55 protein-coding genes (2 of these 55 cut by a window edge) are annotated in these 55,870 nt (G+C 58.4%); 29 read left to right on the top strand and 26 right to left on the bottom strand.

What is annotated here, in order from left to right; translation table 11 throughout:
* From fahA to V6L79_RS23130, 3 genes are all read left to right on the top strand, one after another.
* Positions 1–320 carry the 3' portion of a fumarylacetoacetase gene (gene fahA, locus V6L79_RS23140; RefSeq protein ID WP_321834478.1) on the top strand. The gene continues 985 nt to the left of window position 1, outside the view, so the window shows 320 of its 1,305 coding nt (coding positions 986–1,305); its start codon lies off the left edge, out of view; the stop codon is at positions 318–320.
* An 11-nt stretch (positions 321–331) separates the two neighbouring features.
* Positions 332–970 carry a maleylacetoacetate isomerase gene (gene maiA, locus V6L79_RS23135; protein WP_261739581.1) on the top strand — a complete coding sequence of 213 codons (639 nt, stop codon included), beginning with the start codon at positions 332–334 and terminating at the stop codon, positions 968–970.
* A 277-nt stretch (positions 971–1,247) separates the two neighbouring features.
* Complete coding sequence (locus V6L79_RS23130; RefSeq protein WP_261742493.1) at positions 1,248–2,273, top strand: Glu/Leu/Phe/Val dehydrogenase dimerization domain-containing protein; 1,026 nt, start codon at positions 1,248–1,250, stop codon at positions 2,271–2,273.
* On the opposite strand, the gene V6L79_RS23125 is transcribed toward V6L79_RS23130, so the two are convergent.
* From V6L79_RS23125 to V6L79_RS23115, 3 genes are all read right to left on the bottom strand, one after another.
* On the bottom strand, positions 2,270–2,641 hold the full coding sequence (locus tag V6L79_RS23125) for a MerR family transcriptional regulator (protein ID WP_261739579.1): 372 nt from the start codon (positions 2,639–2,641) through the stop codon (positions 2,270–2,272). The two genes, V6L79_RS23130 and V6L79_RS23125, sit on opposite strands and share 4 nt — an antisense overlap.
* Positions 2,642–2,671: 30 nt before the next feature.
* A complete protein-coding gene (locus tag V6L79_RS23120; RefSeq protein WP_261739578.1) occupies positions 2,672–3,250 on the bottom strand; it encodes an NAD(P)H-dependent oxidoreductase in 579 nt (192 codons plus the stop codon).
* Between the two features lie 75 nt (positions 3,251–3,325).
* Positions 3,326–3,583, bottom strand: a complete 258-nt coding sequence (locus tag V6L79_RS23115; protein WP_019410845.1) for a YebG family protein — start codon at positions 3,581–3,583, stop codon at positions 3,326–3,328.
* 328 nt (positions 3,584–3,911) lie between these two features.
* Here V6L79_RS23115 and V6L79_RS23110 point away from each other — a divergent pair, with 328 nt between their 5' ends.
* Positions 3,912–4,412, top strand: a complete 501-nt coding sequence (locus tag V6L79_RS23110; protein WP_261739577.1) for a phosphate-starvation-inducible protein PsiE — start codon at positions 3,912–3,914, stop codon at positions 4,410–4,412.
* Between the two features lie 70 nt (positions 4,413–4,482).
* On the opposite strand, the gene V6L79_RS23105 is transcribed toward V6L79_RS23110, so the two are convergent.
* The 4 genes from V6L79_RS23105 to V6L79_RS23090 all read right to left on the bottom strand — a co-directional run bounded on the left by V6L79_RS23105 (position 4,483) and on the right by V6L79_RS23090 (position 9,092).
* Positions 4,483–4,911 carry an HPF/RaiA family ribosome-associated protein gene (locus tag V6L79_RS23105; RefSeq protein WP_261739576.1) on the bottom strand — a complete coding sequence of 143 codons (429 nt, stop codon included), beginning with the start codon at positions 4,909–4,911 and terminating at the stop codon, positions 4,483–4,485.
* 201 nt (positions 4,912–5,112) lie between these two features.
* Complete coding sequence (gene fecA, locus V6L79_RS23100) at positions 5,113–7,449, bottom strand: TonB-dependent Fe(3+) dicitrate receptor FecA (RefSeq protein WP_261739575.1); 2,337 nt, start codon at positions 7,447–7,449, stop codon at positions 5,113–5,115.
* A gap of 192 nt (positions 7,450–7,641) precedes the next feature.
* A complete protein-coding gene (locus V6L79_RS23095; protein ID WP_338579557.1) occupies positions 7,642–8,607 on the bottom strand; it encodes a FecR family protein in 966 nt (321 codons plus the stop codon).
* Positions 8,604–9,092 carry a sigma-70 family RNA polymerase sigma factor gene (locus V6L79_RS23090; protein ID WP_321834473.1) on the bottom strand — a complete coding sequence of 163 codons (489 nt, stop codon included), beginning with the start codon at positions 9,090–9,092 and terminating at the stop codon, positions 8,604–8,606. Before V6L79_RS23090 ends, V6L79_RS23095 begins: the two co-directional genes overlap by 4 nt.
* A gap of 188 nt (positions 9,093–9,280) precedes the next feature.
* Here V6L79_RS23090 and V6L79_RS23085 point away from each other — a divergent pair, with 188 nt between their 5' ends.
* From V6L79_RS23085 to V6L79_RS23075, 3 genes are all read left to right on the top strand, one after another.
* Positions 9,281–9,835, top strand: a complete 555-nt coding sequence (locus V6L79_RS23085; RefSeq protein WP_321834472.1) for an RNA polymerase sigma factor — start codon at positions 9,281–9,283, stop codon at positions 9,833–9,835.
* Positions 9,832–10,821 carry a FecR family protein gene (locus V6L79_RS23080; RefSeq protein WP_261739571.1) on the top strand — a complete coding sequence of 330 codons (990 nt, stop codon included), beginning with the start codon at positions 9,832–9,834 and terminating at the stop codon, positions 10,819–10,821. Before V6L79_RS23085 ends, V6L79_RS23080 begins: the two co-directional genes overlap by 4 nt.
* 174 nt (positions 10,822–10,995) lie before the next feature.
* A complete protein-coding gene (locus V6L79_RS23075; protein WP_338580343.1) occupies positions 10,996–13,413 on the top strand; it encodes a TonB-dependent receptor in 2,418 nt (805 codons plus the stop codon).
* 123 nt (positions 13,414–13,536) lie between these two features.
* Here the strand turns inward: V6L79_RS23075 and V6L79_RS23070 are convergent, their stop codons facing one another.
* Positions 13,537–14,409 carry an AraC family transcriptional regulator gene (locus V6L79_RS23070; protein WP_261742491.1) on the bottom strand — a complete coding sequence of 291 codons (873 nt, stop codon included), beginning with the start codon at positions 14,407–14,409 and terminating at the stop codon, positions 13,537–13,539.
* 134 nt (positions 14,410–14,543) lie between these two features.
* Between V6L79_RS23070 and V6L79_RS23065 the strand changes: the two genes are divergently transcribed.
* On the top strand, positions 14,544–15,440 hold the full coding sequence (locus tag V6L79_RS23065) for a DMT family transporter (RefSeq protein WP_261739570.1): 897 nt from the start codon (positions 14,544–14,546) through the stop codon (positions 15,438–15,440).
* A gap of 179 nt (positions 15,441–15,619) precedes the next feature.
* On the opposite strand, the gene V6L79_RS23060 is transcribed toward V6L79_RS23065, so the two are convergent.
* Positions 15,620–16,609, bottom strand: a complete 990-nt coding sequence (locus V6L79_RS23060; RefSeq protein ID WP_338579556.1) for a D-glycerate dehydrogenase — start codon at positions 16,607–16,609, stop codon at positions 15,620–15,622.
* 161 nt (positions 16,610–16,770) lie between these two features.
* A complete protein-coding gene (locus V6L79_RS23055) occupies positions 16,771–17,703 on the bottom strand; it encodes a LysR family transcriptional regulator (RefSeq protein ID WP_261739568.1) in 933 nt (310 codons plus the stop codon).
* 222 nt (positions 17,704–17,925) lie between these two features.
* Here V6L79_RS23055 and V6L79_RS23050 point away from each other — a divergent pair, with 222 nt between their 5' ends.
* From V6L79_RS23050 to V6L79_RS23030, 5 genes are all read left to right on the top strand, one after another.
* Entirely contained in the window at positions 17,926–19,437 is a 1,512-nt protein-coding gene (locus V6L79_RS23050) for an efflux transporter outer membrane subunit (protein WP_338579555.1), read from the top strand.
* Positions 19,438–19,468: 31 nt separating this feature from the next.
* Entirely contained in the window at positions 19,469–21,655 is a 2,187-nt protein-coding gene (locus tag V6L79_RS23045; protein WP_261739566.1) for an FUSC family protein, read from the top strand.
* Positions 21,645–21,845 (top strand): DUF1656 domain-containing protein, encoded by a 201-nt coding sequence (locus tag V6L79_RS23040; protein WP_016781859.1) that lies wholly within the window; start codon positions 21,645–21,647, stop codon positions 21,843–21,845. Before V6L79_RS23045 ends, V6L79_RS23040 begins: the two co-directional genes overlap by 11 nt.
* A 10-nt stretch (positions 21,846–21,855) precedes the next feature.
* The gene (locus tag V6L79_RS23035; protein WP_338579554.1) at positions 21,856–22,719 is read left to right on the top strand and encodes an HlyD family secretion protein; all 864 of its coding nucleotides are present in this window, start codon (positions 21,856–21,858) and stop codon (positions 22,717–22,719) included.
* 142 nt (positions 22,720–22,861) lie between these two features.
* Positions 22,862–25,624 (top strand): RHS repeat-associated core domain-containing protein, encoded by a 2,763-nt coding sequence (locus V6L79_RS23030; RefSeq protein WP_338579553.1) that lies wholly within the window; start codon positions 22,862–22,864, stop codon positions 25,622–25,624.
* Positions 25,625–25,703: 79 nt separating this feature from the next.
* Here the strand turns inward: V6L79_RS23030 and V6L79_RS23025 are convergent, their stop codons facing one another.
* Together V6L79_RS23025 and V6L79_RS23020 are read right to left on the bottom strand one after the other, a co-directional pair.
* Positions 25,704–26,099: a DUF4440 domain-containing protein gene (locus V6L79_RS23025; RefSeq protein ID WP_261739563.1), complete on the bottom strand. Its 396-nt coding sequence runs from the start codon at positions 26,097–26,099 to the stop codon at positions 25,704–25,706.
* Positions 26,100–26,112: 13 nt separating this feature from the next.
* Positions 26,113–27,336, bottom strand: coding sequence for an MFS transporter (locus tag V6L79_RS23020; RefSeq protein WP_338579552.1), 1,224 nt, complete (start codon positions 27,334–27,336; stop codon positions 26,113–26,115).
* 109 nt (positions 27,337–27,445) lie between these two features.
* Here V6L79_RS23020 and V6L79_RS23015 point away from each other — a divergent pair, with 109 nt between their 5' ends.
* Positions 27,446–28,330 (top strand): LysR family transcriptional regulator, encoded by an 885-nt coding sequence (locus V6L79_RS23015; protein WP_261739561.1) that lies wholly within the window; start codon positions 27,446–27,448, stop codon positions 28,328–28,330.
* A gap of 49 nt (positions 28,331–28,379) precedes the next feature.
* Here the strand turns inward: V6L79_RS23015 and V6L79_RS23010 are convergent, their stop codons facing one another.
* From V6L79_RS23010 to yaaA, 3 genes are read right to left on the bottom strand one after another with little or no spacing between them, the layout of a single operon-like run.
* Positions 28,380–29,204 carry an SDR family oxidoreductase gene (locus tag V6L79_RS23010; RefSeq protein ID WP_338579551.1) on the bottom strand — a complete coding sequence of 275 codons (825 nt, stop codon included), beginning with the start codon at positions 29,202–29,204 and terminating at the stop codon, positions 28,380–28,382.
* 10 nt (positions 29,205–29,214) lie between these two features.
* Positions 29,215–29,679, bottom strand: coding sequence for a multidrug transporter (locus V6L79_RS23005; protein ID WP_261739559.1), 465 nt, complete (start codon positions 29,677–29,679; stop codon positions 29,215–29,217).
* A 57-nt stretch (positions 29,680–29,736) separates the two neighbouring features.
* On the bottom strand, positions 29,737–30,516 hold the full coding sequence (gene yaaA, locus V6L79_RS23000) for a peroxide stress protein YaaA (RefSeq protein WP_261739558.1): 780 nt from the start codon (positions 30,514–30,516) through the stop codon (positions 29,737–29,739).
* A gap of 228 nt (positions 30,517–30,744) precedes the next feature.
* On the opposite strand from yaaA, the gene V6L79_RS22995 reads away from it, so the two are divergent.
* Together V6L79_RS22995 and V6L79_RS22990 are read left to right on the top strand one after the other, a co-directional pair.
* On the top strand, positions 30,745–31,863 hold the full coding sequence (locus V6L79_RS22995; protein ID WP_321834463.1) for a polysaccharide deacetylase family protein: 1,119 nt from the start codon (positions 30,745–30,747) through the stop codon (positions 31,861–31,863).
* A 260-nt stretch (positions 31,864–32,123) separates the two neighbouring features.
* Positions 32,124–33,518: a PhoH family protein gene (locus V6L79_RS22990; protein ID WP_261739556.1), complete on the top strand. Its 1,395-nt coding sequence runs from the start codon at positions 32,124–32,126 to the stop codon at positions 33,516–33,518.
* Between the two features lie 51 nt (positions 33,519–33,569).
* On the opposite strand, the gene V6L79_RS22985 is transcribed toward V6L79_RS22990, so the two are convergent.
* Positions 33,570–36,611, bottom strand: a complete 3,042-nt coding sequence (locus V6L79_RS22985; RefSeq protein WP_338579550.1) for a MexW/MexI family multidrug efflux RND transporter permease subunit — start codon at positions 36,609–36,611, stop codon at positions 33,570–33,572.
* Positions 36,608–37,741 carry an efflux RND transporter periplasmic adaptor subunit gene (locus tag V6L79_RS22980; protein WP_338579549.1) on the bottom strand — a complete coding sequence of 378 codons (1,134 nt, stop codon included), beginning with the start codon at positions 37,739–37,741 and terminating at the stop codon, positions 36,608–36,610. The genes V6L79_RS22985 and V6L79_RS22980 overlap by 4 nt, the downstream gene beginning before the upstream one ends.
* A gap of 41 nt (positions 37,742–37,782) precedes the next feature.
* Between V6L79_RS22980 and V6L79_RS22975 the strand changes: the two genes are divergently transcribed.
* Positions 37,783–38,694 carry a LysR family transcriptional regulator gene (locus tag V6L79_RS22975; RefSeq protein ID WP_261739553.1) on the top strand — a complete coding sequence of 304 codons (912 nt, stop codon included), beginning with the start codon at positions 37,783–37,785 and terminating at the stop codon, positions 38,692–38,694.
* Here the strand turns inward: V6L79_RS22975 and V6L79_RS22970 are convergent.
* Positions 38,683–39,129, bottom strand: coding sequence for a DMT family transporter (locus V6L79_RS22970; protein ID WP_261739552.1), 447 nt, complete (start codon positions 39,127–39,129; stop codon positions 38,683–38,685). The genes V6L79_RS22975 and V6L79_RS22970 overlap by 12 nt on opposite strands.
* Before the next feature lie 144 nt (positions 39,130–39,273).
* On the opposite strand from V6L79_RS22970, the gene moaC reads away from it, so the two are divergent.
* The 3 genes from moaC to moaE are packed head-to-tail and all read left to right on the top strand — an operon-like array spanning position 39,274 to position 40,441.
* On the top strand, positions 39,274–39,747 hold the full coding sequence (gene moaC, locus V6L79_RS22965) for a cyclic pyranopterin monophosphate synthase MoaC (RefSeq protein WP_261739551.1): 474 nt from the start codon (positions 39,274–39,276) through the stop codon (positions 39,745–39,747).
* Positions 39,744–39,989 carry a molybdopterin converting factor subunit 1 gene (moaD, locus tag V6L79_RS22960; RefSeq protein WP_261739550.1) on the top strand — a complete coding sequence of 82 codons (246 nt, stop codon included), beginning with the start codon at positions 39,744–39,746 and terminating at the stop codon, positions 39,987–39,989. The genes moaC and moaD overlap by 4 nt, the downstream gene beginning before the upstream one ends.
* A 2-nt stretch (positions 39,990–39,991) precedes the next feature.
* On the top strand, positions 39,992–40,441 hold the full coding sequence (gene moaE, locus V6L79_RS22955) for a molybdopterin synthase catalytic subunit MoaE (RefSeq protein ID WP_338579548.1): 450 nt from the start codon (positions 39,992–39,994) through the stop codon (positions 40,439–40,441).
* A gap of 132 nt (positions 40,442–40,573) precedes the next feature.
* Here moaE and rhlB read toward each other — a convergent pair whose 3' ends face one another.
* Both rhlB and V6L79_RS22945 read right to left on the bottom strand, forming a co-directional pair.
* A complete protein-coding gene (gene rhlB / locus V6L79_RS22950; protein ID WP_321834452.1) occupies positions 40,574–42,076 on the bottom strand; it encodes an ATP-dependent RNA helicase RhlB in 1,503 nt (500 codons plus the stop codon).
* Between the two features lie 84 nt (positions 42,077–42,160).
* Positions 42,161–42,817: an alpha/beta hydrolase gene (locus V6L79_RS22945; protein WP_261739547.1), complete on the bottom strand. Its 657-nt coding sequence runs from the start codon at positions 42,815–42,817 to the stop codon at positions 42,161–42,163.
* Positions 42,818–43,238: 421 nt separating this feature from the next.
* On the opposite strand from V6L79_RS22945, the gene V6L79_RS22940 reads away from it, so the two are divergent.
* The 4 genes from V6L79_RS22940 to V6L79_RS22925 all read left to right on the top strand — a co-directional run bounded on the left by V6L79_RS22940 (position 43,239) and on the right by V6L79_RS22925 (position 47,400).
* Positions 43,239–44,267, top strand: coding sequence for an amino acid ABC transporter substrate-binding protein (locus tag V6L79_RS22940; protein ID WP_261739546.1), 1,029 nt, complete (start codon positions 43,239–43,241; stop codon positions 44,265–44,267).
* Between the two features lie 65 nt (positions 44,268–44,332).
* Entirely contained in the window at positions 44,333–45,514 is a 1,182-nt protein-coding gene (locus V6L79_RS22935) for an amino acid ABC transporter permease (RefSeq protein ID WP_261739545.1), read from the top strand.
* A 10-nt stretch (positions 45,515–45,524) separates the two neighbouring features.
* On the top strand, positions 45,525–46,622 hold the full coding sequence (locus V6L79_RS22930; RefSeq protein ID WP_261739544.1) for an amino acid ABC transporter permease: 1,098 nt from the start codon (positions 45,525–45,527) through the stop codon (positions 46,620–46,622).
* 13 nt (positions 46,623–46,635) lie between these two features.
* Positions 46,636–47,400 carry an amino acid ABC transporter ATP-binding protein gene (locus V6L79_RS22925; protein WP_261739543.1) on the top strand — a complete coding sequence of 255 codons (765 nt, stop codon included), beginning with the start codon at positions 46,636–46,638 and terminating at the stop codon, positions 47,398–47,400.
* A gap of 114 nt (positions 47,401–47,514) precedes the next feature.
* Here the strand turns inward: V6L79_RS22925 and V6L79_RS22920 are convergent, their stop codons facing one another.
* Positions 47,515–47,985, bottom strand: coding sequence for a type II toxin-antitoxin system MqsA family antitoxin (locus V6L79_RS22920; protein WP_338579547.1), 471 nt, complete (start codon positions 47,983–47,985; stop codon positions 47,515–47,517).
* Positions 47,982–48,293, bottom strand: a complete 312-nt coding sequence (locus V6L79_RS22915; protein WP_338579546.1) for a type II toxin-antitoxin system MqsR family toxin — start codon at positions 48,291–48,293, stop codon at positions 47,982–47,984. Before V6L79_RS22915 ends, V6L79_RS22920 begins: the two co-directional genes overlap by 4 nt.
* 165 nt (positions 48,294–48,458) lie before the next feature.
* On the opposite strand from V6L79_RS22915, the gene V6L79_RS22910 reads away from it, so the two are divergent.
* The 4 genes from V6L79_RS22910 (at position 48,459) to V6L79_RS22895 (ending at position 51,248) form a co-directional block, all read left to right on the top strand.
* Positions 48,459–49,118, top strand: a complete 660-nt coding sequence (locus V6L79_RS22910; RefSeq protein ID WP_261739540.1) for a FadR/GntR family transcriptional regulator — start codon at positions 48,459–48,461, stop codon at positions 49,116–49,118.
* Positions 49,108–50,427 carry a CynX/NimT family MFS transporter gene (locus V6L79_RS22905; protein WP_321834448.1) on the top strand — a complete coding sequence of 440 codons (1,320 nt, stop codon included), beginning with the start codon at positions 49,108–49,110 and terminating at the stop codon, positions 50,425–50,427. Before V6L79_RS22910 ends, V6L79_RS22905 begins: the two co-directional genes overlap by 11 nt.
* Positions 50,428–50,493: 66 nt before the next feature.
* Positions 50,494–50,964, top strand: coding sequence for a nuclear transport factor 2 family protein (locus V6L79_RS22900; RefSeq protein ID WP_321834446.1), 471 nt, complete (start codon positions 50,494–50,496; stop codon positions 50,962–50,964).
* Positions 50,961–51,248 carry a GIY-YIG nuclease family protein gene (locus tag V6L79_RS22895; protein WP_261739537.1) on the top strand — a complete coding sequence of 96 codons (288 nt, stop codon included), beginning with the start codon at positions 50,961–50,963 and terminating at the stop codon, positions 51,246–51,248. The genes V6L79_RS22900 and V6L79_RS22895 overlap by 4 nt, the downstream gene beginning before the upstream one ends.
* A 71-nt stretch (positions 51,249–51,319) precedes the next feature.
* On the opposite strand, the gene V6L79_RS22890 is transcribed toward V6L79_RS22895, so the two are convergent.
* Positions 51,320–51,670 carry a glutaredoxin domain-containing protein gene (locus V6L79_RS22890; RefSeq protein ID WP_338579545.1) on the bottom strand — a complete coding sequence of 117 codons (351 nt, stop codon included), beginning with the start codon at positions 51,668–51,670 and terminating at the stop codon, positions 51,320–51,322.
* Positions 51,670–52,674 (bottom strand): nucleoid-associated protein YejK, encoded by a 1,005-nt coding sequence (yejK, locus tag V6L79_RS22885; RefSeq protein WP_321834443.1) that lies wholly within the window; start codon positions 52,672–52,674, stop codon positions 51,670–51,672. Before yejK ends, V6L79_RS22890 begins: the two co-directional genes overlap by 1 nt.
* A 386-nt stretch (positions 52,675–53,060) precedes the next feature.
* Here yejK and V6L79_RS22880 point away from each other — a divergent pair, with 386 nt between their 5' ends.
* Positions 53,061–53,342 carry an HU family DNA-binding protein gene (locus tag V6L79_RS22880; RefSeq protein WP_003440137.1) on the top strand — a complete coding sequence of 94 codons (282 nt, stop codon included), beginning with the start codon at positions 53,061–53,063 and terminating at the stop codon, positions 53,340–53,342.
* A gap of 169 nt (positions 53,343–53,511) precedes the next feature.
* On the opposite strand, the gene rlmF is transcribed toward V6L79_RS22880, so the two are convergent.
* Both rlmF and V6L79_RS22870 read right to left on the bottom strand, forming a co-directional pair.
* Positions 53,512–54,528 carry a 23S rRNA (adenine(1618)-N(6))-methyltransferase RlmF gene (rlmF, locus tag V6L79_RS22875; protein ID WP_261739534.1) on the bottom strand — a complete coding sequence of 339 codons (1,017 nt, stop codon included), beginning with the start codon at positions 54,526–54,528 and terminating at the stop codon, positions 53,512–53,514.
* 98 nt (positions 54,529–54,626) lie between these two features.
* Positions 54,627–55,870, bottom strand: partial view of a valine--tRNA ligase gene (locus V6L79_RS22870; RefSeq protein ID WP_261739533.1) — the 3' portion only. 1,603 nt of this gene lie beyond the right edge of the window; only the last 1,244 of its 2,847 coding nucleotides appear in the window; its start codon lies off the right edge, out of view; it ends in the stop codon at positions 54,627–54,629.

Raw genomic sequence — 55,870 nt, 5'->3', positions numbered from 1 at the left:
ATCGCCTGGGCTTGAGTAACACGCTGAACATGTACTGGACCGCTGCACAGTTGGTGGCCCACCACAGCGTCAACGGTTGCCAGTTGCAGTCCGGCGATCTGTTTGGTTCGGGTACCTTGTCGGGCCCGGACCGCTCGCAGCTGGGCAGCCTGCTGGAAATCACCGAAGGCGGTAAACACCCGATCGAGCTGGCTTCGGGCGAGGTACGTAAATTCTTGGAAGATGGCGACGAAATCATCCTGCGTGCCCGTTGTACCCGCGAAGGCCATGCCTCCATCGGTTTTGGCGAGTGCCGGGGCAAGGTCGTCGCCGCGCGCTAAAGGAGCGGGTCATGGAACTGTTTACGTATTACCGTTCAACGTCTTCTTACAGGGTGCGGATCGCGCTGGCGCTTAAAGGTCTGGATTATCAGGCAGTGCCGGTCAATCTGATCGCGCCGCCTGGCGGTGAACACCGCCAGGCGGCGTATCTGGAGATCAACCCGCAAGGCCGTGTACCTGTTCTGCGCACCGATGAGGGCAGCGTGCTGACCCAATCGCCAGCGATCATCGAGTATCTCGAAGAGTGCTACCCGCAGGTGGCGCTGCTGTCCCGGGACCTTGTCACCCGTGCGCACGAGCGGGCGGTGGCGGCGCTGGTGGCCTGCGATATCCACCCGCTGCACAACGTCAGCGTGCTCAATCAACTGCGCCAATTGGGGCAGAGCGAAGAGCAGGTGGTGCAGTGGATCAGTCACTGGATCACTCAAGGGCTGGCGGCCATTGAGCAGCTGATTGGTGATGATGGATATTGCTTCGGGGCCGAGCCAGGGTTGGCGGATGTGTATTTGATCCCGCAGTTGTATGCCGCGCAGCGGTTCAACGTCGCGTTGACGCCGTACCCGCGCATTACCCGGGTGGCGGCACTGGCAGATAAACATCCGGCGTTTATCAAGGCGCATCCGGCCAATCAACCCGATACCCCTGCCTGAAGGAAGCGCAACAGGTAGCAGCTGCCGAAGGAACGAGGCTGCGTTCGGCGGCGAAGCCGTCGTAAACCCTGAGGGCCGAGTTTAACTGATACACCGCAGCGTCTGATTTTGCGACTGCTTCGCAGCCGAACGCAGCCTCGTTCCTTCGGCAGCTGCTACGTTCTGCGGGTTATGTCCGAAATCGTGAAAACCGCGCAGGCTTATTCCTGCGCACTTCAACGATTTTTTTGGCGCCGCCTATACTGGCGAATACCCATAATCGTTCGAGGGCCTGATGATGTTTGCTCTCATGCAAAGCGCTCAGTTGGAGTCGCTGCACCTTAGTGTGGACCCCGTTACAGGCCTCAAGGCGGTTATTGCCATTCATAACACTCGCCTGGGCCCAGCGCTGGGTGGCTGTCGTTACCTGGCGTATCCGAACGACGAAAGTGCTGTGAACGATGCTATCCGTCTGGCTCAAGACATGAGCTACAAGGCGGCACTGGCCGGCCTGGCAGTCGGGGGTGGGCAAGCCGTGGTTGTGCGCGCGGCTCATGTCGAGAGTCGTGCGGCCCTTTTTGAGGCGTTTGGCCGCTGTGTCGATCAGTTGGACGGGCGTTATATCACCGCGATCGACAGCGGCACCTCTACCGCCGATATGGATTGCATCGCCCAACACACCCGACACGTGACCAGCACCACTGCGGCAGGCGACCCTTCGCCACATACAGCCATGGGGGTGTTTGCCGGTATTCGCAGCACCGCGTCATCGCGCTTGGGCAGTGACAACCTGGAAGGTTTGCGGGTTGCGGTCCAGGGCTTGGGTAAGGTCGGTTACGCGCTGGCTGAGCAACTGCATGCGGCGGGTGCCGAGTTGCTGGTCTGCGATACCGACCCCGGTAAAGTACGTCTGGCCATGGAACAACTGGGTGCGCATCCCATTGCCTGCGAAGCCTTGCTCAGCACGCCGTGCGACATCCTTGCGCCGTGCGGCCTGGGCGGTGTGTTGAACTGGCACAGTGTGGCGCAGCTGCGCTGCTCGGCCGTGGCCGGGTGTGCGAATAACCAACTGACCAATCTGCAAGTAGCCGATCAACTCGAACGGCGGGGTATTTTGTATGCACCCGATTACGTCATCAATTCCGGCGGGCTGATCTATATGGCGCTGACCCATCAGGATGCTGCGCCCGAGGCCATCAACCAGCAGTTGTTGCAGATCAGCCAGCGCCTGACCGGCATCTATGCTCACGCCCAGGCCGAAAAGCGCTCACCGGCACGGGTCTCGGATGAGCTGGCGCAACGCTTGTTGTACCCAAAGGATTAAAAGCAGGCTAAATCCAGTTTTGGCGCGTCTACAGCAAACCGCGTTTCAAATTCCACTAGCCCCGCATGCACTTGCTGCAATGCCTCAATCTGGCTCATCACAGCGTGTTTTTTGCGGGCGATGGCGTCGTTCACCACTTCCCATGGCAATGTCTGGCCACGGTGTTGATCAAGAATTGCCTGCATTTCCTTGAGCTTGAAGCCCAACTGCTGCGCGCATTTGATAAACATCAGCAGTTCAACACTTTGCTCGCTGTAGACGCGATAGGCGCCACGGCGTTGCGCGGGTGGTAACAGGCCTATGTCTTCGTAATGGCGAATGCTTTTGATGGTGGTGCCCGACAACTGGGCGGCTTTGCCGATGTACATGAAAAATCCTTTTAATCGCCGCCCGCCAGATTATCGAGTGGCGAGCCTGCGTGCCTCTTGAAGCCAGGCGTCTCTTTGGGGTGACGTGGCGTCGAGAATCGGGCCAAACGTCAGGGTTGCGAGGGGCTTTATGCCACAAAATGCCAAGGTGGTTTTGCGTATTTGATGCAGCCCCGGCATGCGATAAACCCATTTGTAGTACCACGGCGGGGTGTCCATGGTTACCAGCAGGTGCGCGCTGCGGCCTTTCAACAGCTTGTCGGGGAATGCCTTGCCCTTGCGGTACTGAAAGGCAAAACCGGGCAGCAGGATGCGGTCGAAAAAGCCTTTCATTAATGCGGGAATCCCGCCCCACCAGATCGGGTAGACCAGAACCAGCTGCTCAGCCCAGAGAATATCAGCCTGGGCGTTGAGCAAGTCAGGCTCAAGCGCCTGGATCTGCCTGTAGCCTTCATGCAGCACCGGATCGAAGCGCAGAGCACCCAACTGCATGAACCGCACATCATGGTTGGCACCCTTGGCCGCTTCTATATAGGTGTCTGCCAGAGCACCGCAGAAACTATCCGTGCTGGGGTGACCCAGGATCACCAGTACTCGCTTGCTCATCATCACGCCAACCTGAAAGGGGGCCTTTGAGGGTAGGGGCTGCCCCGTAGGGGAGAGTCAAGCGAGAGCCCGGTGCGGTTACTCGCTGTCGACCAGCAACTCGGACAGGGCGTCCGGCTGGCTCTTGAATGCCTTGGCAAACACATCGCGATTTTTCGCCATGTAAATACCGGCTTCTTCGACCTGCTGCTCGCTCAGCGACGGCACAGCTTTTTGCAACACTTCTGCCAGCAACTCAGCCAGTTCCAGCATTTTGTCATGACGGTCAGCTTCGGCTTTATCCATGAACAAGCGCTCCAGATCTCGGCTGCTGCGGTATACCACTTCGACGGCCATTTACCACCTCATATGCCTTCACGTAAATTATCTTGCGATTACTGTATTTATATACAGCGAAAAGGATAAGCCAATCACCAGGTTTTGAATAGCGGCTTTTTCACTCTAGCTGCAATTGGTAGGCGTATCGGGTGCCTGACGTGTCTAATAGCCGCCCGTCATCATCTTATGTGGGAGCGAGCCTGCTCGTGACGGTCTTGGCACCTTCGCGAGCAGGCTTGCGCCCACAGTTGAAAGTAGTGCGCTCTCACATGGCCTTTTTTCTGCATGTAAAAAGCGTCATGTGCATCGCGGATGATCCGTTCGAGTCGATTCAAGGAGCTGCATCGTGAGAGTTAATAAAGCTGAAAAGCTACGTCGCCAGGTTCATGAACTGGCCGAATCGATGGGCAATCTGTTCGTCGAAACCTTCCATTACCTTGCGCTGTTTGCGATTGGTGCGGTCACTGCCTGGGCGGCGGTGATGGAATTTCTCGGGATGGTGGAGAAGGGCAACATCTCTATTGATGACATCCTGCTGCTGTTTATCTACCTCGAGCTGGGAGCGATGGTCGGGATTTATTTCAAGACCAACCACATGCCCGTGCGTTTCCTGATTTACGTGGCGATCACGGCGTTGACCCGCCTGCTGATTTCCAACGTATCTCATCACAACCCGCCGGACATGGGCGTGGTGTACCTGACCGGGGCGATTCTGTTACTGGCGTTTGCCATCCTGGTGGTGCGTTATGCCTCGTCGCAGTTCCCGTCGGTGAAAATCGAGAACCCGCATCGCAAGACCGGTGCCGGCTCCGGTGAACACCCTGAGGTGGAGAAGGGCGAGTTGTAACCGCAACAACATGAAAAAGGGCGGGCTTACCGAAGTAAGCCCGCCCTTTTTTTGCGTCCTGAACGCTGAATCAGCTATTGAGTTCGAGTTCTTTTTCTTTCTCTAGAAACTCTTCTTCCAGCAGGGCGTCAGCACTCTGCTTTGGCTCTTTCTCCTCAAACCCTTCCGGAGAGAGCGTCACGGTACGTTTGCCACGCAGCTTGCCGAACAAGTGCTCCAGCTTGTGCTCCAGTTTGGTAGCGGCACCTTCTACCGCTTCTGTCAGCGAATCAGCGTCGTGGGAAACCAGAAACGGTTGGTGCCCTTTAGGTCGAGCCTCCATTTTGCAACGTTTGTCTTTAGTTCCAGATTTGCCACCGTTTTCATCGGTGACATGCACGATAACTCGAGTCAGGTCTTCCAAGTGACGTTCGAGCGTAACTTCAACTGTCGCAGTCACCCAATTTTGGGTACGTACGTCAACGGCGATGTTCTTATCGGAAAAGACTTCAGTTTGCATAATTCTTCCCTTATATAGCGTGCTCGTGTGAGGTCTGACGGCCTCGTGTGTTCAAAGGTTCATCGTCATCGCTCAGTTACAGTGTTTGGGCCGATGACCAAATATTTCAAGTACTATTTTCAGGAAGTCTCACGTGCTGTGACCGGCGTCAGTCTTTGGCTGTGAGAAAAGCCCGCATGGGCGGGCTTTGGTTGATTTATATCAAAATGCGACAGATGTCTGAACGTAGAGCGTGCGCGGCTCGCCGACGTATTTACCCTTGTTGTTATCGTCAAACGAACGGGTGTAGTACTCGTGATTGAGGATGTTTTTGACCCCCATCGCCACGTTCAAGTCAGACAGTTGATGCCCGAAGTCGTAGCCCACCCGTGTGTTGAACAGCATGTATCCGGGGATTGAACCGGTGCTGCCATCAGCGCTTTCGGCGCGGGTGTTGGCGTTGTCGGCGAACTGATTGCTTTGGAAGGTCGTGTCCAGGTTGGCTTTCCACGGCCCTTCGGTGTAACCCAGGCCGATGCTGCCCTTGTTTTTCGAGGAGAAGGGCACGCGATTACCCTTGTTCGGTCCATCTTCGCGGATAGTCGCGTCAACATAAGCGTAGCTGGCGTATACGTCGAAACCGGCCAGTACCGGGCTCAGGCCATCCAGCGCGTAGTTGACGCTAGCCTCGATCCCCTGGTGCCGGGTCTTGCCCCGTGCGATCACTGTATCGGTGGTCTGATTGCTGTCGTATTGATTGTTGAAATTGATCAAAAATGCGCCGATCTCCGCGCGCAGGTTGCCATTGTCGTAGCGTGTGCCGAGTTCCCAGGTGCGGGCTTTTTCCGGTTTTACTTCGCCGCCGGTGACGCGATTGGGCATCTGGCTGTACTGCACGCTGCCGAACGAACCTTCGGTATTGGCATAGATATTCCAGCTGTCGGTGACGTGGTACATCACGTTCAGCGCTGGTAATGGGGTGTTGTAGTCGCCCTTGTATTTGACGTTGGTCAGCAGGTTGGTTTGTTGCTGTTCAATCATTTCGTAGCGAATGCCGGGGGTGAACGTCCATTTGCCGATGTCGATCTTGTCGTCGATAAAGAATGCATGGGCTTCAGTAGCGCCACGGGTATCGCGGTCATTGCGGCTGTTGGTGGTCGGCAATTCGTTGGCCGCAATCGGTGTGCGGTAACGCAGTTCATGACCTGCTTCGTTGATGTAGCGATAGCCCGCGCCCACTTCGTGGCGGGTGTTGCCCAGGTCAAAGCCTTGTGCAATGCGGGTTTCGATTCCGCGTACCCAATATTCCCGTGGCGACAGCGAAAGGAAGGTGCCCTGGTCCAGATAACCGCTGCGCAGGGTTTTGGTGAAGAAGCTGTTGACCGTGAATTCACGGCGGTCTTCCTGATAGCGGTAGCCGAAGTTGACCAGCGTACGACGGCCCCAGAACTTGTCGTTCGGACGTGTCGACTGATACGGATCAGCTTTGTAGGCCGCAGTGCTCAAGCCGCCGGGCATCTCGGCTTCGCCGTCGTAGTACTGGGCCATTGCGTGCAGGCTGTTGGCTTCGTCGATCTGGTAGTTACCCTTGAGGATCAGATCGTCGATACGGGTATCGCTGTGTTCGCGCCAGTCGCCACCGCGGGTACCGGAGTACAGCAAGGCGCCGCCCAGGCCATTGTCGGCCGTGCCGCCGGCGAGCAGGTTGGCGGTTTTCTTGAAGCCGTCTTGCGTGGAGGACGGGCTGGTTTCGGTCTGGAAACCAGCCTTGACGGTCGGTTCGTCGGGAATGGCGCGGGTCACGAAGTTGACGATGCCGCCTACGTTTTGCGGGCCATAACGCACGGCACCGCCACCACGAACCACGTCCAGCGCGTCCATATTGCCCATGCTGATCGGGGCAAACGACAGTTGCGGCTGGCCATAGGGGGCGAAGGGTACGGGGATGCCGTCCATCAAGACGGTGGAGCGGGTAGCCAGCCGTGGGTTGAGGCCGCGAATGCCAAAGTTGAGCGCCATGTCGTGGCTGCCGGTGCCGTTGTTTTCCGGGGCGTTGACGCCTGGAATGCGATTGAGTACGTCGCGGGCAGTGGTGGCGCCCTGGCGTTCGAATGCTTCGCGGCGGATCACATCACGTGCGCCGGCGTGTTCGAACACATCGATTTGCGCTGCTTCACCGAGCCAGTCGCCGACTACGCTGGAGGCGCCCAGCTCAATGCTCGCTGGTGCCAGCGAGGCTGCAGCGGGTTGCAAGCTGAACGCTCCCTGACCTTCGGCGCGGGCTTGCAGGCCCGTGCCTTCGAGCAAGGCCTGCAGACCTTGTTCGGGGTCGTAGGTGCCTTCCAGGCCCTTGCTTTGAATACCGCTGGCGGTAGCGGAACTGAATGAAATCAGCACCCCGGCTTCGCGTCCAAATTGATTCAGGGCGTTTTCCAGCGATGACGGCGCGATGTGGTAAGCCTTGGTGTCGGCAAAGGCCATCGGCAGGACGCTGAAACTCAAACTGGCACCCAATAGCAAGCGGGCCAGGGATGTGAGGCGAAAGGGCTGAGCGGGCATGAAGGGATCCTGAGACGAAGGGAATCAAAGTGGCTTACCTTCTCTGTCACGCCAGATTTGAAATCAGCTCACATTTCTGAAATTAAAATAAAGCCTTTTTGTGGGAGCGAGCCTGTTCGCGAAGGTCGTTAAATCGCGATGCCTGAGACCTTCGCGAGCAGGCTCGCTCCCACATTAAATTTCATGCAACCATTACGCCCGTGCCTCAACCGTTACCCAATACCGGGTAAAGCGCTTGATCCGCACCGGCAGGCTGACAGCAAGCAACTCCAGCACCCGTTCGCTGTCGTCCACCGGGTAAGTGCCGGAGATCAACAGGTCGGCAACCTTGGGATCGCAGTTGAGCTGGCCACGGCGATAGCGTGCCAGCTCGGCCAGGAAGTCTGCGAGGCGCATATGGGCGGCGACCAGCATGCCGTCGCTCCAGGCACCGCTCCCCGCATCCAGCGGGCGCGGCGGGTTCCAGGCCTGACGGTTAAAACTCAGTTGCTGGTGTGGCTCGACCCAGAGCGGGGGGCCTGAGTGCACAGTAGGTGTGAGCCTGACCCGGCCAGAAAAAACGGCGATTTCAGTGTGATTACTGAATTGACGCACGTTCAGGCGTGCGGCCTGTGGCTGCAAACTGCCGTGGGTGGTGAGCACCTGCAAGGGGCGCGAATCCTGGGCGGCGGTCAGTAATATTTCACCTTCAAGCAAGCGAATCACTCGCTGCTGCGCGTCGAACTTCACGTCGACCGAGCTTGCGGTGTTGAGCTGGATCTGGCTGCCATCGTGCAATTGCAGTTTGCGCCGCTGACCTACCGGGCTGCTGAAGTCGGCCAGCAGCGGGGTGACGGGCAGCTGATCGCGCAGACCATAAGTCAACGCCGAGCCTGCACCCAACAGCAGCAACAGTTTCATGGCCTGGCGTCGGCTGCTGGTCTTTGGTGCGTTCAGGGCAGCATGGGCCAGTGGTGACGACAAACCGCGCAAGCGCTGGTTGATCCGCTGGATATGCTCCCACGCCCGCTGGTGTTCAGTGTGTGCCTGCAGCCATTGCTCCCATGCCTGCTGGCGCCTCGGGCTCAGCGCGCCATCCTGCATTTCGATCAGCCAGCTCACCGCTTGCTCGGCGACTGCGGAGCCGATGTCGGGTGGCTGATTGAATCCACCGTTCACAGGGCGAAGTAGCAGCGCATGGCTGCCTTGCTCAAATGGCGTTTGACCGTGGCAATCGAAATACCCAGTCGTGCGCCGATTTCGGCGTAGCCAAGCCCATCGACCTGGGCCAGCAAAAAGGCGCGTTTGACTGGGGAGGGCAGGCCGTCGAGCAACTGATCCAGCTCCATCAGGGTTTGCAGAATGATCGCCCGCTCTTCTTCGCTGGGTGCGAGTTGCTCCGGCATCTGGGCGAGTGCCTGCAGATAGGCGCGCTCCAGATCCTGGCGGCGGTAATGGTTGAACAGCACGCGCTTGGCGACGACGGTCAAAAATGCCCGGGGTTCGTTCAGGCTCGGGGTTTCGCGGGCTGTAAGCAGCCGCATAAAAGTATCTTGCGCCAGATCGGCAGCACTTTGCGGGCAGCCCAGCTTGCGCCGCAACCAGCTCGTGAGCCAGCTGTGGTGGTCCTGATACAGGACCTCGACGGTATTTGACTGCGGCAACGACCACTCCAGCTGCGCTGAAAACGCTTTAGAGAACAAGAATTGTTCGCATTGTAGTAGTGGCTTATTGAGTAGAGCAATCACCGCTGATCAATGAGGTGAGCGCTGGCCGTCATCTGTTTTTGCATATGAGAATATTTATCATTAGTATCGCTTTCCTTTTTGACCTGCGCACCGATGTCCATGACATGACCCCACCCGAACTTGATGATGGCTCCAGTAGCGAAGCGCGCCATGGACGGGCGCATTTTCTGCAGGTGTTTTTAACCCAGCGTCCGCAAATGGAAGCGCTGGTGAGCCGCCGCGTGGGGTGCCGGGCCACGGCCGCCGATCTGGTGCAGGATTTATTCCTGCGTTTTTGGCGGCGGCCACTGGTGCAGGTCGAAGAACTCAGTACCTACTTACTGCGCTGCGCGGGCAATATCGCTATCGACCATTTGCGCAGCGAAGGTACGCGCGGGCGGATCAGCCATCACTGGCAGCCCGAGCCGGATGCCCAAAGCTGCGAGCCCCAGGCAGCGCTGGAAGCAGGCAATGATTTGCGTCAGGTCGAAGCGGCCTTGCGCAGCCTGCCCGAGCGCACGCGGCATATCTTTTTGCTCAACCGAATCCACGGTCGCACCTATGCCGAGATCGCCAAGGTCATGGGCGTGTCCCAGAGTGCTGTTGAAAAACATATGATGCGTGCCCTTGAGGCCTGCAAGGCCAGTTTGCGTGAGCCGAGATCAGGGAAGGCGTTGTGATCAGTCGTTCGAAAACTCCCATCACCCGCGAGCAGGAGCGCACCGCGCTGGCGTGGCTCAGTGTGCTGCACGATCAGCCCGACAGCGGCGATCAGGCCACCTTCAGCCGTTGGCTCAAGGCTGATCCGGCCCATGCCGAAGCCTATGCCCAGGCACAAGTTGTGTGGGAACTGAGCGAGGTGGCGGCCAGCACCCTGGCGGACGAAGAAGCGCTGGTGATGCAGCGTTACCTGTCAGCGATGAAAACTTCAAAGCGCAGCCGCCTGCGGCACTGGTCAGGCGGGATGGCGATTGCCGCGTGCTTGCTGATGATGGTCGGCGTGTTTGCCGGTTGGCAGCCAGCGCGTTGGCTGGACGATCTGGGCGCTGATTACGTGAGTGCGCCGGGGCAGGTGCGCACCGTCATTTTGGCCGATCAATCGCAGGTTACGCTCGATGCCGACAGCGCCATTGCAGTGGACTTCAGCGGTGGCGAGCGGCATGTCCAATTGCGCCGTGGGGTGGCCTTCTTTCATGTCACCCATACCGGCGAGCCTTTTGTCGTGGATGCCGAGGGCGGTGAATCGCGGGTGTTGGGCACTGAGTTTGAAGTGCGCCTGCAACCCGATGGCGCTCAGGTCACGGTGTTGTCCGGGCGGGTAGGGGTCAAGGCGAGCAAGGACGGGGCGCAGCAAATCCTCACTGCCGATCAGCAACTGGCTTACGACGCTGGAGTGACAGATGTGGTGCATCGCGTCGACAGCAAGGCCCAACTGGGCTGGCGCTCGGGTTGGCTGACCTACTACAAAACGCCGCTGGTCGACGTTGTGGCGGATCTCAAGCGCTACTACCCCGGCCAGATCGTGTTGCTCGATAGCCAATTGGGCGCAAAGCGCATCAGCGGCAGCTTCCCCAGCAAGGACCCGCAAGCGGTACTCAATTCCCTGCAAGGGGTGTTGGGGTTTGAACAGCACAGCTTGTTTGGGCGGGTGATTGTATTGCGTTGACTGCTCCCCTCACCCCAACCCTCTCCCTCCGGGAGAGGGTTGGGGTGAGGGGAAAGGGCCGCACACAAAATTAATTTTCAATCGCAGGTGAGGTAACTCCCGCCCCCATCCGTGTAGTGCTTGAAAATGCGAAAAGTTCGCATTCCGTATCGAGTCGACACACAGGTCATGAGCATGAAGTCCAGGGCAAGTTCGGTGAAACAGTGGTTGGGGGCTTCTGCTTTTTTGATCGCCGGGTTGGCGCTAAACCCGCTGTGCCTGGCGATTGCCGGCGAGGCACCTCAACAGCAGGTCAGCGCGATGTTCGACTTCAACCAGCCGGCCAAGCCGCTGCCGCAGGCCCTGAACGATTTTTCCCGTTTGACCGGCTTTAGCGTGGTCTATACCGACGAAGCTCCCTTCGGCCTGCAAGCCCCGGCAATCAAGGGCCGCATGAGCGCAGATGAGGCCTTGCAGCAGTTGCTCGCGCAGTCGGGCTTTAATGTGCGGCGCACCGACGCCAATACCTTTGCCCTCGAACCCCAGCCCATGACAGGCGCCCTGAATCTGGGTGCCACCAGCATCACCTCGCAGGTCTCAAACGACACCAGCTATCAGCCGCCAGCCAACACCTCAGTGATGCGTGGCACGGGTTCGTCCATGGAAGTTCCGCAGACTATCAACGTAGTCGCGGCCCAAGTGATACGTGACCAGGCACCGCGCAATCTGGATGACGCCCTGAACAACGTCAGTGGCATTACCCAGGGCAACACGCTGGGCGGCACCCAGGACTCGGTGATGAAGCGCGGCTTCGGTGACAACCGTGACGGTTCGATCATGCGCGATGGCATGCCTCTGGTGCAGGGGCGGGCGATGAATGCGACCACGGAGCGGGTCGAGGTACTCAAGGGGCCAGCCTCGTTGCTCTACGGGATTCAGGATCCGGGCGGGGTAGTCAATGTGGTCAGCAAAAAGCCGCAACTGGAGCAGTACAACGCGCTGACAGTGCGTGGCTCAACCTACGGTGCGGGCAAAAACGGCAGTGGCGGCAGCCTGGACAGCACCGGCCCGTTGGGTGATTCGGGGCTGGCTTACCGGATGATCATCGATCACGAAGACGAAGATTACTGGCGCAACTTCGGCCTGCATCGCGAGACGCTAATTGCACCGTCGCTGGCCTGGTATGGCGACAATACCCAAGTGCTGCTGGCATACGAGCACCGCGAGTTTCTGACTCCCTTTGACCGGGGTACGGCGATCAACCCGGCCACCAACCACCCGCTGGATATCCCGGCCACGCGCCGTCTGGATGAGCCGTTCAACAATATGGAAGGGCGCTCCGACCTGTATCGCCTTGAAGTCGATCACGACCTCAACGACGACTGGAAAGCCCATTTCGGCTACAGCTGGAACCGCGAGACCTACGATGCCAGCCAGGTTCGCGTCACCCAGGTCAACTCCGACGGCACCCTGACTCGCAAAATGGACGGCACTAAAGGCGCGATCACCACTGACCGCTTCTCCACCGTCAGCCTGCAAGGCAAGGTTCAGGCTGCGGGCATGCAGCATGATCTGGTGTTCGGGTTCGATGACGAGTACCGCAAAATCTACCGCGCCGATCTGATCCGCCAGGACAGTCAGTCCATCTTCAACTACGAGAATCCGGTGTATGGCAATGAAGTTGCCGGCACCACGGTCAGCGCCACTGACAGCAACCAGACCGACTTGCTACGCAGCGATTCGCTGTTTGCCCAGGACTCCATTCACCTCACCGACCAGTGGATTCTGGTGGCTGGGGCACGTTTTCAGAAGTACGACCAGTTGGGAGGCAAAAGCATTCCGTTCAAGGTCAGCACCGACACCAACGGGGTGAAATGGATTCCCCGTGCAGGCCTGGTGTACCGCTACACCGATGAACTGTCGTTCTATGGCAGCTACACCGAATCGTTCAAGCCCAACTCCAGCATCGCACCGCTGAGCGGGGACGTAGTACTGGATTCGTCTGTTGCCCCGGAGGAGTCCAAGTCCTGGGAACTGGGCGCCAAACTTGATATTCCGGGGCGTATCACCGGCACCGTGGCTTTGTATGACATCAAAAAGCGCAACGTGCTGGTGTCCACCACAGTGGGTACTAACACTGTGTATTCGGTGGCCGGTGATGTCGGTTCGCGGGGCCTGGAGCTGGATGTCAGCGGTCAGTTGAGCGAGCAGTGGAGCCTGATCGGCAACTACGCCTACACCGATGCCGAAGTGACAAAAGACACGAAATACCAAGGCATGCGTTTGCAGAACGTGGCTAAAAACAGCGGCTCGCTGTCGGCGGTGTATGACTTTGGCACTATCGTGGGTGGCGACAAACTTCGGGTTGGCGCAGGCGCACGCTACGTGGGCGAACGGGCAGGCGATGCATTGAACGACTTCGACCTGCCGGGCTACACCGTGGCCGATGCCTTTGCGACCTACGACACTCACGTCGAAGGGCAAAAGGTCAAATTCCAGGTCAATGTCAAAAACCTTTTCGACCGCACCTATTACACCTCAGCGGCCAGCCGCACCTTCGTCTCCATTGGCGATGCACGGCAATTTACCTTCTCCAGTACGCTGGAATTTTAAGGCCGCACGGGATGGATTTTGCATCTGGTGGGAGCGGGCTTGCCCGCGATCGGATCGCTGCGGTGTATATGCAATACCGCGCTGTTTGAATCGCGAACAAGTGCCACCGCCGCTCTCACTGCGCTACCTGAACGCCGCCCGATATTCCCCCGGCGTACTGCCCAGGCTTTGTTTGAAGCGATTGGCGAAGTGGCTGGCGCTGGCGAAACCGCAGGCAAGTGCTACATCGCCCAGTGCCAGAGTACTGTTGCGCAGCAAATCGCGGGCGCGGGCCAGGCGGCGGGACAGCAGGTATTGATGGGGCGGCACGCCGAAGCTTTCGCGAAACATGCGCGCAAAGTGATAAGGCGACAGCGCGCACTGCGTCGCCAGTTGACCGATGCTTAGCGCCTCGGCCAGCCGGTGTTCGATGTAGTCGACCAGTTGGCGTCGTTGATAGGCGGCCAGTCCGCCCTTGAGTTGCAGCCCCTCGCGCAAGCCCACTTGAGTCAGTACGGCATGGTCGAGCAGGGCGCTGGCCAGGCTGCTGGTCAGCAGGCGTTCGCCGGGCTCGTTCCAATTCATGCCGAGCAGTTGGTGAAAACGCCGGTTTTGCGGCTCGTCATCCTGAAAGGTGATTTCCCTCAGTTGCAGCTCTCGTGGCTCGCGGTCGAGCAGACTGATGCAGCCCAACGCAAATTGCTCCTGGCTGACATACACATGGGCCAGACGAATCTCGCCATTGATCACCCACGCCGATTGATGATCGGCGGGCAGGACGCAGAGTTTGCCCGGTGCGCCTCTGGCCCCGGGTTGTTCACGGCGAAAGGTGCCGGTGCCGCCGGAGATGTAGCACGACAGGGTGTGGTGAGTCGGCGCTTCATAATTGCGGATGTCGTGATGGTTGCTCCACATGGCCGCAGCCATGCCGTCACCCAGTTCGACGCTACGTTCCAGCCGTGCATTGGGCGAGCGGCCCATAGCTTGAAAGACTTGCAGGGTTTGCAGTGGGTACATGGTCAGTTCTCCAACGCTTTGCATCCTACTCCGTCGCGCCTCGGCTGCCAGCCCCGTACCAACAAAAGCGCAAGAATCTGCAAGTGCGCGCACAAGCGAAGGCACAAACTGAAAGCCATTGTCTGGAGTGCGCCATGAACCTGTTCTTGTATGTATTGACCGTGCTGATCTGGGGCACCACGTGGATCGCCCTGAAGCTGCAACTGGGGGAGGTGGCGATTCCGGTGTCCATCGTTTATCGCTTTGGTCTGGCCGCACTGGTGCTGTTTGTCGTGCTGTTGCTCAGCCGCAAGTTGCAGGTGATGAACAGGCGCGGGCATCTGATTTGCCTGGCCCAGGGTCTGTGTCTGTTTTGTGTCAATTTTATGTGCTTTTTGACCGCTAGCCAGTGGGTCACGACCGGCCTGATTGCGGTGGTGTTTTCCACCGCCACACTGTGGAACGCACTGAATGCGCGGATTTTCTTCAAGCAGAAAATCGCCCGCAATGTGATCGCCGGTGGTGCCTTGGGGATGCTCGGCCTGGGTCTGTTGTTCTGGCCTGAATTGAGCGGGCATACCGCGACGCCGCATATTTTGCTCGGCCTGGGCCTGGCGCTGATTGGTACCTTATGTTTTTCGGCGGGCAATATGCTGTCGAGTGTGCAGCAGAAGTCTGGCCTCAAGCCTCTGACCACCAACGCCTGGGGCATGTTCTATGGTGCCAGCATGCTGGCGCTGTACTGCGTGTTTAGTGGCATCCCGTTCGGCATGGAATGGAACACGCGCTATATCGGCTCGTTGTTGTACCTGGTGATACCGGGCTCGGTAATCGGCTTTACCGCGTACCTGACGCTGGTCGGGCGTATGGGGCCGGAGCGCGCTGCTTACTGCACGGTGTTGTTCCCGCTGGTGGCGCTGAACGTGTCGGCCTTCGTCGAAGGCTATCAGTGGACCGCGCCGGCGCTGGCTGGGCTGGTGCTGGTGATGCTGGGTAACGTGCTGGTGTTTCGCAAGCCCAAGCCGGTGGCACTGCAAGCCAAGCTGGCGTGAGGAGCCACCCCGTAGCAGCTGCCGAAGGAACGAGGCTGCGTTCGGTTGCGCAGCGACCGTAGATCCTTAATCCGGAATTATCCTGACTCACCGCAGGGGCTGGTTTTGCGACGACTGCGCCGTCGAACGCAGCCTCGCGGAGCTCGACAGCTGCTACAGGGTTTATGTTGCCAAGCGGGTCAACCCTTGAACACCTGCGGGTTGACCAGATCTTGTGGGCGTTCGCCCAGCAGAGCGCTGCGCAGGTTGGCCAGGGCGCGGTTAGCCATCGCTTCACGGGTTTCATGGGTCGCCGAGCCAATATGGGGCAGGGTGACCGCATTTTTGAGTTGGAACAGCGGTGAATCGCTCAGCGGTTCTTTCTCGTAAACGTCCAGACCCGCGCCCCGGATGGTGCCGTTTTGCAGGGCCTCGATCAGCGCAGGCTCGTCAACCACCGGGCCACGGGAGATATTTACCAGGATCGCACTTTTCTTCATCAGCCCCAGTTCGCGGTGGCTGATCAGGTGCCTGGTTTTTTCGCTGAGTGGCACCACCAGGCACACAAAGTCAGCCTCGGCCAACAGTTGATCCAGGCTACGGAACTGCGCGCCCAGTTCTTGCTCAAGCTCGGTCTTGCGGCTGTTACCGCTGTACAGGATGGGCATGTTGAAACCCAGTCGACCCCGGCGAGCAACAGCTGCGCCGATATTGCCCATGCCGACGATCCCCAAAGTCTTGCCGTACACATCGCTGCCGAACAAGGCGGGCGGCATGCTGGCCTTCCACTCGCCGGCCTTGGTCCAGGCGTCAAGCTCCGCGACCCGGCGAGCGCTGCTCATGATCAGGGTAAAACCCAGGTCAGCGGTGCTTTCTGTGAGCACGTCCGGAGTATTGGTGAGCATGATGCCGCGCTCGTTGAAGTAATCGACATCGTAGTTGTCATAACCCACCGACACGCTGGACACCACTTCCAGCTGTTTGGCGTTTTCCAGCTGCTTGCGTCCCAGCTTGCGCCCGACGCCGATCAAACCGTGGGCGTGGGGCAATGCCTCATCGAACTGTGCGTTGATATCGCCCAGTTTGGGGTTGGGGGCAATCACATTGAAGTCTTGCTGCAAGCGCTCGATCATCTCGGGCGTGACACGGCTGAAGGCAAGTACGGTTTTTTTTGCGCTGGAAAGGCTCATCGGAACAAGGCTCATCGGCTGTCGGGAATGCAAGCAAGCTAACATTCCCGCCCACCATCCGCCAATCCTGTAGCCGCTGCCGAAGGCTGCGATGGGTTGCGAAGCCGCAGGTCCTGCGGCCCTTATCGCAGCCTGCGGCAACGGCTACAGAGGCGTTTGTTTCAGCTATACGTCACCAGCTCGGTCTGATGCGCGGTTAAAATTTCCGGCAACGAGCTTTTCAGGTATTCGACCCAGGTTTTGATCTTCGCATCCAGGTATTGGCGCGAGGGATAGATGGCGTACAGGTTCAATTCCTGCGAGCGGTACTTGGGCAGCATGCGCACCAGTGTGCCGTTACGCAGGCCTTCGATGGCGGCGTACACCGGCAACACGCCCACGCCCATGCCGCTGGTGATCGCGGTTTTCATTGCATCGGCCGAGTTGACCAGAAACGGCGAGGAGTTGATCAGGACCATTTCCTGGCCTTCCGGGCCTTCGAACACCCATTTGTCCAGTGCAATCACCGGGCTGACCAGGCGCAGGCAGGAGTGGTTGAGCAGGTCGCTGGGTTTGATTGCAGTGCCATTGGCTTTCACGTAAGCGGGCGATGCACAGACGATGCTGTAGGTGATCCCCAGACGCTGGGACACAAAGCCGGAATCCGGCAGCTCGCTGGCCAGCACGATGGATACGTCGTAACCCTCGTTGAGCAGGTCCGGCACACGATTGGCCATGGTCAGGTCAAAGGTCACATCAGGGTGCGTCTTGCGATAGCGGGCAATGGCGTCGATCACAAAGTGCTGACCGATGCCGGTCATGGTATGCACTTTCAGTTGGCCAGCAGGGCGTGAGTGGGCGTCGCTGGCCTCGGCTTCGGCTTCTTCGACATAGGCCAGGATTTGCTCGCAACGCAATAAGTAGCGTTTGCCGGCTTCGGTCAGGGCGATGCGGCGGGTGGTGCGGTTCAGCAGGCGGGTTTGCAGGTGGGCCTCAAGGTTGGAGACCGCGCGCGAGACGTTGGCAGTGGTGGTGTCCAGCATGGCGGCAGCGGCCGTGAAACTTCCGGCTTCGGCCACATAACTGAAGGCGCGCATGTTTTGCAAAGTGTCCATGAAGTGCTCTCAAGGGGCGATATAGGGGACAGCTACCAATTACACAGCGACAAATTGTGACATGAAGTTTCAGGGTTTACCGGCCGGTTTTCATTCGACCAACGGATTATCCCAAGAACGGTAATAAAGATTCACATTTATGCCCGCTTATCGTTGTGCCTGCCAAGCCATAGACTTCTCTATCTCAAGCCTCATCTCCCCTCATGTCAGGAATTTGCAGCAGTGCAGCGTCGCATCAGCAGAGAGCTTAAAGCCCTCAGTGTTCTGGCTTTATCGTTAGCATTAAATGGCTGCATTGGTTTCGGCGGCATTGGTCCCAAAGACGCAATGTTACCTGCCAATACCCTGGCCACCGACGAGGCGATCCAAAGCGCCGCGAAAGATGCAAACTGGCCCAAAGCCCAATGGTGGCACGCTTACGGCGACCCGCAACTGGATCAATGGATCACTCTGGCGGTACAGGGTAGCCCAACCATGGCCATGGCTGCTGCCCGTGTACGTCAGGCCAGGGCTCTGGCGGGCGTCGCCGAGTCGGCTGAGTCACTGCAAATCAATGGCGAATCGACCCTCAAACGGCACAATTGGCCGTCTGACCCGTTTTACGGTCCGGGCGCGCTGGACAACACCACCACCTGGGACAACAACGCCGCGTTGGGCTTCAGCTTTGCACTGGACCTGTGGGGCCGCGAAAGCAATGCCACCGAACAGGCCGTGGACATGGCGCATATGAGCGTCGCCGAAGGGCGCCAGGCCCAGCTCGAATTGCAGAACAACGTCATTCGCGCCTATATCCAGTTGTCGCTGCATTACGCTCAGCTCGACATCGTCGAGTCGACCTTGCGTCAGCAAGAGCAGATTCTCGACCTGGCGCAAAAGCGTCTGGACGGTGGCATCGGTACGCATTTTGAAGTCAGCCAGGCGCAGGCGCCGCTGCCCGAAATTCATCGCCAGATCGATGCCCAGGAAGAAGAAATTGCCCTGACCCGCAACCAGTTGGCGGCGTTGGCCGGTAAAGGCCCGGGCGAGGGCGCCGGTCTGAAGCGCCCAACCCTGGCTCTGAATACCGCGCTCAAATTGCCCTCGGCCTTGCCCGCACAACTGCTGGGTCAGCGCCCGGACGTGGTCGCCAGCCGTTGGGAAGTAGCGGCCCAGGCCCGGGGCATCGATGTGGCCCATGCTGGTTTTTATCCCAACGTCGATCTGGTTGGCAGCATTGGTTTTATGGCCACCGGTGGCAGCGCGCTGGGCTTTTTGACCGGCAAGAAGCTCAACTACAACGTCGGCCCGGCGATCTCGCTGCCGATTTTTGATGGCGGCCGCCTGCGTTCGGAGCTGGGCGTGGCATCCGGCGGTTATGACATGGCCGTGGCCAGGTACAACCAGACACTGGTGACTGCACTCAAGGGTATTTCCGATCAGTTGATCAAACGCGAGTCGATGGAAAAACAGCAGGTGTTCGCCGCCGAGTCGGTTGCTGCCGCGCAGAAAACCTACGACATCGCCATGGTCGCGTTTCAGCGCGGGCTTACCGATTACCTCAACGTACTGAACGCGCAAACCCTGTTGTTCAAGCAGCAGCAAATCCAGCAGCAGGTTCAGGCCGCCCGCCTGAGCGCCCATGCCGAGCTTGTTACTGCATTGGGCGGCGGTCTTGGGGCTGGCTTTGATGTGCCCAAAGATGACCGCTATGTCCCCGACAAACCCCCGGCCGTCATGGCGCTGTTCAATCACTAAACCCCTGATGGCTAATTTTGAGATCCGGTAGATGAACCACTTGCCCGCCCCGGTACGCTGGCTGTATTCCCTGGAATGGCGCCGTGGCTTCTTTGACTGGGCACGCAGCGATGGCGTGACCTGGGTGCATATCTTCAAAGTTTTGATCGCGGCCTTTTTGACCCTGTGGCTGGCCATGCGTCTTGAGTTGCCGCAACCGCGCACGGCGATGATCACAGTGTTTATCGTGATGCAGCCGCAAAGTGGCCAGGTGTTTGCCAAAAGTTTTTACCGATTTTTGGGTACCCTGACCGGTTCGGCGGTGATGGTGGCGTTGATTGCCTTGTTTGCGCAGAACACGGTGTTGTTCCTGGGCTCGCTGGCGATTTGGGTGGGTATCTGCTCGGCCGGTGCGGCGCGCTGCCGTAACTTTCGTGCTTATGGTTTCGTTCTCGCCGGTTACACCGCCGCCATGGTCGGTTTGCCCGCGCTGGCGCATCCCGATGGGGCCTTTATGGCCGCTGTGTGGCGGGTGCTGGAAATCTCCCTGGGCATCCTCTGCGCCACGGTAATCAGTGCCGCGATTTTGCCCAAAACCGCAGGCGCGGCCATGCATGACGCGCTGTACAAACGCTTTGGTGTGTTTGCCGGTTTTGTTGCCGAAGGCTTGCGCGGCCAGTCCACTCAAGAGGCCTATGAAGCCAGCAACGTGCGCTTTATTGGTGAGAGCGTAGGGCTGGAAGGCATGCGCAGCGTGACGGTGTTTGAAGACCCGCACATGCGTCGTCGCAGTGGCCGCTTGAGCCGTCTGAACAGTGAATTCATGGCCATCACCACACGCTTCAATGCCTTGCACCAACTGCTCGCACGTTTGCGCAGCCGTGGTGTGGTAGACGTGGTGTCGGCCATCGAGCCCGAGTTGGAAATACTTGCGCAGTTGCTCGACACCTACGCTGGTCGCTCGTTGACCGATAAAGACGCAGCCTTGCTGGCCGAGCAGTTGGATGCTTTCAAGAGCAGCCTGCCGGGACATGTACGTGCGCTGCGGGTGAAGTTTTTGGACAGTGAGCCCAGCCCCTCGGACTTTCTGGACTTCAATACCGCCTACGAACTGTTGTTCCGCTTCGTTGATGATTTGCACAGCTACGCGTTGACCCACGCCTCGCTGGCCGACCACACCCACGAACGGGAGCGCTGGGATCAGCCCTTTATCTCGCAAACCAACTGGTGGTCAGCGGCGGCATCGGGGATTCGGGCGGCGTTTATTCTGGTGGTGCTTGGCACCTACTGGGTGATGACCGCCTGGCCCAGCGGCGCCACCATGACCTTGGTCGCTGCCGCCACCGTGGGCTTATCCGCCGCCACGCCCAACCCCAAACGCATGGCGTTTCAGATGGCGTGCGGGACCTTTATCGGGGCACTGGTGGGCTTTGTCGAAATGTTCTTTGTGTTGCCCCATATCGACGGCTTCCCGTTGTTGTGCCTGGTGCTGACGCCGGTGATCGTGTTCGGCTCGTTCCTGACCTCGCGGGCCAATTACGCCGGGGTCGGACTGGGCTTGCTGATTTTTTTCAGCATCGGCTCGGTCCCCGACAACCTGACGATCTACAACCCGTACCAGTTCATCAACGACTACATCGCGATGGTGCTGGGCATGCTGGTGTGTGCGGCTGCCGGCGCGATTATTCTGCCGCCTAACAGCCGCTGGTTGTGGAGTCGCCTGGAGCAGGATCTGCGTGAGCAAGTGGTGTACGCCATCAGCGGCAAGTTGCGCGGTTTGAGTTCCAGCCTGGAAAGCCGTACCCGCGACCTGATGCACCAGGCTTATGGCTTGGCAGCCGGCAAGCCGCAGGTGCAACGCGAACTGCTGCGCTGGATGTTTGTGGTGCTGGAAGTCGGCCACGCGATCATCGAGCTGCGCAAGGAACAGGCAATTTTGCCGGTGCACCCGGCGTACGCCGAGGCCCAGCCATGGCGTCAGGCCATCCGGGTTATGGGCCGGGCGCTGGTGCGGCTGTTTATCGCCCCCAGCGAAAGCAACCTGGAGCGTGCGCTGATTGCCGTCGATCACGCCATCAGCCGGGTGCAGTCCACCGACGAACCTTTCGCCCGTAACTTCGACACTTCGGCGCTGGTCCGGGTGCAAAGCTACCTGCACTTTATCCGTACTTCACTGCTCGACCCGCAATCGCCGCTGGCCGCATATGCCCAGCCGCAAGGACTTGAACATGCCTCGTGAAATCGCCTTCCACGGCGTCTACATGCCCACCATGACCCTGATGTTTTTTATCGCGGCGGGGTTGGCATGGGGCTTTGACCGACTGTTTTCCGGCTACGACCTGTACCGCTTCTTCTGGCATCCGGCGCTGTTGCGCCTGAGCCTGTTTGCCTGTCTTTTTGGCGCCATGGCGCTCACTGTTTACCGTTGAGACCGATCCGATGAAAAAGTTTTTCAGCCTGCTCGCCACTTTGCTGGTTCTGGCCCTTGCGATATGGATCGGCCGCACCCTCTGGGAGCATTACATGAACACCCCGTGGACCCGTGATGGACGGGTGCGGGCCGATATCATCAACGTTGCGGCCGACGTTAACGGCTACGTGACAGGCGTGCCGGTCAAAGACAACCAGTTGGTTAAAAAGGGCGACGTACTGCTGGAAATCGACCCTGAGCATTACCAAATCGTGGTCAAGCAAGCGCAATCGCTGGTGGCGTCCCGCAAGGCTACCTGGGAGATGCGCAAGGTCAACGCCCATCGCCGGGCGGACATGGACAGCCTGGTGATCTCCCGCGAAAACCGTGACGACGCCAGCAACATCGCCGACTCGGCCCTGGCTGACTACCAGCACGCGCTGGCTCAGCTTGACGCGGCGCAGCTCAACCTCAAACGCACCAAAGTGCTGGCTACCGTTGACGGCTACGTCACCAACCTCAACGTGCACCGTGGCGACTATGCGCGGGTGGGCGATCCGAAAATGGCCGTGATCGACAAGGATTCGTTCTGGGTTTATGGCTTCTTCGAAGAAACCAAACTGCCGCACATCCGTGTGGGCGACAAAGCCGACCTGCAAATGATGAGCGGCGAAGTATTGAAGGGACATGTGGAAAGCATTTCGCGCGGCATCTACGACCGCGACAACCCCGAGAGCCGTGAACTGGTGGCCGACGTAAACCCGACGTTCAACTGGGTGCGCCTGGCGCAGCGGGTGCCGGTACGTATCCACATCGACGAAATTCCCGATGGTTTCCTGCTGGCCGCAGGCACTACGTGTACGGTGATTGTTGAGCAGGCCCAAGTGGACTGACCTTGGGTTAATCCTGGGGCCGCTTTGCGGCCCATTGCAGCCTCGTGCCTCGGCAGCGGCTACAGGCGGATCTGGTATTTCTGCTAGTAGGCCGGCCGCTGGTTTGCGTTTCTACTCTGATCAAGAACTGCAAAGGCTCTTGATGATGAATATTCACTGCCACACACCAACCTTAACAACCATTGATTCACGTGGATTGACCGTGCGTTCAATCACTTATTGCCGCTCTGCCAGCGATGCAGATGCCGAGGTTCGCATCAATCGAACCCGGTTCGACGAGGCGGGGCGAGTGGTGGCTCAGTGGGACCCGCGATTGTGGGTACTGCATGGCAGTGATGCCTCGACACCGGCCAATGCCGAGCACCTTTACACGCTGACAGGCATTCCCTTGAGATCCTTGAGTGTTGATGCAGGCCTGCGAGTCAGCCTGCCGGGTGAAGTGGGGCAGCTCCTGCACAGCTGGGATGGGCGAGGTAGTCAGCAACATATTCAGTACGACACCTTGCTGCGCCCCCTGGCGATTTTTGAGCATGAGTCAAATGCCCCGGTATCGTGTACTGAGCGTTATATCTATGGCTCTGTAGATCCAATCTGTATCGACCACAACCAGTACGGACAATTGATCCGCCACGATGACCCAGCTGGTACGCGTCACTTCAATGCATTCGGATTGACGGGGCAGGTGATTGAACAAACGCAGCAATTTTTGCAGGCATTGAATCTACCGCACTGGCCATCGGGCGAGAGTGAGCGTGATTGCTTGCTTGAGCCGGGAGGTGGCGCGTCCACGTTGTTTGCACACAACGGCATGGGTGAGGTGGTGCAACAGATTGATGCTCTGGGCAACCGGAACATGTTCGCTCACACGGTAGACGGTCAGTTGTACGAGACCAGATTGCATCTGAAAAATGCCCCAGGGCCTCAAATGCTGGTCCATGGTATTCAATACAGTGCCTGCGGCCAGATACAGCAGCAGACTGCTGGTAATGGCGTGGTCAGCGTGTTCGATTATTGCCCTCGTAGTGACCGTCTCTTGCGTTTGCGTGCTAGCGTTGCCCAGCATAAAGCCTTGCAGGACTTGAACTACGTCTACGATCCGGTGGGCAATATTTTGAGTATCGAGGACAAGGCCCTGCCGATTCGCTACTTCGCCAACCAGTGCATTGAACCGATCAACCGTTACCGCTACGACAGTCTCTACCAACTGATCAGCGCTACCGGATGGGAGGCCGGAGCTGCCAGTAAAGGCCCCGCTCAGATCAGAAACCCGCAGGCCGTGGCCACTTATCGCCAGACCTATCGCTACGATGCCGGTGGCAACTTATTGGAGACTGTCCACCAAGGTGCGCAATCTCATGGGCTTAGGCTGACGGCGGGAAAATACAGTAATCGCTGCCTGCCCGAACAAGACGCTCGCCCGCTGACTGAAGCCCAAATTGCCTCAGGTTTTGATCAGAGCGGTAACCTGTTGGCCTTGGACAAGGGGCGGACATTGAGTTGGGATTTACGTAATCAGTTAAGTGAGGTCCGACCGGTAGAGCGCGAGTCGGGCCTCGACGATAATGAGCGCTACATCTACGGCGCGGATGGCATGCGACAACGCAAGATTCGTTCAACGCAAACCCGTACGCGTACATTGATCAGCGAAACGCGTTACTTGCCAGGGTTGGAAATGCGTATTGACAGGGTTACAGGTACAACTCTGGGCGTAATCACTGCCCAAACCGGTCGCATTTCGGTGCAGGTGTTGCAATGGGAAACACCCTTGCCCAGGCAGTTGGCGTGTGAGCAGTTGTGCTACAGCCTTGCTGATCACTTGGGTTCTTGCACTCTGGAGCTGGATAGCAATGCCAAAATTGTCAGCCGCGAAACTTACCATCCATATGCAACCACGGCGTTCAGTGAGCGGGGGAACTCAAGCGAGTCGAGTTTTCGAACCTTGCGTTACTCAGCCAAGGAGCGGGATGCCACAGGGCTTTATTATTATGGTTTGCGATATTGCGTGATGGGATGGCGCTGGATCAATCCTGATCCCAGTGGCGTTATCTACGGACTGAATCAGTACCGAGCCGTACGCAATAATCCAATTGTCTACCGTGATCCGGATGGATTGGTAGAGGTCTCATGCGTCGATAAGGAAGATCGGCCGTATGACACACTTGCCGAGCAGGGTGCTATTCACCCACTACAGGCTGCCGGCATGGGATCTGTGCGCAGATATTTTTCGAACACTACAGACTCTGCTACCCGCAATTATCGGGATCAAATTCCAGTGGCACTTAACGACGTGATCGAGCGCCGGGGGCCTGCATTTACCAATACTCACGAGGCCCATGTGATTGCTGCTGCACGAACCGGTACGGCAGTCCCGGCGGGTAGCGTGTTGTATCACTCAGGAGAACTGACGTGCGGAATGTTGAACGTGTTAGTGGGGGAGAAAATCACAAGCGAGATAGTGGGCCCTCTGACTTGCGCAGTTAACAGTCCGATTGAGGATCAGGCAGTACTGGCGGCTCGGCGGGAGGGGGTTGCTGATGTTATTGGTGTGGTAGGGGCAGTGGCCAAGCACGCTCGCAATCCTGTGGTCTCTTTTGCGGGCCAGATGGCCGTAAAATTCTCACGGCTAATGAAGAAGAGTGAAGCGCAAACACAGATGCAATATGCGCAACTGACGGATACAGCAATCAGATATGCAGTTATTCCTGCGCAGACTTCTATGCCTTCAATGGCAATTAACAGGTTACCTGTGGACGCGCATTTCGCGGCACTGACCGATTCGCCCATAGCCCTCGAGTCGCTCGTTTCCAGCGGTCGGTACAGCGCCATGAACAGGCGCCTGTTTGCCGCAGCATTTGATCAAGCATCAAATCCCCGGCAAGGGTCTGGAGCACGATCCAACTTTTGATCCCCTTGCCTTGCAGCGGTAACGCACAGTCATGACCGTTACCGTTGCACTTCGATCTCAAGTACCGGCTTGTTGCCTGTCAATCCGCACAAAATGTCTCATGCAAATGCCGCCACAGCACCTTGCCGTCGGCGGTTTTTTCAAATACCACGGTGGCCCGGCGATCAGTGCGGCTGCCGTTGTGTTCCTCTTGCAGCTCGCGGTAGCTGACCACCGCACCGCCTGCGTGCAAGGCAATGCCCTTGAACTCGCTGAGGGTGATTTTCAACCCAGGGCGCGCTCCGCGCAGTTGTTCAAACAGTGTTTCTACCCCGTCGAGATCCAGCACTTTGCCGCCGGGGGTAATCATCGAAAATTGCGGCGAAAAACGCGCTAGCAAAACCGGCAGTACGCCGGGCTCCAGGCCGGAAAACCAGCCTTCAATTTCGACGTGGGTTTCGTTTACCAGATCAAAGTAGCTCGCGTAGTCAGTCATCGGAATCTCCAGGTTAAGGTGCGAGTAAAGCCAGCACGCGGGATGTATCAAGGCGCAGAACGGGAATGAGCGGCACCAGCGTCAATGCACAACCGATGGCAAAGCATAGGGCATAGGCGTGCGGCGTCGAGGTGATCAGGGTCAAAGCGCCCAACAGGGCCATCATCAATGCCGGGCCAAGCAAGAAACTCAGCTGACGGTTGATATTCCATAGCGCGCTGGCGTGGCCCATGTGCTGGGCAGAGACATCAATAAACGCGGTATTTTGCGCCGTGCTGCTGCACAGGCTGCCGCCAAATCCCATCAGCCCGTACAGCGCGATTGGCAGCCAGGAGCTTGAACCATCAATCTGGGTCAACAACCCAATACCCACGGCTTGTGCCGTCATGCCCAGCAAAAGCAACGGCTTTGGCCCGACACGGTTAAATTGATAACGGCTCAGGCAAATGCCCAGCGCCGATGCCAGCGCCCACGGCAGCATCAAGGCGCCGGTTTGCGCAGGGCTCAAGCCCAGTTGGTGCAGGTACAAAATGCTCACCAACTGGGTGCCGATAAAAATTCCGGGAATAAACAGATACGTCAGCATCCCGACCCGCAGCAGTGGGCTTTTCAGCAAGCGCGCCATGTTCAGCGCTCCTGTCACCACACTCCGATAATTCAGCGTCGGGCGCGAAGTGGGGCGGGGCTCTGTCTCAAGCCAGAGTGCGGCCAGCAACAGGGCAAGCACTGCCAGTGGCAGGTTGGCGTAAAACACCCAGCGCCATGACCATGACTCAACCACCCAGCCGCCCAAAACCGGCGACAGCGCGGGTACCAGCAACGCCACCAGTAAAATTACGGAAGTCAGGCGAGCCCGCTCGCGCACCGGAAAGTGCCGATACACCATGGCTTGCCCCACCGGAATCAATAATCCGCCGGCCAGCCCCTGCAGCAAACGCCAACCCATCAGTGCTTCTATCGAGCCCGACTGTGCCACGCACCAGGACGCCAGACTGAACAACAGGAGTGAAGCCATGATCAATCGCTTTTCGCCAAACACGGTTGCCAACCACACGCTGGGCAAAATGATCAGTGTCAGGCCGAGCATGTAGGCGTTGCCGATCCAGGCCAGCTGCGTGACGGATGCGTGCAGTTCCAGGCTGATTTGCGGGTAGGCAATGGCTGCGGCGAACATGTTCACCAGATCCAGCGCATAGCCCAGCAAATACACCAGCGCGATTTTGTTGCGGTAGGCCATGGTCGGCTCCTTGATCGGAGGCCGCACAGTAAGCAGCTTTTGCTTGTGGAGGAACCGTCCGCTCGCTGCTAGATTGTCAAAATTATTTTGACAATTGGCAGGATGAAGCATGGTTAGTCTCGATCGATTCGACACTTTCAAAGCCGTGGTCGAAGCTGGCTCCCTTACCGGCGCTGCGGATCTGCTGGGGCAAACCCGTGCCGTGGTCAGCTTCAACATCAAGCGGCTTGAGGCTGAGCTGGGCGTGACCCTGCTGACGCGCAACACCCGGCGGCTGGCCTTGACCGAGGCGGGTGAACGTTTTTATCTGCACTGCCTGAGCATGCTGGAAGCGGCCCGGCTGGCGATTGACGAAGCCCGAAGCGAGCACACGGAACTCAAGGGCACGTTGCGTATCACCACCACTGTGGAATATGCATTGGCCAAAGTGGTGCCTGCACTGGAGCTGTTTCGCGCGTTGCACCCCGACCTCAACGTGCACTTGTCGACCTCATCGACCCATGCCGATCTGATCTCCGAACGTTTTGATGTGGCTTTGCGCTTGGGCCGTGTGCTCGACTCCAGCCACCGTGCCGTGCAGTTGAGTACTTTCGAGATTCTGCCCGTGGCTTCACCGGCGTTTATTGCCAGCGTGGCGCCCATCAATAGCGTGCAAGCCCTTGAACAAACACCCTGGCTGGAGCATGGACGGGTAGGGGAGTTGAACATTACCGACTCGAGCAGCGGTGTTGCCCAGCCTTATCAGCCCAATCCCGGCAAGGCGCGGATCAAGGCAGACAACTCATCGGTGCTGCTTGCCTTTGCCCTGACCGGGCAGGGCGTTGCGATCTTGCCCGACTGGCTGATTAAAGAGGATTTGCAGGCCGGTCGATTGGTGCATCTGCTTCCCGGCTGGCAATTTACTCGTCAGGGGGTATTTGCGCTGTACCCCGACACCCGGCATCTGCCACTGAAGGTGCGGGTGTTTATCGATTTTATGAAGGTCCATGGCTGACCTGCAGCCCTTATCGCAGCCTTCGGCAGCGGCTACAGGTTTTTTGCAGTCACAGTTCTTTATCCAACCCGAACCGCTTCATCAGGATTTTCTGCAGTAAACCACTCGGCACCAACGCAGCCAGTAACGGCATGGCACGGCTGCCATTGCCATAGCGCAACAACATTGGTGGCCTGGTTCTTTGTACGGCCTTGAGTACCGCATCTGCAAAGGCTGTTACAGCTGTGGGGTTGTCTTGCGAGGCTTTGGCTCTTGCGCGAATACCGTCGCGCACGGGCCACCAGGCAGATTGCTGGCCAATCAACTGCTCGGCCTGGGCGCTGGCGTTTTTCGCGAAGCTGGTGTCGATGGCGCCGGGCTGTACTTCCAGTACGCGGATGGCAAAAGGCGCCAGTTCCATGCGCAGTGCATCGCTCAATGCATGTACTGCGGCTTTTGAAGCGCAATAGGCCCCGGCAAACGGAGTCACCAATACACCGGAAACGCTGCCGATATTGACCACCAGCCCCTTGTTGCGGCGCAGCGCTGCAAATAGCGCGCGGGTGACACCGACCACTGAAAACACGTTGGTTTCAAATTGCTGCTGCAGCCCCTCGACGCCGCCATCGAGTAACGGGCCCATGGCGCCATAACCGGCATTATTGATCAGCACATCCAGCCCGCTGCCCTCGTGCGCCAAGCGTTCAGCCAGTTGCGCCAATGCGTGTGGGTCATTTACGTCCAGTTGCACTGCGGTGAACCCCGCTGCCGCCAACCGGGCCACATCCTCAGGCTTGCGAGCGCTGGCCCAGACCTCATGACCCGCTGCCTTGAAGGCATCGGCCAGGGCGCGGCCAATGCCGCTGGAGCAGCCGGTGATCAAAACACGGAGCATCGAAAAATCCTTAATTGGAAAAGCTGCCTTGCAGACGTTCTGCTCGGAACTCCAGGGTTTGCGGTCGATAACCGGCGCGCAGGGGCGGCATCGGTAAACAGTCTTGCCAGCTGGCTTGGGCTTGCAGTTCGCCGGGCCCGCGATAGCGTGGGGCGGTATAGAGGTTATCGGCGAGGTTGACGGTATCGCCCGGTGCATAGGCGGCGATGCGCCAGCCAAGTTCGACCAGTGGCACGTCATTGCGGTTTTTCAGGGTCAGTTGCAATGGGCGGTCTGCCGGGCAATGCACGGGGTCATAGACAATACGCAGCTCCAGGCGTGCCAGTTGCTGTGCTTCGCGGTTGTCGAGCCAGGCCACAGACGCTGCAACAATTGCTAGCCCGAACACTGCCGCCAGCGAAACCGGGAAAGCCTTGGACGGATAGCGCAGCAACAGCACAAGCCAGGTGATGATCAGTAACACGCCGATAAACATGGCAGCGCCTCTTGCATGGAATGAGTCTAACTTACCAGCCTGAGGCCCCTGGAGGGGTCATTCCTCAGCGTGGTCGCGCAAAAACACCAACAGATCCGGCTTGGATTGTTCAGCGCTAAAACGATAACCCTGCTCATCGAACTGCTTGAGCTGCTCGGGGTTGTTGATGCGTTCCTTGATTACAAACCGGCTCATCATGCCGCGGGCTTTTTTGGCGTAGAAGCTGATGATCTTGTACTGGCCGTTTTTCAGGTCCTTGAATTCAGTATTGATGATACGTGCGTTCAGGGCCGATTTTTTCACTGCCGAGAAGTACTCGTTGGACGCCAGGTTGAGCAGAACGTCATCGCCCTGTTCCGCCAGTGCTTCATTGAGCCATTGGCTGATTTGCGTGCCCCAGAAGGCGTACAGGTCCTTACCCCGGGCATTGGCCAGCTTGGTGCCCATCTCCAGGCGATACGGCATCATCAGGTCCAGCGGGCGCAACAGGCCGTAGAGTCCCGAGAGCATGCGCAGATGGGTTTGCGCGTAATCAAAGTCCGCTTCGCTAAAGTCCACGGCGTTAAGGCCGGTATACACATCGCCCTTGAATGCCAGCAGTGCCTGTTTGGCATTTTTTGGGGTGAACGCTGGAGTCCAGCTGCCGAAGCGTGCCGCATTGAGCCCCGAGAGCTTGTCGGACAAATGCATCAGCTCGCCAATCTGTTGCGGGCTCAGTTCGCGCAATTGTTCGATCAGCTCCTGGGAGTGGTCCAGGTATTGCGGCTGGGTGAAACGCGCAGTGGCCGGCGGCGTCTCGTAATCGAGGGTTTTAGCGGGTGAAATCACCATCAGCATGAGGTCGTCTCCTTTTAGCGTCTGGGGATTCTAGGGGGTTGGGCGGTTTGACTCCACCTATCGTCGCGATAGGCGTTTGAGACTCTGTAGCCGCTGCCGAAAGCTGCGATAAAGTCCGCAGGACTTTCGGGGCTGCTGCGCAACCTATCGCAGCCTTCGGCAGCGACTACAGGTCACGGGCATTTGTCCGGGTTATAGTGCTGCCAGTTTTTATTGGGAGATTGATCCGTGCGCATTGCTCTTTTTTTCTCGGCCATGCTGGTGTGCCTGGGGGCAGTGGCGGCGCCCAATGAGCCCGCAACGCTGGATCGCAGTACCTGGCCCGAGCAATTGATCAGCCCCGCATTGTTCGATGTTGCTTCGCGGGCCGAAATTCTTGCCTTCGCCCATGCCTTGCTGGTCAGTGAAACGCTGGACGAAAGCGCGCTCAAGCAGCGCCTTGGCCTGAAGACCATCAACCTGGACACCATTGATAACCTGCGTAAACGCATGTGGCAGCGGCTGTTGGCCAATTACAACCTTGCCCAGCAAAGCTGCGATCAGGATGCCTCGTTTTGCTATTACGTCGACGGCATGGACAGCTTGCGCGAGCAGGCCGGCAAGTTTGAAATCGCCGACGACTCGTTTTATGTGGCCTGGGCCGAGCCGAGCCGTGAGTTTCACCAGCGTTATCTGGATGAGCAACTGCGCAAGGCCGCGCTGTTCCCGCAAATCAGCAGCGAAATCGAGCTGTTCGGCGAGCAGGAAAGCAACGGCGAAGCGATGCATGATCGACTGTTTTCATTGACGTTCGACAGCGGCCCCAGCCAATTGCCCGGCACCACCGACTGGTTGACCGACTACCTGCGCAAGCAATCCATGAGCGCGACTTTTTTTGTGTTGGGCAATAGCGCGCAGGTGCGCCTCGACAAAAGCGGTACACAAGCTCTGCAAGCGCTGTACAAGGGCCAGTGTGTGGGCGTGCAGGGCTGGGAGTATCGCTCACACAGTCATTGGCAAGACTGGCAGGACTCGATTTTGCGCACCACGGCCTTGGTCAAACAGGTTGTACCGAACAACTACGTCGCTCTGTTTCGCCCGCCCTATGGGCAGCGGCGGGCAGATAGCGGGGGGTTTTTCCAGGCGCAGGGTTTGCAGGTGTCATTGTGGGATATTGATGCGCAAGACATGTCAGCCAGCCTGAGCGCCGAACAGTCAGCGCAACGGGTGTTGAGCCTGATGCTGTTGTGGCGTCATGGGGTGATTGCGTTTCACGATACCCAGGACAAAGTGCGTACGGCGTTGCCTTGGTTGCTGAAGGCGACGGCACAAAGTGGCTTGGGTTGGGAAGATTGCGAAGTGTTGTAGAACACGCAGTTAATATATGACTCTAGCCCCGCTTCAGGCATCCGCCAAGGGTATTCGTCATTCCATGAAATAAATTGCCTATTCGCTAAAAAAGCTTTTTTTTGTCACACATTTAGGAGTATTACGAAGACAGACGGCCGAAACCTGCAACACAGGTGGCGTCTTCCAAGACCCACCGGGCAGGGTAATTACGGCAGTCACTCCGAGGCGCAGAACTGTTGTGGTATTGCGTCGAATGGCTCCCAAAAAGGTGACCGAGTATGGATGATCACGGACGCACTCCTTCTTCCAACCAGCCAATCCTTTATGTGCTCGATACCAACGTACTGATTCACGATCCAAACGCATTGCTGAACTTCGAGGAACATCACGTCGCGATCCCCATGACGGTGCTCGAAGAGCTCGACAAACTCAAAACCGGCAAGCTGCTGGTGGCCGCGGAGTGTCGTCAGGCTATCCGTTTGATTGATCAGTTGCTGGGAGTTGCCAGCCCTGAAGATGTCGAAAAGGGTGTGCCGATCCAGCGTGGCAAAGGCGCGCCCAAAGGCTTTCTGTCGATCATGATGAGCAAGCGGCGCGAGCCCAACACGCTGCTGCCAGAAAACCTCAACGACAACATCATCATCAACCAGTTGATTGACCTGCACGCCCGCGAACCGAAGTTGCGTGTTGTGCTGGTGACCAAAGACATCAACATGCGCCTCAAGGCCCGGGCTTGCGGGATCGAGTCCGAGGATTACAGCACCGACCAGTTGGTTGACGACGTATCGATGCTGTCGCGTGGTTACCACACCATGACCGGTTCGTTCTGGGACCGCGTCAACAAGGTCGAGACCCGCCAAGGTCATGGCCGTACCTGGCATCAGGTGCAGATGAACGAAAACCTGCCCTCGGTGCATATCAATGAATTCATCATTGATGAGCAGGGCTTTGTCGGCTGGATCAAAGAGGTGCGCAAGGACCAGCTGCTGATTCTCGACATGCACCAGGAGCCACTGCTGCACCAGGAAGCCTGGGGGCTCAAGCCTCGGGATATTTATCAGGGGCTGGCGCTGTTTGCTTTGCTCGACCCGGATATTCATCTGGTCAACCTGTCGGGTGCGGCGGGTTCGGGTAAAACCATCCTGGCGCTGGCGGCCGCGATTGAACAAACCATGGTCAGCAAGCGCTACCGGCGGATTATCTGTACCCGCAGCGTGCAAGGGCTGGATCAGGAAATCGGCTTCTTGCCGGGCACCGAAGCCGAGAAGATGGAGCCTTGGCTGGGGGCTATCACCGACAACCTTGAAGCCCTGCACATGGAGGATGAAAACACCCACGGCAGCGTCGACTACATCCTGAGCAAGGTGCCGTTGCAGTTCAAATCCCTGAACTACATTCGTGGTCGCAGCTTCCAGCAGAGCCTGATCTTGATCGATGAGTGTCAAAACCTCACGCCGCACCAGATGAAAACCATCATCACCCGTGCGGGCGCCGGTTCCAAAGTGGTGTGCCTGGGCAACCTGGCACAGATCGATACGCCGTACCTGTCGGCCACCAGCTCGGGGCTGACCTACCTGACGGAGCGTTTCAAAGACTTCCCCAACGGGGTGCACATTGCCCTGCAAGGGGTGCCTCGCTCGATTCTGGCCGAATACGCCGAATCGCATTTGTAACCTTGCTGGTTTAACCCTGACCCGGGCGGCCTTGAGCCGCCCGGTTGCGTTTCAGGGGGAGGGAGCCGGCGTGTGTCTTCTGGAGATCAGGCTGTAGATCGACGGCAGTACAAACAACGTAAACAGCGTCCCCACCACCATCCCCACGACAATCACGGTGCCCAGTCCGAAGCGGCTGCTGGCCCCTGCGCCGCTGGCAAACAGCAAGGGCACCAGGCCGACCACCATGGCGGCGGTGGTCATCAGGATTGGCCGCAAGCGGATGCGGGCCGAGCGGATGATGGCGTTGGCCGGTGAGCAGCCCGTAGCGGCTTGCAGTTCATTGGCAAACTCGACCATCAGGATCCCGTGCTTGCTGATCAGCCCGATCAACGTCACCAGGCCGATCTGGGTGTAGATGTTGAGCGTGGCCCAGCCCAGTGCCAGCGGGATCAGGGCGCCGCAGATCGACAGCGGTACGGTGATCAGGATGATCAGCGGGTCGCGCAGGCTTTCGTACTGCGCCGCCAGCACCATGTAAATCACGATCAGGGCGAACACAAAGGTCAGCATCAGCGCGTTGCCTTCGTGGATAAATTGCCGCGAATCGGACTGCCAGTCATGGCTGAAGCTGGCGGGCAATTGCTTGCTGTGTTCGGTCAAAAAAGCCACGGCCTGGCCCAGGCTCACGCCGGGTGCCGCGATGCCCTGGAAGGTTGCCGAATTTTGCTGGTTGAACTGTTTCAGGCGGTTGGGCTGGATATCGCTGTGCAGGCTGACCACGGTGGCCAGCGGTACTTGCACCCCGGTATCGGTGGCGAGGTAGAAGCCGTTCAAGGCCTCGGGCGTCAGGCGCTGGCTGGCCCCGGTTTGCGCGATCACATCATAGGAGCGGCCCTGCATCGCGAAGCGGTTGGTGTAGTTTTCGCCGACCAGTATTGCCAGGGTGCTGGCGATGTCTTGCAGGCGGATACCCAGGCTGTTGGCCTTGTTGCGGTCGATCCGCACCTCGGTCACCGGGTTGTTGAACGCCAGGTCACTGTCGACCACGGCGAACAACCCGCTGGCCCGGGCCTGCTGCTTCAGCTGTTCCATGGCCAGGTACAGCGAGCGGTAATCCTCGGTGCTGCGGATCACCAGTTGTACCGGCAAACCACCGGTGGAGGCGGGCAGCGCCGGCATCTGGAAGACGAAGATGGCATTGCCTTCCACGCCGTCGACCCGCTGCTGCAATTGCGTCTGGATCTGCGCTGCGCTGCGCCCGCGCTGGTTCCATTCCTTGAAATTGACTCCGGCATAGCTGGCCGCCACACCGTCGGTGCCGTTGATGATCCAGGTGCCGGTAGCTTCGGGGATGGCACCGAGGACGCCACTCAATTGCGCGGCATAGCGCTCAACAAAGTCGAGGTTGGCGTGTTGCGGGGATTTGATCGCCAGCAGCAGGTTGCCCTGGTCTTCATTGGGCGCCAGTTCTTTTGCGGCCTGGCCGTAGAGCAGTGGCAGGCTGAGCAGGATCAGCACGGCAAAGCCCAGGACCACGCCGCGCTTGCGCAATGACAGCAGCAAGCCTCGCTGATAACGCCGCGATAAACGGTGGAAGAACCCCTCGGCCAGCATGCCCATGGCGCCTTCGTCTTGTCCGGCCGGCAGCAGTTTTGCGCACATCACCGGGGTCAGCGTGAGGGCGATCACTCCTGACACGAGCACCGCGCCGGCCAGAGTCAGGGCGAACTCCTTGAACAGTGCGCCGGTCAGGCCATTCATCAGGCCGATGGGCATGTATACCGCGGCCAGGGTGACAGTCATGGCGATCACCGGTGAGGCGATTTCACGGGCGCCAATCAGCGCAGCCTCAAGCGGGGCGAGGCCTTCCTTGATATGGCGGTGGATGTTTTCGGTGACCACAATCGCGTCGTCCACCACCAGCCCGATGGCCAGCACCATCGCCAGCAGCGTCAGCAGGTTGATGCTGAAGCCAAATAACGCCATCAAGGCCAGGGCGCCGAGGATCGACAGCGGGATGCTGAGGATCGGGATCAGCACCGTGCGCCATGAGCCCAGGCACAGGAAAATGATCAGCACTACAATCAGGATCGCTTCGAGCAGGGTCTGGATCACTTCCACAATCGAGGCTTCGATAAAGTGCGCGGTTTCGAACGCAAGTGCGGCTTCGACCCCGGGTGGCAGGGTTTTCTGGATGTCCGGCAACAGGCGTTTGATGCCCTCGACAATTCCCAGCGGGTTGCCCCCGGGCGTGGCGTACAGCCCCAGATGCACCGCGGGTTTGCCGTCCATCAGGGCGCTGGTTTCGTAGGCGGCCGAGCCCAGCTCGATCTCGGCAATATCGCGCAGGCGTAGCAGGCGGTCCCCACGATTGCTGATCACCAGGTCGCGAAATTCGTCTAGGGTGGTGAGGTCGCTGTTGACCTGAATCGATGACACCACGTATTGCCCTTTGATTTGCCCCGGGGCGGCCTGGAAGTTGTTGGCGCGGATCGCCTGTTCGACCTCGGCGGCGCTGATGCCATGGCCGGCCATGCGTTGCGGGTCGAGCCACAGGCGCATGGCCAGGCGCTGGCCGCCAAAGGTATCGACCTTGGCCACGCCTGCAATCGTGGCGAACAAGGGCTGCACCACCCGGCTCAGGTAGTCGCTTAGGGCTGCGGCCGAGAGGATGTCGCTGGTAAAACCGACATACGCCACGGCGGTGGACTCACCGGCCGAGCGCTCGATCACCGGGTCGTAGGCCTGTTCCGGCAAGCGATACTTGACCTGGTTGACCTTGGCGATCACCTCGCTCATGGCCTTGGCCGAGTCCTGGTTCAGCGCCATGCGCAACGTCACCAGGCTATGGCCCTGCACCGAGGATGAGCTGATGTAGTCGACGCCTTCCACCGAGGCCAGCGACTGGTTGATGGGCTGGGTAACAAAGCCCTGCATCAGTTCGGCCGGGGCCCCGGGGTAGTCGGTGCTGACGGTGATCACGGAGCTTTCCAGCAACGGGTACTGGCGCACGGGCAAACCCATATAGGCTTTGAGCCCGGCCAGCAGGATCATCAGGCTGACCACCAGCGCGAGCACCGGGCGGCGGACGAACATATCTGTGAACTTCACTCGATGGCTCCTGCGTCAACGGCCAGTACGCTGTCGGTAATGGGCTCGATACGTGCGCCATCGCTGAGTTTGATCTGACCGGAGATCACCACTTGATCCCCCGGCGCCACCCCCCGGGTGATCACCACCCAACCCTCGCGGCGCTCGCCGGTCTCGACCGAGACCCGGCGCACAGTGGGTATGCCTGCAGGTTGCACGACATAGAGGTCTTCGCCATACGCGCTGTAGGTCACTGCCGTTTCTGGCACGCTCAAGGTGTTTTCGGGCAGCGGCTGGGGCAAGCGCACCCTGGCAAACATGCGCGGCAGAGCAGCACTTGGCGGGTTTTTCAGGTGTGCCTGCACGCTGGCGGTACGGGAACGCTCAAGGAACGGATCGATGCTGCTGACCACGGCCGTCAGCGGTTGATGGGGCAGGGCATCGAGTTCGACCAGCAGGCTTTTGCCGGTGGCGAAGTGGGGCAGGGCCTGCTCGGGCACACTGAAATTGACGTAAAGGCCCTTGTTGCCGATCAGGTTGATCAGGGTATCGCCGGGGTTCACGTACTGGCCTAAATGGACTTTACGAATGCCCAAAGTGCCGTCGAACGGTGCCCTGATGGTGCGCTGCTCTATCTGTGCCACCAGCCCCTGAACAGCACCGCGGGCGGTGGTGTATTCGGCTTGGGCGTTGTCCAGCGCTTCCCGGGAAATGGCATTGGAACCGATCAGTTTTTTCATCCGCTCAAGGCGTACCCGGGTGTTGTCCAGTTGGCCCTGCAAGCGCACCAGTTGGCCACGCTCGGGCGCATCGTTGAGGCGCAGCAGAACTTGCCCGCGGGTGACTCTTTGCCCGGATTCAATGGGCAGCTCGACGATCCGCCCGCCGATCTCGGCGGGCACGCTGACTTCCTGCACCGCTTCCAGCTCGCCAATCGCGTCCAGATAACGGATAAACGGCTGGTTGCTGACCATGGCCACGGCCACCTTGACCGGCGCGACCTCATACGCGGCGGGTGCCGGTTGTTGCCAGCGCCATACAGCCCAGAAGATCAGGATCAGCATCAGGCCTGAAAACCCGTAAAGGGCGTTGCGTGGGGTAAGCTGGCGCGTGTTACGCGCCGTGGCAGTGGAGGGTGTGGGATCTAGCATGCAGCGCTCCCTTGGAGTGGGCTAATGACAGGAGAGTCGGAGTGTTACTGCGCAATATCGATTTGAATCTGCTGGTGGTGCTTGATGCGTTGCTCACGGAAAAACACGTGACCCGCACCGGTGTTCGCTTGCATCTGAGCCAGCCGGCCATCAGCCACTCGCTGAACAAGCTCAGGCTGCTGCTGGATGACCCGTTACTGATTCGCCAGGGCAATGAGGTGGTGCTCAGTGCCCTGGCGCAAAACCTCCAGGCGCCGCTCAAGGCCGTGCTCGGCCAGATCGAGACCTTGCTTGGCCAGTCCATCGACTTTGTGCCGGCAGACTCGCAGCGCACCTTTCGCGTGGCGATGTCCGATTACGGCGCCGCTATCGTGCTGCCCAAATTGCTGGTGCAACTGCGCAAGCTGGCGCCGGACACCTCGCTGGTGGTGATTCAGGACAGCCGCCTGGGCATGCTGGAGCAAATCGAACAGGGCAAAATCGACCTGGCCGTGGGGGTGTTTGCGACGCTGCCGGCGGATATCAGCTGCGACGTACTGTTCGAAGAAACCTTTACCTGCCTGCTTAACCGTCGTTCGTTGCCCGATAGTGGCGTGCTCGACCTGGACAGCTATCTGGCGCGTCCGCATTTGTTGGTGTCGATGGATGGCAACACCCAGGGCGAGGTCGACAACGTTTTGCGCGCCCGGGGGCTGCAGCGGCGGGTGGCGGTCAACGTTCCCCACTGGGGCACCGCGCCGGGGATGATTGCCGGCACCGATCTGATCCTCACCGTGGCCACCCGCACTCTGGACAACGTGCCGCTGGGGGACACGCTGGTGGCGATACCTCCGCCGCTGACCGTGGCGCCGTTCAACTATGTGCAGGTCTGGCACCAGCGGTTTAATCAGGATCCGGCCCATCGTTGGCTGCGTGAGCTGGTCAAACAGGTAAGCGCGCCTTCAACCCCGTGAGGCAATGACAAACCCTGCCAGCACCACACTCACCCCCAGAATTTTCTGCAGGCTCGGGCTGTTTTTGGGCAGGCCGAGCAAGCCAAAATAATCAATCACCAGCGAAATAATCAGCTGGCCCACCACCACCGCCATGATGAAATTCAGTGCTCCCAGACGCGGCACGGTGATCAGTGCGACGGTGATGTAAAACACCCCGGCCAGGCCTCCGAGCCAGATCCACCAAGGGCCGGTGAGCAGCGCCGCGAGGTTGGGGCGGGGCACTTTCACGATCAGCATCACCAGCGCAATGGCCACGCCACTGACCAGCAACGAAATCACCGTGGCCCAAAACGGGTGGCCGAGCACAACGCCAAGCCGGGCGTTGCTGCCAGCCTGCAAGGGCACGGCAAAGCCTGCAAACAGGCTCAGGGCAATGACAACAAAAAGAGGCATAAGGACGGCTCCGAAGTTTCAACCGTTGTACGGCGAATGCCGGCAGGCGGCCAATTCGATGTTCTGATGCGCGGTATTCGCGGGGTCGATGGTCTTAACCAATTCTCGGGTTTACACTCCTTGCTCCTGTTTGGAGTACCCCCTGTGCTGACTCATTTAGATTCTCAAGGCCGCGCCAACATGGTTGATGTCACCGATAAAGCGGTGACATCCCGTGAGGCGCTGGCACAAGCCGTGGTGCGCATGCGCCCTGAAACCCTGGACATGATCGTCAGTGGTGGCCACCCCAAGGGTGACGTGTTTGCCGTGGCGCGGATTGCCGGGATTCAGGCGGCCAAGAAAACTTCGGACCTGATCCCGCTGTGCCATCCGCTGATGCTCACCAGCGTCAAGGTTGAACTCAGTGCTCAAGGCACTGATGCGGTGCTGATCGTGGCGCGTTGCAAGTTGTCCGGGCAGACCGGTGTCGAGATGGAAGCCCTGACCGCTGCCAGCGTGGCGGCCCTGACGATTTATGATATGTGCAAGGCGGTGGATCGCGGCATGACCATCGAAAGTGTGCGGGTACTGGAGAAGCTCGGCGGCAAGAGCGGGCACTTTCAGGCAGACGCGTCATGAAGCTCAACGTCGTTTTCTTTGCTCGTTACCGTGAGGCGCTGGGGCTGGATGGCGAGTCGGTGGACGGTGAGTTTGCGTCCATCGAACAGCTGCGGGCGCACCTGGCGCAACGCGGTGGCGCCTGGCAGGTGCTGGCCGAGTCCAACCTGATGTGTGCGCGCAACGAAGAACTGTGCAAACTGGATGAACCGCTGGTAGACGGCGATGAAGTCGCCTTCTTCCCTCCCGTGACCGGAGGCTGAGCATGGCGATTCGGGTACAAGCGGCGACCTTTGACCCTGGCGCTGAAGTCAATGCACTGCACGCGGCCAATCTGGGCGTGGGGGCGGTGGTGAGCTTTGTCGGTTATGTGCGCGACTTCAATGAAGGGCGTGATGTGGCGGGGATGTTTCTGGAACACTATCCTGGCATGACCGAAAAGGCCCTGGCCAAGATCATGGTTGAAGCGGAACAACGCTGGCCGTTGCTCAAGCTTGAAGTGCTGCACCGGGTGGGTGCGCTGGAGCCGGGTGAGCCGATCGTGTTTGTGGGAGTGGCCAGTACCCATCGCCAGGCGGCGTTTGACGCTTGTGCGTTTGTGATGGACTACCTGAAGACCCGCGCCCCGTTCTGGAAAAAAGAACAGACCGCTGACGGCCCGCACTGGGTTGAAGGGCGGGCCAGCGACGAAGTGGCGGCAGATCGCTGGAAGTAGCTAACGAGCTTTGTAGCCGCTGCCGAAGGCTGCGATAAGGGAGCCAGGCCCTTCAAAAAGCGTTGCCGCTTCGCAACCCATCGCAGCCTCGTGCCTCGACAGCGGCTACAGAGTAACTACCGATTCAGCGTATTACGCGATTGCATCCGGATCGTGCGGTTTGCGTACCGCTCGTACCACCGGGCGCAGCAATTCGGTTGGCGGCGTTTCGCAGCTGATTTTGCGACCCAGCAAGGCTTCGATCGACGGCAGTTGATACGAGTCGTCTTCACCGGCAAAGCTGATGGAAACCCCGCTGGCACCTGCGCGGCCAGTACGGCCAATGCGGTGCACGTAATCGTCCGGCACTTCAGGCAGGGTGAAGTTGATTACGTGGCTGATGCCGTCGATATGAATTCCGCGACCTGCGACGTCGGTGGCCACCAGCACGCGGATCTTGCCTTCACGAAAGCCTTCCAGCGTCTTGATGCGCTTGTGTTGCGGCACGTCGCCCGATAGCTGGGCAGCGTTGATGCCGTCACGTACCAGGCGCTCTTCTATGCGGCGCACTTCGTCCTTGCGGTTGGCGAACACGATGACGCGCTCCCAGCCGTTGTCGTTCACCAGGTTGAACAACAACTTGTATTTGTCGGCACCGGCAACGGCATACACGTGCTGCTCAACCATATCGCTGGCGACGTTGAGCGCTTCGATTTCGACGATGGCAGGGTCGGTAGTCCATTGCTTGGCCAGGTTCATCACGTCCTCGGTAAAGGTCGCGGAAAACAGCAGCGTTTGACGTTCGGCTTTCTGCGGCGTTTGACGAATGATCTGGCGCACTTGCGGAATGAAACCCATATCCAGCATGCGGTCGGCTTCGTCGAGCACCATCACTTCGACCATGTCCAGATGCACTTCGCCGCGCTGGTTGAAGTCCAGCAGACGGCCCGGTGTGGCGACCAGAATGTCGCAATGACGCGCTTCAAGCTGCTTGAGCTGTTTGTCGAAGTCCATACCGCCGACAAACGTCATGACGTTGAGGTCGGTGTATTTGGTCAGGTCGGCCGCGTCCTTGGCGATTTGCACCACCAACTCGCGGGTCGGCGCGATGATCAGTGCACGTGGCTCACCCATGTAACGCTCTTTGGGCGGCGGGGTCTGGGTCAATTGGCTGATGATCGAGATCAGGAACGCAGCGGTTTTGCCGGTGCCAGTCTGGGCCCGACCAATCGCATCGCGACCGCTCAGGGTGTAGCCCAGCACGCCCGCCTGGATCGGCGTGCAATACGGGAAACCGAGGTCTTGAATGGCGTGCATCAGCTCGGGGGCGAGCTTGAAATCGTGAAAGCGGACTTTGCCTTCTTGTGGCTCGACCGCAAAGTCTTCGAGTTTCCAGGGAATGACCGGTGGCTTGGGGGCCACTTCGCGCCGTGGTTTTGCAACTTTAGGCTTTTCGATACGCGGTTGTTCATCCGCGGGCTGTGCGTCAGGAGTGGTCACCGGCGCTGGGGCTGGAGCAGGAGCAGGAGCAGAACGACCAGGCTGTTGCGCGTCGGTTCGCGGGCTGGTGTTGCTCGAAGGTGTAACGGAAGCTGGCGCGAGCGGCTCAGCCTCGCTTTTACCGAATATTTTTTTGAGTGCTTTGAGCACGGTCATCTCATCAGTTGGTTAAGGAGTGTACGCCGGGCAGTGTAATGCAAGTCGGGTGCTCGGCGTAGTGAACGACAGGATGTTTCGGTTTTAGGTCAGACGTTTCGTCAGCCAGGCCCCGATGTCGCGAATTTCCTCGGGTAACACTTCGTGGCCCATTGGGTATTCCTGCCATGTAACTGCTACGCCTGCTGCCTTTAAACGCTCATAAGCCGTACGGCCCATAGCGTTTTGGACTACATCATCGTACTGCCCATGTAGGCACAGGGCCGGGATACGTTGCTGGCTGGCGGACAATGGCAGCACATCGCTGAACGTCGGTGCATAGGTGGAAAGGGCAAGTACGCCACCCAATGGTCCCTGCCATTTCAAATAAGCAGTGTGGAACACCACGGCACCACCCTGGGAGAAACCGGCGAGGAAAATCCGATTGGCGTCGATACCGCTCTGGCGCTGGGCTTCGATCAATTGAATGACCATGTCAGCCGACTCTTCCAGCTCTTCTTCGCAGATGGAGCGGGCAGGGCTCATGGCTTTGATGTCATACCAACTCGGCATGGCATAACCGCCATTAATGGTCACGGCGCGGGTCGGTGCCTGGGGCAATACAAAGCGTGTAGTCAAAAGCGACTGCTGCAGGATTTCGGCCACCGGCATGAAGTCATAACGGTCGGCACCCAAGCCATGGAGCCAGATAACACAGGCGTCCGCAGTCTTTTGGGGTTGGATAATCAGAGGTTGGGTCATGGCTGCTCCATCGTTGTGCATGTGCGCAAACCGGGTGCGCTACAAAAGTGCTCGATCGGTGAAAAATTACAGAAAATGTCGCTTGCTTGAACGTTTTTTCCAGCATTACGTACTGAACTTACTTAAGCAGCTGGTGTGGTACGCGCTTTGCTATGTGGACAGGGACGTGAATGCGTTCACCTTCGGCGGTAACACTAACAGGCTACTGCCGATGGGGGGACAGCAAAAATCCCGAGGTTGAAGTTAGACAAGGAATTCAACAGCTCAAGTGAGCGCTTCAGTTTGACGGTTCGTGCGATGCACCCATCGCTCAAGACTTATGCCGCTTGACCCAATAAAAGCCAACACGGGTCAACATTGCCTCACAAGGGGGCGGCGGGTCTTGTTCAAACACAATAAAAGCGCAGTACTGGAGGTTTGAATGAAGCAGTTGAAATCCACCCTGGCTCTGGCCACCGCAGCCATCGTGTTGAGTGTCAGTGGCTTTGCCCACGCAGGCGCAACCCTGGACGGCGTCAAAAAGAAAGGCTTTGTGCAGTGTGGCGTCAGCGACGGGTTGCCGGGTTTTTCGGTACCTGACAAAAACGGCAAGATCCTGGGCATTGATGCCGATATTTGCCGCGCAGTGGCCGCAGCGGTATTTGGCGATGCAACCAAGGTCAAGTTCAGCCAGTTGAACGCCAAGGAACGTTTCACCGCGCTGCAGTCAGGCGAAGTTGACGTGCTGTCGCGCAACACCACCTGGACCAGCTCCCGTGACGCGGGCATGGGCATGGTGTTTGCGGGCGTGACCTACTACGACGGTGTTGGCTTTTTGGTCAACAACAAGCTGGGCGTAAAAAGTGCCAAGGAACTGGACGGTGCAACTATCTGTATCCAGGCTGGTACGACTACCGAGCTGAACGTCTCGGATTACTTCCGCGCGAATAATCTGAAGTACACCCCGATCACCTTCGACACCTCTGATGAAAGCGCCAAGTCGCTGGAAAGCGGTCGTTGCGACGTGTTGACCTCCGACAAGTCGCAGTTGTACGCACAGCGCACCAAACTGGCGAACCCAAATGACTACGTGGTATTGCCTGAAACCATCTCCAAGGAGCCTCTGGGCCCTGTAGTGCGTAAAGGCGACGAAGACTGGTTCAGTATTGTGAAGTGGACTCTGTTCGCCATGCTCAATGCAGAAGAAGCAGGTATCACCTCCAAAAACGTCGTGGCTGAAGCCAAGTCGACCAAAAACCCGGATGTTGCCCGCTTGCTGGGTGCTGACGGCGAGTACGGCAAAGACCTGAAACTGCCAAAAGACTGGGTGGTACAGATTGTCAGCCAGGTCGGTAACTACGGCGAAGTCTTCGAGAAAAACCTCGGCAAAAGCACTCCTCTGGCCATCGACCGCGGGCTGAACGCTCTGTGGAATAACGGCGGCATTCAATACGCACCACCCGTGCGCTGATAGCCCTTTCACCCGGTAGGCCAACTGCCGGGTGATGTTGTTTGATCCATTTTTAGGGGCACTTCATGCAAACTAAAGTCGGCGCACCAAAGCCCAGGCTCAGCCTCGGCGATCCGCGTGTGCGTGGGTGGTTATTCCAGATCATCACCGTCGCACTGGTGGTGTTTATGGGCTGGTATCTGTTCAACAACACCCAGACCAACCTCCAGCACCGTGGCATTACTTCAGGTTTTGACTTTCTTCAACGCAGTGCCGGATTTGGCATTGCGCAGCATCTGATTGATTACACCGAGTCCGACAGCTACTCCCGGGTCTTTCTGATCGGTTTGCTCAACACCTTGCTGGTGTCAGTGATCGGTATCGTTCTGGCGACGATTCTCGGTTTTATCGTGGGTATCGCGCGGTTATCGTCGAACTGGATGATCAGCAAACTGGCAACGGTTTACGTCGAGGTCTTTCGCAATATTCCTCCTCTGCTGCAAATTCTGTTCTGGTACTTCGCGGTCTTTCTGACCATGCCGGGGCCACGCAACAGCCACAACTTTGCTGACATTTTCTATATGAGCAGCCGTGGCCTGAACATGCCGGCAGCCGTGGGCACCGAGGCCTTTTGGCCGTTTATGGCCAGTGTGCTGCTGGCGATTGTGGCTGTGGTGCTGATGGTTCGCCGGGCCAACCAGCGCTTCGAAGAGACCGGTGTGCCATTTCACAAGTTTTGGGTCGGGCTGGCACTGATGCTGGTGATTCCGGGCTTGTGCGTGTTGCTGTTTGGCACTCCGGTGCATTGGGAAATGCCGCAACTCAAGGGCTTCAACTTTGTCGGTGGTTGGGTGCTTATCCCTGAGCTGCTGGCGCTGACCATTGCGTTGACGGTGTACACCGCGGCATTCATTGCCGAAATCGTGCGTTCGGGGATCAAGTCGGTCAGCCACGGCCAGACCGAAGCTGCCCGCTCGCTGGGCCTGCGCCCGGGGCCGACATTGCGCAAGGTAATTATCCCGCAAGCACTGCGGGTGATTATTCCGCCGCTGACCAGCCAATACCTGAACCTGGTGAAAAACTCGTCGCTGGCGGCGGGCATCGGATATCCGGAAATGGTTTCACTGTTTGCCGGCACCGTACTTAACCAGACCGGGCAAGCGATTGAGGTCATTGCCATCACCATGAGCGTGTACCTGGCAATCAGCATCAGCATTTCGCTGCTGATGAATTGGTACAACACGCGTATTGCGCTGATCGAGCGATGAGGACGGGACTATGACGACTCATGTTTTTAAACCCGACATGCCACCGCCGGGTAACCGCATCGGTATTGTCGCTTGGGCGCGGGCCAATCTGTTTTCCAGCTGGCTCAACACCTTGCTCACCCTGTTTGCCTTTTACCTTATTTGGCTGATCGTGCCGCCGCTGCTGAGCTGGACGATTCTTGATGCCAATTGGGTCGGTAGCACGCGGGCTGACTGCACCAAGGACGGCGCCTGCTGGGTGTTCATCCAGCAGCGTTTCGGCCAATTCATGTATGGCTATTACCCTACCGAGTTGCGCTGGCGGGTTGATCTGAGTGTGTGGCTGGCCGTGATTGGCGCAGCGCCGCTGTTTATCTCGCGCTTCAAGCACAAGGCAATCTACGGCCTGGGCTTTTTGGTGGTGTACCCGATTCTGGCTTACAGCTTGCTGCACGGCGGTCACTGGGGGCTCACTAACGTGGCTACCAGCCAGTGGGGTGGCCTGATGCTGACGCTGGTTATTGCCACAGTGGGTATTGCTGGCGCCTTGCCATTGGGGATTTTGCTGGCGCTGGGACGACGTTCGGACATGCCGGCCATTCGCGTGGTGTGCGTGACCTTTATCGAGTTCTGGCGTGGCGTACCGTTGATCACCGTGCTGTTTATGTCCTCGGTGATGCTGCCGCTGTTTCTGCCTGAGGGCATGAACTTTGACAAGCTGCTGCGGGCCCTGATCGGGGTGATTCTGTTCCAGTCAGCGTATGTGGCTGAGGTGGTGCGCGGCGGTCTGCAAGCGATTCCCAAAGGGCAGTACGAAGCAGCGGCGGCGATGGGCCTGGGCTACTGGCGCAGCATGGGCCTGGTGATCTTGCCGCAAGCCCTGAAGCTGGTGATCCCTGGCATCGTCAACACCTTTATTGCCCTGTTCAAGGACACCAGCCTGGTGATCATCATCGGCCTGTTCGACCTGCTCAACAGCGTCAAGCAAGCGGCTGCCGACCCGACCTGGCTGGGCATGGCGACCGAAGGCTATGTGTTTGCAGCGTTGGTGTTCTGGATTTTCTGTTTTGGTATGTCCCGCTACTCCATGCATCTGGAGCACAAGCTGGACACTGGCCATAAGCGTTAGGTAGGAGTGCGACATGAGTGAAGCAATCAAAAAAACCGCGAGCGCTGAAGGCATTATTCAGATGCAGGGCGTCAACAAGTGGTATGGCCAGTTCCACGTACTCAAGGACATCAACCTCAATGTGCAGCCGGGCGAGCGCATTGTGTTGTGCGGGCCATCGGGGTCGGGCAAGTCAACGACCATCCGCTGCCTCAATCGCCTCGAAGAGCACCAGCAGGGGCGCATCGTGGTCGATGGTGTAGAACTGACCAATGACATCAAGCAGATCGAATCGGTACGCCGCGAAGTGGGCATGGTGTTCCAGCACTTCAACCTTTTTCCGCATTTGACCATCCTGCAGAACTGCACGCTGGCACCGATGTGGGTGCGCAAGATGCCCAAGCGAAAGGCTGAAGAAATCGCCATGCATTATCTGGAACGGGTGCGTATTCCGGAGCAGGCGCACAAGTACCCGGGTCAGTTGTCGGGTGGCCAGCAACAGCGGGTGGCGATTGCCCGGGCGCTATGCATGAAGCCAAAAATCATGCTGTTCGATGAGCCGACTTCAGCGCTCGACCCGGAGATGGTCAAAGAGGTATTGGACACCATGATCGGTCTGGCAGAAGACGGTATGACCATGCTCTGCGTGACCCACGAAATGGGCTTTGCCCGCACCGTGGCTAACCGGGTGATCTTTATGGACAAGGGCGAAATCGTAGAAGAGGCCGCGCCGAATGACTTCTTCGACAACCCGCAAAATGACCGGACAAAACTGTTCCTGAATCAGATTCTGCATTGATTCAACAGCACCTGTAGGCGCTGCTGCAGGCTGCGATCGAGCCCGAAGGGTTTGCGGTGTTGAAGGGCGAAGGCCCTTCGGGCCTTATCGCAGCCTACGGCAGCGGCTACAGGCTTATTTATGGCGCTGCTGCTCTTTTTGCACCAGCAGCGCATTGATGTCAGCACACGCGTTGATTGCAGGCAGTTCCTGAACCAGTTCGGGATGGTGATCGAGTAAACGCATCAGCACAAACAATGGTTTTGGAGGCTCAACCTCGGCCCGCTCATAACGGCTGAACGCATTGTGGCCGCCCCCTGACAGCAACTGCACGGCACTCTTCTGGGTGAAGTGCAGTTTGCGCCGGATTCGCTTCATCTCTTCTGCCATTACCTGTTTGGCATCTTCAATCAGTTCGTCACCCGCCTGGGCATAACGCTCGGCGCTGGGAGCGTCGAATTCGATCTCTGCGCATTCCGTGCATTCGTAGCCGGCCAGGTTGTGCACCATCCGGTTCAACTGCTTGAAGTCCACATTGAAGCTGCGCCCTTTGAACGCTTGCATCACATCGCCGGCACCGCAGGTGTAGCAGTCATGTTTTTTCATAGGTCTTTTTCCTTGAAAGCGATGACTGGCGGCCCTCCACTTGGGCGATAAGTCACCTTGATGTAGATGGCCAAACCGTAGGCCTGTGCGTGATAGACGTCCTGCCAGACCTTGTGGTCGGCGTGGGTCGACATCGACTTGTAAAGTGATCTGCGCTCTAAAGTGGCAATGACCCGCTGCATTTGCGCGAGGGTAAGGCCCATGGTTCGTCCGCCATCAAATGCGCTTTTGGTAAACGCTACAGCGCCAAGCCGTCGAACATCGGCTTGAATCAACGGCAGGTTGTAGTGAGGTGTTTTCTTTTCCATAAGAGGCAGCCTCGATACGATTTAAATTACCCTTAAAGGGTTTTTTGTTCAATGGTTAGTGATCGTTTTTTTGCGGCCTTTAAGCTGTAGTTGATTGCCCAACTGGATGTGTCTGGATAGGATGTAGGAAAATTCATCCTATGATTGGATGAAAAGGCGAATTCAATGACAGACGCTTCTCCGCTGATAAAACGTTCTCTGGTTGATCAGGCCCTTGAGCAACTGCGAACACGCATAAACAACGGCACCTGGGAGGTGGGGCAGCGCTTGCCGACCGAACCCGAGCTGGCGACGCAGCTGAACATCAGCCGTAACACTGTGCGTGAAGCGATGCGCGTGCTGGCGTTTGCCGGGTTGATTGAAATCCGTCAGGGCGACGGCAGTTACCTGCGTGGGCGCGTCGACCCGATGGACACGCTGCGTGCGTTGTCATCGTGCTCGATGGAGCAGGGCCGGGAGATGCGGCAAATCCTTGAAGTCGAAGCGGTTGGCCTGGCGGCCTTGCGTCGCACCGATGAGGACTTGCGGCTGTTGCATCAGGCACTCAATGCCAGTGGCCAGCATTACCACGGCGAACTCGATACCTATATCTGCTGCGACCTGGTGTTTCACCAGCGGCTGATTGATGCCGCGCACAACCCTGCCTTGAGCGAGTTGTACCGCTACACCTCGAGCGTCGTGACCAATCATTTGCGCAAGACGATGGATATTCATCCGCGGCGTCAGTTGGTGTTTGATCTGCATGTCGAGTTACTGGAAGCCGTAGAACAACAAAACCCGCAACGAGCCATGGCGCTGTGCCGGACGTTGATCAATGAACCCTGAGCCGGAGCAAGCCATGAGTCACCCCTCGTCAATCGCCAATGCCAGCGTTGAGCCCGCTCGTCATCTGGATGAGCTGGAAGAGTTACTGATCGACGCCGAAATTGACGATGAGCAGGTGCAACACACGCCACCCGTCGTGCTGCGCCCCTGGCTGCTGCTGTTGGGGCTGGTGCTGGTGGCGCTGAACCTGCGTCCGGCGTTGTCGAGCATGGCGCCATTGCTTGGCGAGGTCTCGGACAGTCTTGGTTTGTCGGCAGCGAAGGCAGGCTTGTTGACCACCTTACCGGTGCTTTGCCTGGGGCTGTTCGCGCCTTTGGCGCCGATCCTGGCCCGACGTTTCGGGACGGAACGGGTGGTGCTGGGGATTCTTTTTACGCTGGGTGGCGGCATTGTCTTGCGCAGTTGCCTGGGTGAGGTCGGGCTGTTTGCCGGGAGTATTTTGGCCGGAGCCAGTATCGGAGTAATTGGTGTACTGCTGCCTGGCATTATCAAGCGTGATTTCGCCGGGCATGCCGGGACCATGACCGGGGTTTACACCATGGCCCTGTGCTTGGGCGCGGCACTGGCGGCGGGCGCGACGGTGCCCCTTAGTGAGTCGCTGGGCCAGAGCTGGGCCATGGGACTTGGGTTTTGGGCATTACCCGCACTGTTAGCAGCCATTTTTTGGTTGCCCCAAGTGGGCAAACGTCAGGGCTCACACAACGTTGCTTATCGCGTGCGCGGCTTGCTGCGTGATCCATTGGCCTGGCAAGTGACGCTTTATATGGGGCTGCAATCCTCGTTGTCTTACATCGTTTTTGGCTGGTTGCCCTCAATTCTGATTGGTCGCGGTTTGACCCCAACCCAGGCAGGGCTGGTGATGTCCGGCTCGGTCATCGTGCAATTGATCACGGCATTGAGCGCCCCGTGGCTGGCAACGCGGGGTAAAGATCAACGGCTGGCAATTGTGCTGGTAATGGCGATGACCCTGGCCGGTCTGTTCGGTTGTCTTTATGCCCCCATCGAAGGTTTGTGGGGTTGGGCGATTGTGCTTGGCCTGGGGCAGGGTGGTACGTTCAGTTTGGCCTTGACCATGATAGTGCTGCGCTCGCGGGACGCTCATGTCGCGGCCAACCTGTCGGGCATGGCCCAGGGCATTGGTTATACCGTGGCTTCGATGGGGCCGTTGGCCGTCGGTGTGGTGCATGAATTGACCGGTGGCTGGAATGCGGTGGGCTGGATTTTCGCGGTCATCGGCCTGGGCGCCATTATCGCCGGGCTCGGTGCTGGCCGATCCTTGTACGTGAATGTGCAGAGCGAGAAAGTCTGAGGCCCATAGTGTTTCTGTTCATGGCAGATTATCGTGTTCGGATTCCTGACCCGCACGGACCCTGCCATGAGCCAAGACCATCAAGCTTTGATTACGCGCTTTTATCAGGCCTTCCAGCAGCTTGATGCGCAAGCCATGGCCGCCTGTTACACCGACGATGTGCTGTTCAGCGATCCGGTGTTTGGCGAGCTGCGTGGACAGAGTGCCGCTGACATGTGGCGCATGCTGACTTCGCGGGCCAAGGACTTCAGCCTGACTTTCGATCAGGTTCAGGCCGACGGGCAGCGCGGCAGTGCGCACTGGGTGGCAACCTATGTGTTCAGCCAGACCGGGGCTACGGTGGTCAATGATATTCAGGCGCGCTTTGTGTTTCGCGACGGCAAGATCTGCGAGCACCACGATCACTTTGACCTCTGGCGCTGGTCGCGTCAGGCGTTGGGTACAAAGGGCTTGTTGTTGGGGTGGACGCCGCTGGTGAAAAACGCCATCCGGGCTCAGGCCCAAAAAGGGCTCAAGGCCTTTCAGGCTAGCCGTTGAAGGTGAGCGCAAAACCCTGGTTTGTTTATCTGGTGCGGGCTGCCAATGGCTCGCTGTATTGCGGTATCAGCGATGACCCGGTGCGCCGCTTTGCCCAGCATCAAAGCGGTAAGGGCGCGCGCTTTTTTGCTTCAAGCCCGGCCGTGGCTTTGGTGTATGTCGAGACTTGGCCCGATAAAGGCGAAGCCTTGCGCCAGGAACGGCTGATCAAAAAGCTTAGGAAAAGCGCCAAGGAATGTTTGGTGCAAAGCCAGGCAGAGACGGTTTTGACCTGTAGCCGCTGACGAGGAACGAAGGCTGCGATCGATCGCAGCCTTCGTTCCTCGTCAGCGGCTACAGCAAGAGTGGTGTGATGTTATTTCAACGCCGCGAGTATCGCATCCGGTTTGAAGTCCCTGAGTAGCGTGCCGTTCACGTCCAGTATCGGAATTCCGCGTCCACCCAGGGCCTCGTAGACTTGACGGGCAGCCGGGTCTTTCTCGATATCAAACTCCTTGAACGGAATGCCTTTTTCATCCAGAAACCGCCGCGTGGCCTTGCAGTAGCCGCACCACTCGGTGGAATACAGCACCACCCGGGCTTTGGCCCTGGTCTGTTCAGGCACGACCCCCGAGGGGTTGAGCATGCGCTCGATCTTGCCCCAGTTCTGGAAAATGACCACTACCACCAGAACAAACAGGACTTTCTTCAAAATACCGTTGAGCATTACTTGCTGCGCTTGAGCTGGTCGAGCAGTTGGGTCGGCAGGCCCTTGATCACCAGCGTGCCGGCTTCTTCGTCGAATTCGATCTTGGAACCCAGCAGGTGGGCCTCAAAGCTGATAGACAGCCCCTCAGCGCGCCCGGTGAAGCGGCGGAACTGGTTAAGGGTGCGTTTATCTGCCGGAATCTCTGGCGACAGGCCGTAGTCCTTGTTGCGGATATGGTCGTAGAACGCTTTCGGACGCTCTTCGTCGATCAGCTCTGATAACTCGGCCAGGCCCATGGGCTCGCCGATTTTGGCCTGGCTGCTGGCGTAATCGACCAGGGTCTTGGTTTTTTCGCGGGCGGACTCTTCGGGCAAGTCCTCGCTTTCTACGAAGTCGCTGAAGGCCTTGAGCAGGGTGCGGGTTTCGCCCGGGCCGTCGACGCCTTCCTGGCAGCCGATGAAGTCGCGGAAGTACTCCGACACCTTCTTGCCGTTTTTGCCTTTGATAAACGAAATGTACTGCTTGGACTGCTTGTTGTTTTGCCACTCGGAAATGTTGATCCGCGCGGCCAGATGCAGTTGGCCAAGGTCCAGATGGCGCGAAGGCGTCACGTCCAGCTCCGAGGTCACCGCCACGCCTTCGCTGTGGTGCAGCAGGGCGATGGCCAGATAGTCGGTCATGCCTTGCTGGTAATGGGCAAACAGTACGTGGCCACCGGCTGAGAGGTTGGACTCCTCCATCAGCTTTTGCAGGTGCTCGACTGCAATGCGGCTCAAAGCGGTGAAATCTTTACCGCCATCGAGGTACTCCTTGAGCCAGCCGCTGAACGGATGCGCGCCGGACTCTGCATGGAAAAAGCCCCAGGCTTTACCTTGCTTGGCGTTATAGCTTTCGTTGAGGTCAGCGAGCATGTTCTCGATGGCTTGAGACGCGGCCAGTTCAGAGTCACGGGCGTGGAGAACTGCGGGCGTACCGTCGGGTTTTTTGTCAATTAAATGGACGATGCAATGACGGATCGGCATGGGCTTCTCGGCGAGTAATGAGAGGACAGGGGGCGTACCCCGCAAAGACGCCAAGTGTACCGCACCTGAGCGATAGGTCGGGGTTTGGGGGGCTTGAGACTGCTTCAGACGGTTTTTTTACGGTTTTAAGGCGATAAAGCTGACCAAAAGCCCAGGTAGAGGCGGATATTTCACCGTCTCTGTGCTAGTTTTGCCCGGTCTTGCGCTCGGAAACGGCGTAAAGCGTGCATTCAGCATGTGTCAGGTCGAACCAAACCCCGTTTTTGCTATCTACATACGCGATTCGTCGTGAAAGCTGGCGGGTGTGCCAGACCCTTGAGATCTGGCTCGATGGCTGACATTGCACTCTGCAAACCAAATGAATTTGATAGGGAAGGAACATCTCAATGGCTATTACTAAAGACCAACTGATCGCCGATATCGCTGAAGCTATCGACGCGCCAAAAACTACCGCGCGTAACGCTCTGGACCAACTGGCTCAGATCGTTGCTGATCAATTGGAAAATGGCGGCGAAATCACTCTGCCAGGTATTGGCAAACTGAAAGTGACCGAGCGTCCTGCCCGTACTGGCCGTAACCCTTCGACTGGCGCTGCCATCGAAATCGCAGCCAAAAAAGTTATCAAGCTCGTTGTGGCCAAAGGCCTGACTGACGCTGTTAACAAGTAAGTATTAAAAAAGCCGCGCCCGGACAAGTCCGGGCGCGGCTTTTTTATGGGCGCAAATCCTGTAGCCGCTGACGGGGTACGAGGCTGCGATGGGCTGCGAGGCGGCCCCGCTTTTTGAAGGCCCTTCAGGCCTTATCGCAGCCCGCAGTAGCGGCTACAGGCTTATGCACTTACTTCCAGTTCTTTTCACGCCACATCTGCTGCTGCTCTTTGTCGTGGAAGGTCCAGGCCACAAAGCGGCTTTGCTTGTTGCCCTGGGACATGTCCACCACTTGGCTTTCGCGCGCACCGGCTTTTTTCAGCGCAGTCTGGATGGCCGGCAAGTTCGATGCCTTGGATACCAAAACGCTGAACCACAGAATTTGTCGACCCACCTGGATGCTTTCGCGGATCAGTTGCGTGACAAAGCGCTGTTCGCCGCCTTCGCACCACAACTCGGCCGCCTGGCCACCAAAGTTCAGAACCGGCAGCTTGCGCTTTGGATCCGCCTTGCCCAATGCGCGCCATTTACGCTCACTGCCGCGCGTCGCTTCATCCAGGGATGCGTGGAACGGCGGGTTACACATGGTCAGGTCGAAGCGTTCGCTACTTTCCAGCAGGTCCAGCAGGATTTTCTGCGGGTTGGGTTGCAGACGCAGGCTGATGGCTTTGTTCAGGCCGTTGGACTGCACGATTGCCTTGGCCGCTTTGACGGCTGTTGGGTCGACTTCGGTGCCCAGGAACTGCCAGCGGTATTCGCTATGGCCGATCAGCGGGTAGACGCAGTTGGCGCCCATGCCGATGTCCAGTACGCGAACGTTTTGCCCGCGCGGGATTTCGCCGTCGTTCATGCTGGCCAGCAGGTCAGCCAGGAAGTGCACGTAGTCAGCACGACCCGGGACAGGCGGGCACAGGTAGTCGGCCGGGATATCCCAGTGAGCAATGCCGTAGAACGCCTTGAGCAGGGCACGGTTGAATACGCGCACGGCAGTCGGGTTGGCGAAGTCGATGCTCTCTTTGCCGTACGGGTTGATGATCACGAACTCGGCCAGCTCCGGACATACCGAAATCAGCTGAGGGAAGTCGTAGCGGCCCTGATGGCGGTTGCGCGGGTGCAGGCTGGGTTTGACCCGTGGCTCGACCGGCTTGGCATCGCTGGCAGCCTTGGGCTTGTGGCGTGTGGCTTTGGAAGTACGTGGGGTAGTCATGTTCAATTCATTCCACAAAAGCAATCGCGGGCAAGCCCGTTCCTGCAGAGTTAAACCCTGCGGGAGCGGCCTTGCCCGCGATCAGGTGCGCAGCGTATTTACAGGCTGGAAATCCGCGCGTGCTGGTCTGCCAATTTGCTCAAGGCCTGTTCGGCTTCGGCCAATTTGGCACGTTCTTTTTCGATGACTTCGGCCGGAGCCTTGTCAACGAACGCGGCATTCGACAATTTGCCGCCCACTCGCGCAACTTCGCCGTGCAAGCGCTGGATTTCCTTGTCCAGGCGCGCCAACTCTGCATTTTTGTCGATCAGGCCGGCCATTGGCACCAGTACTTCCATCTCACCTACCAGAGCGGTAGCAGACAGAGGTGCTTCGGCGCCATCTTGCAACACGGTGATCGATTCGAGTTTAGCCAGCTTTTTGAGCAAGGCATCGTTCTCGGTCAGACGGCGCTGGTCTTCGCTGCTGACGTTTTTCAGGTACAGCTGCAACGGTTTGCCCGGGCCGATGTTCATTTCGCCACGGATGTTACGCGTGCCGAGCATCAAGCCCTTGAGCCATTCGATATCGTCTTCGGCAGCCTGGTCGATGCGTGCTTCGTTAGCCACCGGCCACGGTTGCAGCATGATGGTCTTGCCTTCAACGCCGGCCAGCGGCGCGATGCGCTGCCAGATTTCTTCGGTGATGAACGGCATGAACGGGTGCGCCAGACGCAAGGCCACTTCCAGTACACGTACCAGCGTGCGGCGGGTGCCGCGCTGACGTTCTACCGGAGCGTTTTCGTCCCACAGCACAGGCTTGGACAGTTCCAGGTACCAGTCGCAGTACTGGTTCCAGATGAACTCGTACAAGGCTTGTGCCGCGAGGTCGAACCGGAACTGGTCGAGGTGACGGGTCACTTCGGCTTCGGTGCGTTGCAACTGCGAGATGATCCAGCGGTCGGCCAGCGACAGTTCGTAGGCTTCGCCGTTCTGGCCGCAGTCTTCGCCCTTGTCCAGCACGTAGCGCGCCGCGTTCCAGATCTTGTTGCAGAAGTTGCGATAGCCTTCAACGCGGCCCATGTCGAACTTGATGTCACGACCGGTGGATGCCAGCGAGCAGAAGGTGAAGCGCAGGGCGTCGGTGCCGTAGCTGGCGATGCCGTCGGCAAATTCGTCGCGGGTCTGTTTCTCGATTTTCTTCAGCAGTTTTGGCTGCATCAGGCCGGTGGTGCGTTTGGCCACCAGGTCTTCGAGTTCAATACCGTCGATGATGTCCAGCGGGTCCAGGACGTTGCCCTTGGACTTGGACATCTTCTGGCCCTGACCGTCACGCACCAGACCGTGTACATACACGGTCTTGA

Origin of the sequence: Pseudomonas sp. ML2-2023-6, from assembly GCF_037055265.1 — a bacterium.
Lineage (GTDB): Bacteria > Pseudomonadota > Gammaproteobacteria > Pseudomonadales > Pseudomonadaceae > Aquipseudomonas > Aquipseudomonas kulmbachensis.
The sequence above is the reverse complement of the archived record's forward strand: the minus strand, read 5'-3'. Positions and strand labels throughout refer to the sequence as shown.

What these genes read in the sequence shown, in the direction of transcription:
- V6L79_RS23060 (WP_338579556.1), bottom strand. Translation starts at nt 16,609, where the DNA reads ATGAGCCTTTCCAGCGCAAAAAAAACCGTACTTGCCTTCAGCCGTGTC.
- V6L79_RS22980 (WP_338579549.1), bottom strand. Translation starts at nt 37,741, where the DNA reads ATGCTAGATCCCACACCCTCCACTGCCACGGCGCGTAACACGCGCCAG.
- V6L79_RS22990 (WP_261739556.1), top strand. Translation starts at nt 32,124, where the DNA reads ATGGATGATCACGGACGCACTCCTTCTTCCAACCAGCCAATCCTTTAT.
- V6L79_RS22930 (WP_261739544.1), top strand. Translation starts at nt 45,525, where the DNA reads ATGACGACTCATGTTTTTAAACCCGACATGCCACCGCCGGGTAACCGC.
- V6L79_RS23055 (WP_261739568.1), bottom strand. Translation starts at nt 17,703, where the DNA reads ATGGACACTTTGCAAAACATGCGCGCCTTCAGTTATGTGGCCGAAGCC.
- V6L79_RS22940 (WP_261739546.1), top strand. Translation starts at nt 43,239, where the DNA reads ATGAAGCAGTTGAAATCCACCCTGGCTCTGGCCACCGCAGCCATCGTG.
- V6L79_RS22970 (WP_261739552.1), bottom strand. Translation starts at nt 39,129, where the DNA reads ATGCCTCTTTTTGTTGTCATTGCCCTGAGCCTGTTTGCAGGCTTTGCC.
- rhlB (WP_321834452.1), bottom strand. Translation starts at nt 42,076, where the DNA reads ATGACCGTGCTCAAAGCACTCAAAAAAATATTCGGTAAAAGCGAGGCT.
- V6L79_RS23075 (WP_338580343.1), top strand. Translation starts at nt 10,996, where the DNA reads ATGAAGTCCAGGGCAAGTTCGGTGAAACAGTGGTTGGGGGCTTCTGCT.
- V6L79_RS22890 (WP_338579545.1), bottom strand. Translation starts at nt 51,670, where the DNA reads ATGCTCAACGGTATTTTGAAGAAAGTCCTGTTTGTTCTGGTGGTAGTG.
- V6L79_RS22900 (WP_321834446.1), top strand. Translation starts at nt 50,494, where the DNA reads ATGAGCCAAGACCATCAAGCTTTGATTACGCGCTTTTATCAGGCCTTC.
- V6L79_RS23010 (WP_338579551.1), bottom strand. Translation starts at nt 29,204, where the DNA reads ATGCTCCGTGTTTTGATCACCGGCTGCTCCAGCGGCATTGGCCGCGCC.
- V6L79_RS23025 (WP_261739563.1), bottom strand. Translation starts at nt 26,099, where the DNA reads ATGACTGACTACGCGAGCTACTTTGATCTGGTAAACGAAACCCACGTC.
- V6L79_RS23130 (WP_261742493.1), top strand. Translation starts at nt 1,248, where the DNA reads ATGTTTGCTCTCATGCAAAGCGCTCAGTTGGAGTCGCTGCACCTTAGT.
- rlmF (WP_261739534.1), bottom strand. Translation starts at nt 54,528, where the DNA reads ATGACTACCCCACGTACTTCCAAAGCCACACGCCACAAGCCCAAGGCT.
- fecA (WP_261739575.1), bottom strand. Translation starts at nt 7,449, where the DNA reads ATGCCCGCTCAGCCCTTTCGCCTCACATCCCTGGCCCGCTTGCTATTG.
- moaD (WP_261739550.1), top strand. Translation starts at nt 39,744, where the DNA reads ATGAAGCTCAACGTCGTTTTCTTTGCTCGTTACCGTGAGGCGCTGGGG.
- V6L79_RS23105 (WP_261739576.1), bottom strand. Translation starts at nt 4,911, where the DNA reads ATGCAAACTGAAGTCTTTTCCGATAAGAACATCGCCGTTGACGTACGT.
- yaaA (WP_261739558.1), bottom strand. Translation starts at nt 30,516, where the DNA reads ATGCTGATGGTGATTTCACCCGCTAAAACCCTCGATTACGAGACGCCG.
- V6L79_RS22945 (WP_261739547.1), bottom strand. Translation starts at nt 42,817, where the DNA reads ATGACCCAACCTCTGATTATCCAACCCCAAAAGACTGCGGACGCCTGT.
- moaE (WP_338579548.1), top strand. Translation starts at nt 39,992, where the DNA reads ATGGCGATTCGGGTACAAGCGGCGACCTTTGACCCTGGCGCTGAAGTC.
- V6L79_RS23085 (WP_321834472.1), top strand. Translation starts at nt 9,281, where the DNA reads ATGACCCCACCCGAACTTGATGATGGCTCCAGTAGCGAAGCGCGCCAT.
- maiA (WP_261739581.1), top strand. Translation starts at nt 332, where the DNA reads ATGGAACTGTTTACGTATTACCGTTCAACGTCTTCTTACAGGGTGCGG.
- V6L79_RS22920 (WP_338579547.1), bottom strand. Translation starts at nt 47,985, where the DNA reads ATGAAAAAACATGACTGCTACACCTGCGGTGCCGGCGATGTGATGCAA.
- V6L79_RS23125 (WP_261739579.1), bottom strand. Translation starts at nt 2,641, where the DNA reads ATGTACATCGGCAAAGCCGCCCAGTTGTCGGGCACCACCATCAAAAGC.
- V6L79_RS22880 (WP_003440137.1), top strand. Translation starts at nt 53,061, where the DNA reads ATGGCTATTACTAAAGACCAACTGATCGCCGATATCGCTGAAGCTATC.
- V6L79_RS22925 (WP_261739543.1), top strand. Translation starts at nt 46,636, where the DNA reads ATGAGTGAAGCAATCAAAAAAACCGCGAGCGCTGAAGGCATTATTCAG.
- V6L79_RS22935 (WP_261739545.1), top strand. Translation starts at nt 44,333, where the DNA reads ATGCAAACTAAAGTCGGCGCACCAAAGCCCAGGCTCAGCCTCGGCGAT.
- V6L79_RS23005 (WP_261739559.1), bottom strand. Translation starts at nt 29,679, where the DNA reads ATGTTTATCGGCGTGTTACTGATCATCACCTGGCTTGTGCTGTTGCTG.
- V6L79_RS23030 (WP_338579553.1), top strand. Translation starts at nt 22,862, where the DNA reads ATGATGAATATTCACTGCCACACACCAACCTTAACAACCATTGATTCA.
- V6L79_RS23035 (WP_338579554.1), top strand. Translation starts at nt 21,856, where the DNA reads ATGAAAAAGTTTTTCAGCCTGCTCGCCACTTTGCTGGTTCTGGCCCTT.
- V6L79_RS23120 (WP_261739578.1), bottom strand. Translation starts at nt 3,250, where the DNA reads ATGATGAGCAAGCGAGTACTGGTGATCCTGGGTCACCCCAGCACGGAT.
- V6L79_RS23020 (WP_338579552.1), bottom strand. Translation starts at nt 27,336, where the DNA reads ATGGCCTACCGCAACAAAATCGCGCTGGTGTATTTGCTGGGCTATGCG.
- V6L79_RS23040 (WP_016781859.1), top strand. Translation starts at nt 21,645, where the DNA reads ATGCCTCGTGAAATCGCCTTCCACGGCGTCTACATGCCCACCATGACC.
- V6L79_RS23015 (WP_261739561.1), top strand. Translation starts at nt 27,446, where the DNA reads ATGGTTAGTCTCGATCGATTCGACACTTTCAAAGCCGTGGTCGAAGCT.
- V6L79_RS22910 (WP_261739540.1), top strand. Translation starts at nt 48,459, where the DNA reads ATGACAGACGCTTCTCCGCTGATAAAACGTTCTCTGGTTGATCAGGCC.
- V6L79_RS22915 (WP_338579546.1), bottom strand. Translation starts at nt 48,293, where the DNA reads ATGGAAAAGAAAACACCTCACTACAACCTGCCGTTGATTCAAGCCGAT.
- V6L79_RS23045 (WP_261739566.1), top strand. Translation starts at nt 19,469, where the DNA reads ATGAACCACTTGCCCGCCCCGGTACGCTGGCTGTATTCCCTGGAATGG.
- yejK (WP_321834443.1), bottom strand. Translation starts at nt 52,674, where the DNA reads ATGCCGATCCGTCATTGCATCGTCCATTTAATTGACAAAAAACCCGAC.
- V6L79_RS23070 (WP_261742491.1), bottom strand. Translation starts at nt 14,409, where the DNA reads ATGTACCCACTGCAAACCCTGCAAGTCTTTCAAGCTATGGGCCGCTCG.
- V6L79_RS23065 (WP_261739570.1), top strand. Translation starts at nt 14,544, where the DNA reads ATGAACCTGTTCTTGTATGTATTGACCGTGCTGATCTGGGGCACCACG.
- V6L79_RS23115 (WP_019410845.1), bottom strand. Translation starts at nt 3,583, where the DNA reads ATGGCCGTCGAAGTGGTATACCGCAGCAGCCGAGATCTGGAGCGCTTG.
- V6L79_RS22905 (WP_321834448.1), top strand. Translation starts at nt 49,108, where the DNA reads ATGAACCCTGAGCCGGAGCAAGCCATGAGTCACCCCTCGTCAATCGCC.